Below are 57,671 nucleotides of genomic sequence, written 5' to 3' on the forward strand. Positions count from 1 at the left end.
CAACAAATATTTTGATTTTTTGTTGGCCAATGACATCAATGACAATTCAGAATTGACCCATTTGGTGCGGTACAATTATCAACTGGGATTGGATACGGGATTTTTATGTCAGGATATCACCGAACCTGATTTTTTGGATAACCTATTGGGCAAATTGGATGGTCAAAGCGTAGATGTTGTCTGTGGGGGACCACCTTGCCAAAGTTTTAGTTTGGCAGGTAAGCGAAAGAAGTTCGATAAAAAGGATAATCTCTTTGCTCACTATTTGGAGGTTATCAAAGTATTGCAGCCCAAGTACTTTGTCATGGAAAACGTCAAGGGTATCCTGACCAAGGAACGTGGCAAGATCAAGGAACTGGTCTTGACCGAGATCAACTCTATCGTGGACATCAATGAGATCCCAAAGCTTTCAAATTTTGTCGGCTCCTTGAAGAAGGACAGTCTTGAAGATGCCTTTATCTTGGATTGTCTGGTCAAGCGTATTGAAATGGAACAGTTTACGGAAGCGAAAGCGGAAATTGAGAAGGAGGATTATATCAGGGCCATAGATGCAAGGTTTAAAAAACTGATTCCCAATGTTGTTGATTATAAAACCAGTAAGACAGATGTCAGGGTCGGTACGATCAGACATGGGTTCAACTTGCTCATACGAAACAAGGAATGGGAGAAACTCAAAAGGGATATCATACGGGAAAAGGATTACTGCAATATCGACAATGATGACTTTGTGGACACCTTTACCGAATTTTTGGTGCATCTTGATGCTCAGGAAATCATCGATAAAATTGAAAAGGCCTTTCAGGACCTTAAGGTTGATAAAAAGTTCAAAAAGCAATGCGGGGATATCATCCATGCCTTGAAGATCTATGTGCTCAATATTGATGATTGCCTGACCACAATAAAAAAGTTTTGTAATAAAAAACAAGAGCAGGAACTGCAAAAGATCATTGATGATATAAGGCTATATAAAATTGAAGCACCCTTTGTGGCCAATTCCTCGAATTATGGGGTGCCCCAGAATAGGGAACGGGTACTGTTCATTGGGTGTAGAAAGGATCAGCAGTTTATCTCGGAGATTCCCGCTACAGTAAAGGAAGAGGAAAAGGTTTCTGTTTTTGAAGCGCTATATGATCTGGATTTCATAGGGAACAATGAGGAGGTCCATGACTATCAGCCCGTTGATATCACCAAACAATACAATGGTGTTGCCAAAAAAATGAAAGGATTGTTGAGGCCTAGATCAATAGCGGGAAAACCTTTGACCAAAAGAAATGGAAAAACTTTTGCGGAATGGAGCAAAACGGGTCGTCTTAACGGTCGGTTTGTGAATGCCGCGAAACCTTTTTATGTAAAAAATACGGAGGCCTTGGACAACAATCAAAGGGACCATGCTTTACTTCACAATCATAAGAGCAGTAATCAGAATGATAATGTAATCAAGCGGCTTGATATCATCTTGAAGGAAGGGGATTATAAGAAAGCGCAGGAAAAGTTGAACCAGTGTGGGCTGGCTTCCAATAAACGCAATTATAATGTGTTGAAGCCCGAAAGTCAAAGTCCGACCGTAATGACCATCCCCGATGATTACATCCACTACAATTCCCCACGGGCTCTGACCGTCCGTGAAATGGCCCGATTACAATCCTTTGACGATTCCTTTGTGTTTCAGGGCAAGCGTTCCACGGGGGGCAATAATAGAAAATCAGAACTACCACAATACACCTTGGTTGGTAATGCAGTTCCTCCATTAATGGCCAGAGCAGTGGCCATGGAAATCTTAAAAAACATAAAGTGAGGAAACTTACCGAGGCCGAACAAGACAAGATCAAGGTCCTGACCAAACATCAAGTGCCATTTACTTTGATCGAGCCTACGGGGACGGGTTTAAGGAAAGCGATTATGGATGCTACCGGACCTGTGCGCAGCTTTTTGGAAAGTAAGAATATCCATGAGTATGGATTACAGGAACAAGGACCAAAGAATAAAGTGTTGTTTCCTGCGGTGATACATGAGGGATCTAGAGTGGTAAGGTCAAAGGCTTCTTTATACCGTCCGGTCACAAAGAATGGCGATCCCAGAATTTGGTTCTACGGACTGTCCAATTTTGCAGCACCCAATGATATTGTTGCAATCACCTATTTTGATGATAGTTTCCAGATTTTTAACCTGACACAATTGGATATTGAAGGGCTTGTGGGTTCTGCCATACGGAACCCCCTTCAAGAATTGATCTTGGAAATCAACACTGTTGAAAATGAAGTGGCCTTTGAGTTATTGGCCATGCTTCGTAGAGTGGCAAGCTCCGGACCCATACCCTCAGTAGTGGATGCGGATACCTCCGTGGGACGGACCCTTGAAACGGCACTTGGCATAGATATCAATTCATCCAAAAAACCGGATTATAAGGGAATTGAGCTCAAGTCCTTCCGAAATAACAGAACGAACAGGAAAAACCTGTTTGCCCAAGTGCCCGATTGGACATTGAGCAAGTTTAAAAGTTCCGAGGAGATCTTGGATACTTTTGGATATGAACGTGGAGACGATTTTAAACTGTATTGTACGGTTTCTGCAATAAATAGAAATTCTCAAGGCTTAAGTCTAAGATTGGATAATGACATAAGTCAATTGATTGAAAACTCCCATGATCCCGCAATCGGGGATTTTGTCATATGGACCTTGGACAAACTTCATGATCGACTCATGGAAAAGCATAAAGAGACATTTTGGATAGAAGCTGAGAGCAGTACAATTGGTGGTACGGAGCATTTCCTGTACAAATTGGTGGAGCATACCAAAAAACCGATAACCTCCCAATTTGACCTGCTCGTTGATCAGGGAATCATTACACTTGACCATCTGATCAAACGGAATTCCAAGGGAAAAGTTGTTGAAAAAGGGCCATTGTTCAAGATCAAACCGAAAGGAATTGGACTTCTATTTCCACCTAGTGAGACCTATGCCTTAATTTAATAAAAGGATGTTTGTGTAACTCCTTCTTTAGGATATTTGACGGGCTACACCGGAACTAATTCGAAGCGACGGATACCTATAACCAGGGCATGTTTTGAATCAGCTTGTTGCTTTTCAATTGTTTATTGGTGTTTTTGGGAGCTCAATTATCCCCATCGATAACGGTATACTATGACCTGCGTTTCCAGTATATTATGGGCATGATAAAAAAGATATCGGAAAGCTGTAAATTGATAAAGAAAAAACGAGGCCCAAAAGAAGGAAAAACCATCAAATTCAAAAGTTGAAACTATGACACGGCTTTGAACTAGGCCAGTTCAAAGCCGTTTGAAGATGTACTGATCAAAATAGTCATGTTTATATGGATCAAGTGCTTTGGAGGGGATAAGTGAATTAGACTATAGTATGCAAAACATCCTGTTTTTAGACATTGAGGTTAATCCTAAAACCAATACAATAGATTATGGAGCTACTTTTAAGGGACAGGAATTGCATGAAAGAAACACCAATAGACTGGAGCTATGGATAAAGGAGGCCAAATTCATTTGTGGTCATAACATTATCAAACATGATGTTCCAAAGCTGAAAAGTAAGTTAGGGGAAGAAGTTTTCATAGGGAAGAAATTTATCGATACATTATTATGGTCACCCATCTTATTTGTAAAGAGGCCAAACCATAAGCTTACCAAAGGCTATCGCATTGTAAATGCATCAGAAGTCAACAACCCACTTTCTGACTGTAAATTAACGGAAGACTACTTGATCAAAGAGCTAAATAGGTTCAATGAATTAAGTATATCGGAGCGAAGTGTATATTATGACTTGCTCAAGAACAAGCCCAGCTTTAATGCTTTTTTCGCCATGGCTGGTTTTGATGAATCCAAATTAGTTGAAAGACATATTGGGGAGTTGATAGGAGAGTTCATTTGTTCAACAGTTGATTTGGATCATTATGCAGATCAATACCCAGTAGGACTCGCATACGTTTTTACTTTATTAAAATTAGGCGATGCGGATGCGGTATTACCACCTTGGGTTAGGCATGAATATCCAGAAGCTGAAAAAATACTAAATGACATCCGATTTAAATCTTGCGATGATCCAGGGTGCCCGTATTGTTTGAATAAGTTGAATCCCAAAAAAGCGCTCTTTGAATTCTTTAATTATAGCGGTTTCAGAAAGTTTGAAGAACACAGAATAACCAGTTTACAAGAAGAAGCTGTAAAGGCAGGTTTGCAAAGAAAATCTTTTGTGGCCGTGTTTCCCACAGGTGGAGGGAAGTCACTGACCTTCCAATTGCCCGCATTAATGCGAGGCGTTTCCACAAGGCATTTGACCATTGTTATTTCTCCTTTGATATCCCTTATGAAAGATCAGGTCGATAATCTGAGAGACCGTTTCGGGATAACCAAGGCGGTTGCGATCAATGGTTTACTGTCGCCTCTTGAACGTCAGGAGGCCTTTGAAATGGTTTCGGATGGAAGGGCAGATTTACTTTATCTGTCCCCAGAATCGTTAAGATCTCCATCAATTTTCAGATTGATATTAACGCGTTCTGTGGGTCGTATTGTAATTGATGAAGCACACTGCTTTTCAAGTTGGGGACAGGACTTTAGGGTGGATTATCTGTTCATAGCTGATTTTATTAAAAAAATTGAAAATGAAAAGAACATCTCGCAGATTCCCGTGTCATGTTTTACGGCAACGGCAAAGCTTCAGGTAATCAAGGACATAAAATTTTATTTCCAAGATCGCTTGGGGTTGGAATTGGACGAGTTTATTACGAATAAAGGAAGATCCAATCTATCCTATGAAGTGGTTAATGTTGAAGAGCCTGAGCGCAAAATGGGTTATTTGTTGCGTGTGCTTGAGGATTGCGAAAAACCGGCAATAATTTATGCATCAAGGACCAAGCAAGTGGAAATTGTTTGCGCATTGGTAAATGAGGCCGGTTTTAATGCCACTTTTTTCCATGGGAAATTGGACAAGGATACGAAAAAGGCAAACATGGATGCCTTTATGAAGGAGGACAATGAAATCATTGTGGCCACTTCAGCTTTTGGGATGGGAGTGGACAAGGACAATGTAAAGACTGTTGTTCATTATAATATTTCAGATTCACTGGAAAATTATGTTCAAGAAGCGGGCAGGGCCGGAAGGGATGAAAAAATCAATGCCAAATGCTACATATTGTACAGTGAGGAGGACTTGAACAAACATTTCAGTTTGTTACAGCGGACTAAACTGAATCACAAGGAGATCAAGGATATATGGAGAGCGATTAAAGGTCAAGCGAAGTTTAGGGATAAAATCAGTCAATCGGCTTTGGAGATTGCTAAGAAATCCGGTTGGGACGCGGAAATGCTGGACTTGGAAACGAAAGTAAAAACAGCTATCTCAGCTTTAGAGGATCAAGGGTTTTTAGTAAGGTCTTTAAACTCACCCAGAGTATTTGCCGATAGTTTATTGGTTAAAAGTTTTGGTAGTGGGCAAGAGATTCTTAGAAACAGTAAAAAAATAACAGATCAAGATAAGAAAGACTGTGGCATTGTTTTAAAACGGATAATCACCGATGGCGAAACAAGGATAGATTACCTTGCAGATACTACTCAGTTGAGCTCAAAAAGAATACAGCATGCTGTTCGAATGCTCAGAGACCATGCAATATTGGGTGATGCTAAAGATTTAACCGCTTTTTTGAGTTTGGTTCAATCCAAAAATGGTTCAAAAAGGATATTGGAGGATTATTTAAAGGTAGAAAAGGGCATACTTGACATTATTAACGCAAATAAATTACAAATTCCATTACGGGAATTAAATCAAAGGTTGTTGGATAGTGGGGTTGTTGAATCCAATGTTGCGTATATAAGAGCCTTGCTGACGTATTGGGATAAAAGGCGATTTGTTAAGAAGAGCAGAAAGGACAAAGAAAAGGATATTTATGAAATAGAATTTATTAAACGGGAAGATCTTATTGAAGATATAAAATGGCGTCACGATTTATCGTTATCAACATTCAGGTTTCTTGAAAATCTTGCCATAAATAACAAGGAACATATAGGAGGAAAGGAAGAAGTGCCTGTTTCTTTCTCCTTACTTGAGTTGAAAGAATCCAACCAGTTTATGGGGAGTCTGGTAGAGGAGAATACCAAAAAATACGAAATCTGTTTATTGTTCTTAAATGATATTAAAGCCATATCCTTGGAGGGAGGATTTATGGTTTCTTACAACAAACTAAATATATCGGAGGTGGATACGGGCAAAAGAGTGTTTACTACTGATAACTACAGCAAGATCAAAGAGTTTTATCTACATAGAACAGAGCAAATCCATATTGTTGGGGAATATGCCAAAAAATGTGTTCAAAATTATGAATCGGCCTTAGCCTATGTCAATGACTATTTTACATTGGATTACGAGGAGTTTTTGGCCCGATATTTCCCTAGAAAGAAAAAGGAAATACAAAGGTCAATAACCCCCAAACGCTTTATGGAGATCATTGAAGATCTGGATACCGATCAAACCAAGGTCATTGAGGATAATAAATCGGACAATATATTGGTCTATGCTGGTCCGGGCAGTGGTAAGACCAAGGTTTTGGTTCATAAAATAGCCAGTTTATTGCTGATTGAAGACATAAAGCCGGAACAATTTATGATGCTTACCTTTTCAAAGGCGGCTTCACTGGAATTTAAACAGCGTGTTAGAAATCTCGTGCCCGAATATGCTGGGCTTATCAAGATTACCACTTTCCATGGTTTTTGTTTTCAATTGCTAGGTCAATTGGGAGACCTTGACAAGTCTCAAAATGTAATACGGGATTGTATTAATGCCATAAGGGCGGGCGAAATTGATATTTCGTCCCTTGAAAACAAGAGTATCTTGATGTTCGATGAGTTTCAAGATATAAATAAAGAAGAGTGGGAATTAATAGAATTGATAATTGAAAAGGCAGATAAACCACGCGTGATTGCCGTTGGGGACGACGACCAGAATATTTATGGTTTCAGGGGGTCTTTAAATGCATTTATGGGTAATTTTAGAAGTAAGTACGGGGCAACTTTATATACCCTTCCTAAAAATTATCGTAGTTATTCGGAGATAGTGGAGTTTAATAATCACGTACTGGCCTATCTTAGAAATAGATTAAAAAACCAACGGCTAATTGCCAGTCGGAATAGAGGAGAAGGACATGTCAATATCATTACATATAATGGTAAATATATAGAGAAACCTTTGGTTGAATATATAGCTGGAACGCAGTTGCCCGGAAGTAAAGCCGTTTTGACCAGAACAAATATTGAAGCATTGCAGGTTAGCTCCATGCTAAAGATGCATGGGTACAAGGTGAAGTTAATGGCAGGTTTTGACGGGTTTCGGGTTTCCGATTTGTTTGAAATTAGATGCTTTGATCGCAAATTAAGTAGTGAGGTTGGAGAATCAGGGATAATATTTGAGGCATCATGGGATCTGGCATTGGATTGGTTTAGAAAAACTTTCAAACAAAGTTTGCACTTTGAAACTTGTGTAGCCTTGATCAAGAAATTTGACCATTCAAATCCCGACAAAAAGCTTTTAGTGGAATGGAGGGAATTCTGTAGGGAAATAAATATGGAAGATGCCATAAACCCTGATTCCGAAAGTATTGTAGTATCAACTATGCACAAGGCCAAGGGGAAGGAATACGACCATGTAATGATGTTGGTGGTAGATTATGATTGTACCACTGATGAATCTAGAAGACTGTTATATGTGGCCAGTACAAGAGCCAAGAAAACCCTGCATATCCATACCAATATTGACTTTTATGATAAGATTGAATCAAAGAACATTACCAGAAGTGGGTTCATAGGGGAGTTGGGTGAACCATTGGGGTATGAGATGATTTTAGGTCATAAAGATGTAAGTTTAAGCTCTTTTAATTATCCTATTCCGTTATCAATTTTAAAGACAATTAAAACAGGCGATAAACTTGAAAAGGACATTAAGATTTTCGGTGATAGTGAAACTCCGGGATTGGCTAAGAAATCGCATGGCAATTTATTGTTGTTCTCAAAGAAGTTTGTTGCGGAACAATATAGTCCAATGATAAAAAAGGGCTATGCTATAACAAGTGGCACAGCAGAGTATGTTGTTTATTGGTACAACAAGAATGATGAAAAGGAGTATAAGATAGTTTTACCAAGGTTGAAATTTGAGAAAAGGAATTTTTGAAGGAACCTGCGGATATCACCAATAGAATTGAATTTTGAAATCCCGTTTTTGTCCAGGATTGTCCTGATTCTTTTTAGGGATTCTATTTGGCCGTGGATGCGTGTCATTGTTTGGCATTGATTCGAAAGGTTTTGCATTACAGTTTGTTGTGAGCCTGATATATTGATTCTCTGTTTTTTCACAATCATATAATTCCAACTGGGGTGCATTCGAATTCATGGTGATTTTTCATTAGATATGTTTATTTTTCCCGCAATCCCATTAAATCTAAGGGTTTATAATGTTCACAATAAACATCTAAGCCAAAGCGCATTACCAAAGCTATAACATAAGCTATAATCATTTTCATTCCAATTCCTATGTTGACAAGAGATGTAGCTATTGTAGTTCTAATATATCCTTTGCTCAAAACCATTGAAGGAAGTCCGTTTGTAAACCATGCTTGATAAATTTCACTTTTTGGATCGCAAAGCGAATTGTAAATCACTCTTTTTACGGATTGAAAAACTGTTTTACCTACTTCTTTATCTTTAATTTTTTGTTCTGCGCTTGGTAATGCGAGTCGTTCAGCACTTGGTAATTGTTTAATCGAGAATTGATGAACTTGAAATAATAAATGCTTAGTGTGTTGGGGAACTGCTCGTCCAATCGATAAATACAGTTCATTTTCTGATTTATTGGTGGTCAAAAGTAAAGCGATTTCTCTTTCCAATTCATCTTCCGTAAATTGCTCAACATCTTTATTTTTTAAGGAATATAGTGCGGTTTCTTCATTAAACCTCTCAACTATTTCAATTCGGAAGATTTTTCGCGTTCTTTCTGTTTTAATTACATCGTCGTTGATTAAGACTTCACTAATAAGAGGTTTGGCTTTTTCGATTTCCTCTTTTCTCAAATAGCAAATTGCAAGAAGAGCAGTTGCTTCCAAATATAATCGGGTTCTATCTGAAACTAATTGTCTATTTCCCTCAAACCCTTTAATTGCGAAGTCTAGCTCATTAATTTCTAAAGCAAGTTCGTAGAGACGATTTTTTGACTGAATAAGCCTTGTCAGATGTCCTGTCGGTCGCAATATGCTTTGTAAATCCACAACTAAACTTTTGGCAACACTAAAATTTCCGTCAACAATTGCTTCCTTTAGTTTAGGTTCTAAAATATATAACCTTTCTTTTTGCTTATCTGTTAGTTTGGGTGGTCTCAATTTCGTCTTTTAAATCTGTTGTAACAATCTCCTATAATATGTATTCTACTTGTTAACTTTTTAGGTTGTGTTAACCTTTGTTTTATGTTTTCTCTTTCTTTTTATCACTCAAACCGATATTAATTAGCACATGATTATTCGCTGGCATTTTCTTCTTCTGATTTAGTACTCAGTTCTACAGTGTATTTATCTATCGCAGTTTTATACATTGCATTGACACTATCCTGAAACCTTGTTTTATTACTCAAAAACTCATTGAATTTTCCGTAGATATTTCTATAGATAATGTTGTGCGCTGGATTTTGTAGAAGTTCATCTTTGTACTCCTGCATTTGAAATTCTTCCGTTGTTGCCTTGCCAATTAATTTTAGAAGATCATCTTTACTTATTTGGTCTAATTCAGTCCATTCCTCACTACTCCCATCAGTTCTATAATAGCCTTTGTTATTATCAATTTTTAAGTATGTCATAAGCTTTTTCTTTTCTTTCGTTATATGCTTCCAATCCAGCTTCTAAACAACTGAGCAGTGTTTCGTAATTCTCTAATTTCTTTCCATCTGCACTTGTCAATTCTTTATCGGATGGATAGCCAGTAAAAATGCGATAAACAAATTCTTTGTCTTCAATACTTTTTTGCGTAATTGCTAGAAAATTAGGCTTGATTGAAGCTCCCACAGTGCTGTTGTGTGTTACCACAACTACCGGCATTAGTGTAGAAATATGTTTAATAATTGCATTAATCTCCTTGTTAAGGAAGTCATTGTCAAAGGATGATTCTGGTTCATCAATTAGTAAAAGGTCATATTTCGTAGCATCTTGTATTTCGTGAATTAAATTAAACTCGGAACGTTCTCCACCCGATACAATAAATCCATCTTCATTAAATGTGATTGATTCTATTCTAATGAAGAATTTGTAAAGATTAGCATCCTCTACACCAAGTTGTTTTAATCCTAATAAATATTGGTAGGCTGATGTATTATAACTCCTAAAAGCTGTGCTGTACATTTTCTTGTCACGTCCAACCTTTTGAAGGTCAGAAGCTCCTTCCATTTCTTTTGTAGAAGTAACAATTGAAAATTTACCCAGTTCTTCTTTGTGAATTTCTCTACTTTTTTTCAGTATACTAACAACTTTTTCAAACTTTTCGACCTTAACTTCATCTAAACCAATTCTATAAAAATCCAAATCTTCTATAACAGCCCCGGTAGTCTTAATTCTTAATTCTCTTGTTATATCACTTGTTAAGGAATTAATCCAACTTTTTTTATTGTTTTCAATATTGGAATCGATTGCTTTTTGATTAAGTTCAATAGCTAATCTCTTTAAATCAGAAATATCTAAGTGTTTCTGAATAATGTCTTGATATTCGTTGTTCTTTATAAGTGTTTCTACAGACTTTATTACTTTATCTAAGTTTGTTAGGTCGTTAATGGTGTAAGCATTCTCACTAAAAATCACACATTTTGAATACAAATCTTTTTTCTCATTTTCCGATGCGAATTTCTTTAATGAATCGAGGTAATTATTGATGTCAATATGATTCTGCTCAACGTCTACTTGAACTATTTTTTCAACAACTTTTCTAAACTCGCCTAAAAAATTGTGGTGAATCAAGCTCAACCGAGCTTTATTAGTTTCATTGAATCTTTCTTCATCATTATGCAACAATGAAAATTGTTTAATATACTTTGCATTCCCTGATGAAGCAGATATCTTGTCAAGTGTTACCGACTTTCCAGTAGACCTGCCTCCCAAAATTATGTTTAAACCAGTTGACAGTAAGAGGCCATTATCTGTAGCTTGAAAGAAGTCATTTCCACTATCCTTGGTTAATGCTATTTTACTTCTATCAAAAAGGCAGGATTTAATTCCTGCAAGAGATATTTCATTCAAGTCAACGAATGTTTGTCGTGTTGGAAAGTTAGTCAGCTGAGCTTTGAATATTAGATCGCTAAATAACACAGGAACTAACTCATCATCGTCTTTATACGCTCTTTTAAATTTAGATATACTCGCCACTTCCCCGGATGTGATGTGAGGATTTAGTACATCAATGATTTCTTGCTTGATGTTGGGTTTTTTGTCCCTATGTGGAATTAGTATGTATTTTGATAAATCTGGAAATATATCATTGAATTGCTCTATTGTCAATTCCTCATCATTTGTTCTAATCAAACTAGAAACTCTATTACACCTTTGTTCAAAATCAGATATTTCAAACTCGTTTGTGTCAGAAACAACCAAAATGTGTCCACCTTCTAAATCAATCTCTATTCCAGGAAAAACTATAACAGACACACTATTTCTAATTTCAAAGTATTGTCTTGAATCAAACGTGTTGTGATTCGTTATCGCAATAGCATCCAGTTCTAATTTCTCAACATATTCTTGAACCTTTGATAAATCAAATTCAAAGTCACTGTCGCTGACAGTTGAAATTGTGTGTGTATGTAGATCTATTTTTTTCACTCAGTCGATTTTGCTTACAGCTAATTTGTTTATATACTGGTTTTTAAGTGTAATATACCATCAAGTTGGCAGGCTATACTCAAGTTTTGGCATCAACCATTCAGGGTAACATTATTTCACTCAACAAAACCTTGGGGGGAATCAGTACTAAATGTAAGAATTTTCAGGAAAATACGGTAAGGATAACAGAATCCTTTATTGATTCAAATCAAAATCAAGATCAAGTAATTCTTTAGGGTGAACTTCAAGTGCTTTGGCTAATGCCAGTAACGTTGTAAAAGAAAAATTTCTGCCTCCATTTTCTATTACGCTAATGCTCCCTTTTGTTACGCGACACCTTGCTGCAACTTCATCCTGAGATAGGCCTTTTTCATTCCTTATGCGCAGCAAATTTTTGCCGAATAGAATTTGTCTTTTAGCATCTAATTTCTTCAACTACAATAGGCATTTATACAAAATCAATCATATTTTTTTGATTTTATGTTACAAGAACTTGTAACAAACTCATGATTTTGTTATTTTCGCTATGAACTATTCTAATGTCATACCATGCAGGTTTGATAATAGGTTGTTTTATTTTTGCGATTCTTCGTTTAGAACATATTTGAAGCTATCGCTTAGAATCTCGACTAGAAAACTGGTAATTTTTACGTGTACGAGAGTATAAGCAGAATGGCTCACGACCCGGGCGTGGGCTCTCTTATTCGTACACAGGTATACCAGTACCTCTAGTCGGTAAGTTGAGTTCCATGCCCAACTTTTTCTTAGCGTTTGGTTTTCTTTTGGTCATTTTCGGGGTATCGCCCAACCAATAGGGTTATGGGAAACTTTGGGTTTTATTTTCTAATAAGGGTATCACGGGTCTGTTCCATCTTTGGAGCATCGCTAACGGTGTTCGATATCCTTTTTAAGAAAAAACCCAAGAACCCCATTTGATTGACCCTTGGCTATAGTTATGGGATATACGCTACACTTTTTCCGGTATTCGATATCCTTTTGTCCCATAACTGACGAAACACATCTTTGGGTATCCGGCCCTAGCACAAAATCATAGCATAAACTTTTAAGGAATCCCATTTCCAAGGTGTGCAACTCCTTGGACAGGATGGCCTTTGTCCAAACCTTAATGCCTTAGATAAGTTACAATATAGTAAAGACTTCCGAGGTAGTGAAAACAAAAAACCTCCAGACAGGGTAGTTGGTGTCTAGAGGGGTAATTCAATTAAAACTAACTGTTCAATCAAACTTTTTAAAATTATGAAAAAATTACTGAATTGTACGGGCAAGATACCCTTGTTTGTTGCCATTTATTTTATGGTATCACCAATGCATATGGATAAACTCGTGGCATGGGATACATTGCGGCCTCCACAAACCATGGTCTCAGGTATTGTTACCGATGTTGAAGGGAATCCTTTGAGTGGAGTACATATAAAATTGGAATCCACAGGCAGCGGTACCATTTCCAAGCTGGACGGTTCTTTTCGAATCCAAGCTGGGACCAATGATATGCTGGTCTTTTCCATATTGGGGTTTAGAACCCTCAGAGTTCCTATTGCAGGTAGGGTAGTGGTGAATGTGCAACTGGAAGAGGACGTAACCCAATTGGGGGAGGTGGTGCTCAATGCGGGTTACTATTCTGTAAGGGAAAAGGAGCGCACCGGAAATATCGCCACTATCAAGGCCAAGACCATGGAAAAACAGCCTGTTGGCAATCCACTTGCAGCCATGCAGGGGTATTTGTCAGGTGTAAACATTGTCCAGTCCACGGGTGTTCCTGGGGGTGGATATGATATTGAGGTCCGTGGCCAAAATTTTATCAATGGGGTCTCTGACCCCATGTTTATTGTGGATGGGGTTCCTTTTGGTTCACAATCTTTGGGATCTTTTAATGTGTCTGGTCAGATCCTTGGAGGAAACATCAGTCCCCTGAATGCTATTGATCCGAACGATATTGAAAGCATCGAAGTGTTGAAGGATGCCGACGCCACCGCCATCTATGGATCAAGGGCGGCCAATGGTGTTGTGCTCATAACTACCAAAAAGGGCCTAGCAGGTAAAACCCAGTTCAGGGCAAATGTGAGTAGTACACTGGGTCGTGTCTCCAATTTTTTGGATCTGATGAACACTGAACAGTATCTCGAGGTTCGAAGGGAAGGAGTCGTGAACGATGGATTCGGTGCGTTTCTGGACGATCCTGCATTTGACTTTGTTTGGCCGGACATCAAATCTTGGAACAATAGCCGTTATACCAATTGGCAAAAGGTACTTCTCGGCAACACCGCATATCGGAACAAGGCACAATTTTCGATCTCAGGAGGTAGTGAACAGACCCAGTTTTTGATCAGTGTTTCACATCAAAAAGAAACCACGGTGTTTCCTGGGGATGCCAACTACAAAAAAACATCTGTACACAGTAACCTGAACCACCACTCCAACGGTGGTCGGTTCAAGATCAACCTGTCCACGATCTACACCCATGAAAACAACCGATTGCCCAGAACGGATTTTACCAACAAGGCTTATTCATTGGAACCCAATGCCCCTACTTTATATGACGAGGAGGGCAATCTAAATTGGGAAGGCAATACCTGGGACAACCCTTTGGCGTCTTTGGAAGAAGAATATCAGGTGGCCACAAATACCCTTATTGCCAATGCAATGGTCTCCTATGCGGTAATGCCCAATCTGGAATTGAAGTCCAGCCTGGGTTTCAATAAGTACCGATTGGATTCATATAGAACCTTACCCAGTTCGGCAAGGAACCCGGCATTGGGATTGACACCTCAAAATTATTCTTCGTTGTCCACCAATGGTTCAGAGCGACAGTCGTGGATTGTGGAACCACAGGTACATTGGACGAAAAGATGGGGTAGAACCAAGTTTGACATACTTGTGGGAACAACCTTTCAGCAAGAGACTACCGAGCAATTGATACAGAGGGGTACAGGTTTTCCGAGCAACAGCTTATTGGAAAACCTAGCCGTGGCAGAAACCTTGGAGGTGCTCCAGGATTCGGACAGTGAGTATAGCTACAATGCAGTCTTTGGAAGATTGAACCTTAATCTGGTTGGCAGGTATATCCTAAATCTGACGGGGCGCAGGGATGGCTCCTCAAGATTTGGCCCGGGAAGGCAGTTCGGTAATTTTGGGGCCGTTGGGATTGCCTGGCTCTTTACGGAAGAGACTTTGTTCAGGAATAGTTCCCTATTGAGCTTCGGGAAAATCCGTGCCAGTTATGGTACCACGGGGAGTGATAATATAGGGGATTATCGGTTTTTGGATACCTATAACGTAACTGGACTTGATTATGATGGGAGCGCCATTTTAGAGCCTTCCGGTATTTTCAATCCTTCGTTTGGCTGGGAGGAGAACAAAAAACTGGAGGTGGCTTTGGAGTTGGGTCTTTTCAACGACCGCTTCTTGGTCAATTCTTCCTGGTACCGGAACCGTTCATCCAATCAACTCATTGGTATTCCCTTGGCCGCAACGACCGGATTTTCAGAATTGACCGGAAACTTTGATGCCACAGTGGAGAATTCGGGATTTGAGGTGGATGTTCGAACCACCAATCTCCAGAAAAAGAATTTTAAATGGTCCACGAACTTCAATATTACTGTACCAAAAAATAAATTGATGAAGTTCGATGGATTGGAATCTTCCACCTTTGCCAATCGGTATATCATTGGAAAGCCCTTGTCCATTGTCAAGCTCTACAATGCCTTGGGCGTGGATCCGGAAATTGGAATCTATCAGTTCGAGGATTATAATGAGGATGGTGAGATCAATAGTTCTGGTGACAGGCAATGGGTCGAGGACTTTGCTCCCAAATATTATGGGGGATTGGGCAATACCATCAGCTATGGGAAGGTCTCCTTGGATTTCTTCTGGCAATTCAAAAAGCAAAGGGCATATAATGAACTAAGGTTTATTTCGGTGCCCGGGGCTAGGGGCAATGTCCCGGTCCGATTGTTGGATCGGTGGCAACAGCCCGGAGATGTAAAACCGGTCCAAATGGCCACAGCTGGGCTGTCTCTTGGAGAGGACACCGGTGGGCTACAGCGACGAAGTAATGCCGCCGTTTCAGATGCCTCCTTTATTCGGTTGCGGAATATTTCCTTGAACTACAAGGTTCCTACTTTGGCAAATGGATTGGATATCAATGTCTATTTACAGGGACAAAACCTTTTAACGTTCACTAATTATAGCGGTCCCGACCCGGAGCAACCCTCCAATACCCGATTGCCACAATTGAGACAGATAACCCTAGGCCTACAAGTGGGTTTTTAATTAAAAAAATAGCATTATGAAATATCTAAAGAATAACCTGATTGAAAGGAAAGTGGAAAAAGTGCTTTCTTGGGTGATAACCCATATTTTAAAACCAATGACAGTTCTGCCAATGACAATGGTGTTCCTTGGCTGTTCGGACTTTGTGGAGGTAGACCCTCCCAAAAATACCCTGATATCCGAAACGGTCTTTAAGGATCCGGTCACGGTGGAGTCCGCCTTTGCGCATATCTATCATTCCATGCGGGAAAAGGGACTGGTATCGGGTAATGCTGGATTGACGACCTTGATGGGAATATATAGTGATGAATTGGATTATTATGGTTTTGATGCCGATTTTTTGCAATTCTACCATCACAATATTGTAGCGGATAATACATCGATTACAGGATGGTGGAGCCATGCCTATAATCTCATATATAGTGCCAATAATATAATTGAAGGAGTAGCGGGATCCGATGTCCTTAGATTGGAGGATAGAAACAAGTTCCACGGGCAGGCCCTATTTGTCAGGGCCTATGTCCATAGTCTTTTGGTGTCCCTTTATGGCGATATTCCATATGTGACCACCACTGATTATTTGGTTAACAATTCAGTTTCAAGGGTGCCAGAGGCCAAGGTATATGAAAATATCATAGCAGATCTTGAGGAATCAGTGGATTTGTTGGAAGGAATTGAGGATATTTCCGATGAAAGGGTACTCCCCGATCAATGGACTGTCAAAGCCTTACTGGCGCGAATGTACCTTTATACGGAACAATGGGAGGCGGCCGAAGTGATATCCACCCAACTGCTTGGTGCATTTGCTTTGGAACCAGATCTGAACGAGGTATTCCTAAAAGGATCTTCTGAAACCATTTGGCAGCTAAAACCTGGCGAAAATCTTAGGAACACCCAAGAAGCCAATCAATTGATCATCCAGTTCATTCCTGGGCAGACCTATGCGTTGACCGATTCTTTAATGGAATCTTTTGAGATTGGTGATCAACGATCAGTACATTGGACAGCCAGCATATCGGATACGGATAACACGGTTACTTTGCAGTTTGCCCATAAATACAAGGCGCTGTTCAATGAAACAGAGTCCTTGGAGTATTCCATCCTATTTCGGTTGGGGGAACAACATTTGATTCGTGCGGAAGCGAGGGTATATTTGGGCAACCTTGCAGAGGCACAGCAAGATCTCAATGTCATAAGGAACCGAGCGGGATTGGCGAACACCACAGCCAATACGGTAAATGATCTGCTGGAATCCATTCTTCACGAACGGCGTGTGGAATTGTTTGCCGAGCAGGGCCATCGGTGGTTTGATCTTAAAAGGACAGGGTCGGCCACAGCGGTGTTGGGACCCGTGAAATCCAATTGGAAGGCTACCGATATTCTATTTCCCATTCCAGAAATCGAGTTGGAATCCAATCCCAATCTATTGCCACAAAACCAGGGATATTAATAGGGTGTATCCCGTGTATATCTTGGTTACATCATTGGGCTTGGGCAACACGGGATGCTTTTCCCATGACACAAAAACAATGAAACATTTCATACTGATATATTTATGGGTCCTGCCCATCTTGGGGTCGGCATTGGATTCGAAGATTGGGGAGATGGGCGGTGTAAATTTCTATGAACCCCACGAACAGGATTCTTTTTTAACATCGACCCTTATAAGGGGGCGCCTATACTTGGATATTCCCGAAGAGGTTTTGGGCAAACCCATACTATGGACCAGAATAGGTTCCTCCAACCAATATGAATCCAAGCAAGTGGTATTCACCAGGTTCAGGGATGACATCCTCATGGAAGAGCATAGGATATGGTCTGAATCGGGGATATGGATTCCCTTGAAGGAAGACAAATCCCTTGAAAAGAATATTATGGGAATTTTCCCAATGCTCAAGGGGCATGGGGAAAGTCGGGGATGCCGCATTGACATTACAGATATCTTGTTGGGCTCAACAATAGCATGGAAAAGAGCCCGTGGAGGACCGTTGGTGTCCAACATGTCACAGATATTGGACCATAAAAACTCTGGGCACAAGGTCATTGTCAAAACCCGCCGATGTGTACTTAAAAATGAAGTTAGATTGTCCAATACAGTGTATTTCAGTTTTTATGCCCTGCCAAAACCAATGGATATACGTCGCTTTGATTATCGAATGGGTTTTCGCTATGAGGATGTTGGAAGTATGGGCAATGCCACCAAAAACTACATTGCCAGCATTGCCAGATGGCGATTGGAAAAGTTGCATCAAGGAAAAGAAACAAGTGTCCCGGTAAAACCTATCACCTTTGTGATGTCCCCGAATATCCCGATAAAATGGAGGCCCTATGTAAAGGCAGGTATTGAGGAATGGCTGCCATCCTTTGAGTCGGCAGGCTTTAAGGATGCAATTGTCGTCAGGGAAGTGGACACCTTGGATAATTGGGACAGATATGGTCTGGACCATTCAATAATCAGGTGGAACAGGAGCCAAAATGTGAGAACATATAGGGATGGTAGTGGAGGTTCAACGGTGGCAATGGTCATAGATCTACGATCAGGCGAAATCATAAAATCGGACATTCTTTTGGGTTCTTCCCTTGAGCATTTGACGGATCAATACTTTATCAGATGCGCCGCATTGGACAAAAGGGCCCTAAGTTTTCCTTTTCCAGATGAGCTGATGGGGGAATTGATCCAATCATTGGTGGCTCACGAGGCGGGCCATACCTTTGGAATCAAGGACAATCATTATGGAGAGTATAGTTATCCTGTTAATAAAATGGGTGATGCTTCCTGGTTGGAAACAATGGGACATACCACAAGTATAATGACCTATGCCAGGCATAACAACATTGCCCAGCCTAAGGACAGTGTACCTCCTTCCTTGCTTATTCAAAAAGTTGGCCCAACGGATAACTACTATATCCAATGGGCTTATACAGCGTTTTCCAAAGAGATGTCCCCCGAAGAAGAGACCAGTGTATTGGAACGAATCATACGATGGCAGGATTCGATTCCATGGTTTCGTTACAACACTAGCCAGTATGAGATTATCGGACCTGCAGCGACCAATGAGGTTGTTGAGACCAATGACCCGGTGATAGGTACCTCATTGGCCTTAAAGAATTTGAAGAGAGCCCTGGAATTGCTTCCAGAGGCATGCCAAGACCTGAAGGACAATACTACAATGGAGCGTATTTATACCAAAGCCTTGGAATTATGGTACTATAATATGAAATCTGTGATATCCTTACTAGGGGGATATGAAATATTCTATAAATCCATGGATCAACCAGGAAACATGTATACGCCAATCCCTTTAGAATCCCAAAAAGAAGCGCTTGATTTTTTGATTGCAAATGCATTTGACCCTCCAAATTGGTTGGTCCGCCCAGATTTTATGGTCAAAATTAGATACTCGACTTACCCGGACAAAGTCACGGCTGATCAACAGCGATTACTTTTGGAATTGTTGCGCCCGCAACGAATGAAACGTTTCGAACAGATGGAGACCATTAATGGATATGAGAGAACCTTGCAATGGTATTTGGAAAATCTTCAAAAAGGCTTGTTCAAAGAGTTAATTGAGAATTCGGATTATGTGAAACCGAGGAGGCAGGAAATCCAAATGACCTATATCGAAAGGTTGATTTGGGCCATTGGGCAGGAAAGAAAGCATTTTGACCCAACTAAAAAAGCTCTTGATCATACTGATTATACCCGTGGCCTAATGATGGGACAACTCAAGGTTTTGCGGAAAGAAATTAAAAAAAGTATAAAAAGAAATAGAGGAACCCAATCATTAGGACATTGGAAACGATGTCTGTCCAAGTTGGACAAGTTGTTGGAACCATAATAGGGTGGTGATGGTCGCTTTCCCATTAGTTACATAAAGCTACGAGAGTTGGGAAATTCTTAAGGTCTACCACGATAGCATGCTTTCGTTGGTATTTTTTGAGTTGTTATAAAGGTGTCCAATTTGGACACTTTTATAACAACTCAGGGCCACGGTTTATTCTCGTGGCTCATACAAGGGAATTGTCAAATTTTGGTCCTTAAAAACCTGGTATGGCCCCTCCATACACTGAACTGTTCCGAAATCTGGACAATCAGTGGAAATTGACTGCACCCCTAAAATTGGGTGATTGTAATACCCTGTTTGGGTAGCGTTGCTTTCATCCGTGGCAAATGCAAGGCCAACGGCCATAATAATGGCAAATGCCGGTAAGATGAATTTCAGAATTTTTGTTTTCATGATATTATATTTAAAAATAAATGCCTACTCTTTTTCACAGGTTTTCGGCTTCTCCTGTCACTACGTAGTATGTTGTTTTGAAAGTTGGGCTTTGTGTTTTTTTATTTGAAAGATTGCTAGGAGTGCCAAGAGTATAAAGAAAGCATTGAAGAGGATATGGACTTTCCATCCCATTGCAGAAATTACGCCTCCGCAGGAGCAGGGAATGGATTCACTGAAATTAAGTACGATAGCACTATAGGCTGTAAAAAGGGTCATTAATCCCAGGCAGGCATGGAATGCTATTAGACGATATTTAGGTATAAGTAACAGGCCTGTAATTACCAATTCAACGAAAGGAACTCCAAATGCGACCCATGGAGCTATTGATTCCATATAGGGCATTCGTTCCAATCGTAATTGAAATTGGCTCAGATGCATCAATTTACTTACAGCGGTATAAACGAACAGAATGATATATGCTATGCTGATCAGGGTAATAATTACATTGGAAGGTCTTGTAGTTCCCATATCTTTTGGATTGATATGGTAAAGTTCGTAGGTCCAAATTATTTGTTAGGGATAAAAGGTTGCCTTACAGGGATTTATAGGTTTGGTGGTAGGTTTATTTCCGCAGGGAACTGGGAGTGTTACCATATTTTTCCTTGAAGGCCCTTGAAAAATGTGGAATGCTCTTGAAACCAACCATGTGTGCGATGGTTTTTAGGGATAGACTACTGAACTGTATGAGGGTTTTTGCTTTTCGTAACCGCTCTTGGATCAAAAATTTAAATACGGTAGTGCCATAAAGTTGCTTGAAACCATACTTTAATTTAAACTCATTGGTCCCCATTTGATGGGCAAGATCTTTTAAATGGGGAAGTTGATGGTCCAAATTGGTAATGATCAAATCATGGACCTCCCTTATTTTTCGAATGTCCTCATGGCTCAATTTTACCCTTGGCACCTTTGACTCCTTCCCGGGCCTTAGGGCATTTCCCCAAATGCCTTTGGCGAAAGATTCCCCTTTGGTGAAAAGTATGGTACTCAAAAGGATTTTGTTGGGACTTTCGGTTTTGCCCCCAAATGTGGAAATATTGCAATTTTTGGATATCAATAGTCCCTCGGAGGTCTTGAATACCAAATCCATTGTGGAGTCCGAACATTCCCTATTGGTAATGGACTTTTGTTTTTTGAGCCATTTCCTTTGCGATTCTTCCGTAAGTGTGTTGACAAAAGGACTGCCGACCAATTCAGTATGAAATGCGGACAAGGTGGAACAGGTATTCTGGTTGACCATTTCAATCATTCCCATTGTATCAATGATAAAGGCCATTTGGACCAAATGTTGTGGGGTGTGTTTGGAGCCCACAAAACCTTGATGTATAAAGGACGCCCTGATTTCTTCATTGACCATATTTAGCATTACTATCAATGTGGCCACATTATCGTTTTTGTCAGAGGGATCTAAGCTATGGTAAAAGTTTCCTTGGGCCATTTCCAATAGCATTTGTTTAATGCGTTTGACCCTGAAATCATCACTATTTGGCATTGGGCTAATATTTAGTTTATAGAATTATTATATGTTCCATGGTAACATGCAGATAACCGCTGCAAGCATAGTAGCTTTTTGGAGAAAGTCCATAGCCTCGGATTTTTTGGAAAAGGATGCTGTCGGCATTGGTGTTCTATGAGTGCTCAGATAAAATTCGCTCATGGCATCGGTCACGGGAGGGTCGATAAGGAAAGCAAGCGCTTTGATAAAAAGGGAACCCTCAATGGCAAAAAAATCCCGTGCTGGTTTATTGACGATTCGTAGCTCTCTAATATCACAAAGTACAAGCAGGGACACCCCCTCCTGAATCACCATTCTGTCCCTGACGATAATCTGAGCCGCTTCAAGATCGATGCTTTTTCCTTTTTTATAAATAATATGTAGTAGGTCATCGGTCAACAAATAGATGGCATATTTGTTTTCATGTTGTTTTTTCATTCTTCGAAAACTGGTAAGGATTTTGAAATTACAAAATTAATAGTGTTGATTATTACAGATATGGGCAAATGTCCCATGAATAAAGGCATTATTTTACCTACTAAGGATTATAAATTATCTGAAAAGGATAAATTTTCTGAAATCTAAAAGAGAATCCTACAAATGCCATTACATTTTTGCTCACTTTAAAATTCGGCATGATGGCAAAGATCAAACAACATAATTTTTTGAACACGGTCCACGAGGTTTTTACGGACGCTACACAAGAAGGGGTATTGCACCTACATGCAGGGGGTAATACCTTCTCAGGGCGTAAAATTAATGTAAATGACAAGGACTTGTTTCATTTTGGCACCACGGGTTATTTGGGATTGGAGCAAGATCCAAGGTTAAAAGAGGCTGCCATAGGGGCTATTGAGCGATATGGCACCCAATTCCCACTGTCCAAATCTTATATCTCCCATCCTTTGTACCAAGAATTGGAAGAATTGGTCACAGAGATGTACCAAACCCCTATCATAATAACCAAGAATAGTACCCTGGGGCATCTTGGAGCCATTCCCAGTGCAGTTGATGATAGTGATGTCATTATTTTGGATCATCAGGTCCATTGGAGTGTCCAGAATGCTGCAAAATTGTTGAAAACAAGAAGCGTACCGATTGAAATGATTCGTCATAACAATTTGGAGATGTTGGAGGACAAATTGAGAAAGTATATACATTCCAAAAAATACATTTGGTATATGGCCGATGGTATTTACTCCATGTATGGCGATTATGCCCCGATAGATGAGCTGATGGCCCTTGGAATGAAATATCCGCAACTTAGATTTTATATTGATGATGTCCATGGGATGAGCTGGGTCGGAAAACATGGAACTGGATATGTGCTCAGCAAATTGGGAGAATTGCCGGACAACGTTCTGCTTTTTGGTACGCTTAGCAAGACATTTGGAGCAAGTGGAGCTGTATTGGCGTGTTCTGACATCGAACTTCATAGGCGGATCAAAACCTTTGGAGGACCTTTGACATTCTCAGCCCAGTTGGAACCGGCATCTGTTGCCGCTGCCATAGCATCAGCTAAAATCCATCTTTCCCCTGAGATATATGGACTTCAAAATGAACTAAGACAACGAATCGATTACTTCAAAACAATATTGAAGCAGACAAAATTGCCATTAATTGATCACAATGAATCCCCTGTGTTCTATTTGGGTACCGGAATGCCCAAAACGGGATACAATTTTGTCAACCGCCTGATGCAGGAAGGGTTCTATGTAAATCTGGGCATATTTCCTGCCGTACCGGTCAAAAATACCGGGGTGAGGATTACGATATCACGTCATAATCAAAAAGAAGAAATCAAAGGGTTGGTGGAAGCCATGGAATATCATTTTCCCAAGGCACTGGAGGATACCCAGACCACCAGGCAAAGGGTATTCCATGCCTTCAAACTAAAACATAAAGAAAATCATAGGGAACTATCTTCATCGGGATTACAATTGGAACTGGGAAACACAATCAAAAAGGTAGAAAAGGCCTTATGGAACTCGTTGATGGGCGATCATGGTGTATACGACTGGGATGGTCTGAAGTTCATGGAAGATTCCTTTATGGGAAACAGCGCTAAAGAACACAACTGGAATTTTCGCTATGTCCTTATAAAGGATAATAAAGATATTCCTGTTTTGGCCACTTTTTTGACCTGTGGCTTATGGAAGGATGATATGCTGGCCAAAGTGGAGGTATCAAAACGAATTGAGCAAGAACGAAAAACCGATCCCTATCACATGACTTCCAAGGTACTGTCCATGGGCTCTTTGTTCACCCAAGGGAACCATCTGTATTGGAATGGAAACCATAAAAGCTCTCAAGAGGCCTTGAGATTATTTTTCCGAATTGTTGAGCATTTGGAAATTGAGTTGAACGCAAAGATGGTCGTGTTGCGGGATTTTCGGCGGGATACTCCCTGGCACCAGGAATTACAGGGTCATGGTTTCATAAGGGCACAAATGCCCAACTCCTGCACCATACGCTTAAATACCATAAAAAATATAGAAAATTATGTCGCAGGTTTATCATCTAGAAACCGTAGACATAATAGAAAGGATATCCAACCTTATTTGGATAAAGTACAAGTTAAAATTAGTGCAAACTGCAATGAGGCCGAATTATTCCAGATTGAGCAGTTGTATTGCCAGGTTCATCAGCAGAATTTGGGATTAAATACGTTCACATTTCCCAAGAAGTTGTTTGAGGAAATGAATCAACATCCTTTCTGGGAGTTCATTCTTATAGCTTCGATTGGAGAACCTGACTTGGCCATTGGGGTCATGTTGTGCTATAGAAACCCCAATTCTATATATGTATCCGCCTTCGTTGGGATGGATTATGCCTTACTCGAGGAATATGCGATATATCGACAATTGTTATACTTGACCATTAAAAGGGCCATTGAACTAGGGATGGAGAAAATTGATTTGGGAATGACCGCCTCTTTTGAGAAAAAGAAATTGGGAGCCTTGGTAGAAGAGAAATTTGCGTACCTACAGACCAACGACAATTATATATTGGAACTTTTGGAAACAATGGAAGGTTAAGATTTAGAGGATTCGAAATGAAATATCAGAAATTGCTTTCGGGTTTTGAGACGCAATTGGATGCACTGGAAAGTGGAAGCGAGGATATTTTGTTCAAGGCAGAATCGGGGATTGTTTTGGTTGAAAGGGCCATAAGGAAATTACAGACTGAGATTGTCAACAAAACATTTGGATCTCAAGAAGATGAGATTTATTTCTTCAAACATATCAAACCTCAGATTTTTAGTAAACTGATCTATTACGTGAAGCTTTTTAACATTGAAAGCAAAAGGCCTAGGGGCAACGAATCCGCACAGGTAAAATATTTGCAACACCAAATAGGCAAACTCCAGATTTTTTTCAATGATAACCTGGAGTTTTATAATTACTACAGACGCGGTGCAATGTCTCTGGACAAACAGTATTTTATCCGCGGTAAGCGTGATTTAAGACTTCCCTTGGAATCCTTCCATTTTTTGATTGATGAACAATTTTCAACCTGCCATGATGGAACGGTGGCGACCATCATGGCCTATGACATGTTGATAGTGTACCTCCGACGAGAGGTGGACAATCTAAACAATACTGCTATAGAAAGCCCCAAAAGCACACCTATGGAAAAACCTTCTAAACTCTTTTGGACTGGGAGCAAGACCGATTTGATAGAATTGCTCTATGCGCTCCAATCCAGTGGTTCGATTAATAGTGGAACCACAGATATCAAGGAACTGGCTTCCCATTTTGAGCACTTTTATAATATTGACCTAGGCAACTACTACCATACCTTTATCGAGATTAGATCTCGGAAGAACAGCAGGACAAAGTTTTTGGATAGGCTTATAAAGATGCTCAACCAACGCATGGAATCTTTGGATGAGTAGGGTGTATAATTCCCACCTAGGACCCATCTTGGTGTTTTTAGGAAATATGTGATTTCTATGAGAAAATGTTCGACTTTGCTTCCCATCACTTTTGCAATTTGAAACAATAGAAGGCAATAAAAATGATTAATAAACCTTTCCCATCTCTGCCATATCTATTGAGTTAGCTTTGGAAATACCATGCAGTTTTGTACAACGAAAGTCAAATCACGGCAAAGTCGCCTTCAAAAGAACAATCCATGGCGGCTTTGCTTTTTTAAAAAGGTTTTACAATGAGCGCAACAATTATTACCACCGAAGATTTAAGGGAGTTCAAAATGGAACTGCTGGATGGCATCAAACAACTGCTAAAGGACCAAGATGGAAAAGCCAACAAAAAATGGCTCAAATCCAATGAGGTCAGGGAACTCTTGGGTATCTCCCCAGGAACACTCCAGAATCTACGCATTAATGGGACATTACGATATACAAAAATGGGCGGGATATTGTACTATGAGTACAATGAAATTATGGAGGTATTGGAAAAGAACAAAATCTATAACAGGCTTTAGACAATAGCATTGGAGCATATCAACTATATCAAACATCTTAACGGGGTGTTTGAACAATTCTCAAAAGATAGCCGTTTGAACCCAACCCATATCAGTCTGTATGTGGCCTTGTTCCAATTGTGGAACAACAATTTCTTTAAGGAAGAATTCTATATCAATCGGGAAGAGGTTATGGCGTATTCCAAGATAGGCTCCAAATCCACCTACCACCGCTGTATCAAAGATCTTAGCCATTGGAAATATATAATGTATACCCCTTCCCATAATCCATTCAAGGGAAGCCGTATCAAGATGTTCGATTTTGGGACAAGTTCTGGACAAGCGCTGTACCCAAACCGTACCAATATCGGGACAAGCAATGGACAAGCAGTGGTACCTATAATAAAACATATACAAACTATAGAAAACAATAAAAACTATGACAAACTGATAAATTTTGAAAATTCAAGTTTTCAGGATTTTGAAAACGAAGGAAAACATGGCTTACCTGTCCCATATCGGGACAACCTCAAGACCACCAAGGAGAAGGATTACAGTGAGCCCCTATGAATTACCATGCACCACATATCATTGTTGAGGGAGCTGTCCAGTACCAATTGGGCAAACTACAAGGTAAACAGATCCTGTACGATTTTGAGAAGATGGTGGTCTATCTGGATGCCAAGGGAAAACTCATGTTTGGCAAAAAATTCAAGATTTACCGAGAGGACAAAGAAATCATCTATAAACTTTGCCTGTACTTTATTGGCGATAGGACAAGATGTGCCCAATATGGTATTGATATAGATAAGGGGCTATTACTTTCCGGACCCATAGGCTGTGGCAAGACCAGCTTGATGAAATTGATGAAACACCTGGTTCCCCATCAACGACCCTATGAAGTGATTCCCTGTAGAAACATTGTGTTTTCCTTTAACCATATCGGATACAAAACCATCGAAGAATATGGCAATTCTCAATTTTTCTGTTTTGATGATTTGGGCGTGGAACCCATAGGAAGACATTTTGGAAAAGATTGCAATGTTCTGGGAGAGGTCTTACTTTCCAGATATGATTTATTCTTAAGCCACAAGCTAAAAACCCATACCACCACAAACCTGAATGCCCAAGAATTGGAAGATCGTTATGGCAACAGGGTACGTTCCCGGATGCGGCAGTTATTTAATTTACTAGCCTTTGATAAAGGGAGTAGAGATAAAAGAAGTTGAAATTTATTTTTGATCGATTTTCAATTTATGGTGTGGTGAATAGCACTTTGGAAACCTTTCATAAAAGAGTTATGCTCCGAAAACAAACTCTTTACACAAAGCGGATTTTGTAAAGAGTTGTGAGGTCTTGAAAAGGTATTGAGACTATTTAACCGTAATATTCTAGACATTTTTATAAAGACGAAATGTAAAGAGTTTTCAAAAGAGAGATCGTATTTATTAGAGAGGATTAGGGAAACATCCTTATAGGGTAGTATGACAAAACCCTAAATGTCAATTTCAGGTTAAGCGGACTCTAGAACAGATTGACCTGAATGAAATCTAGCCCATCTTGTATATTTTTAACAACCACCTTTTGTTCAAGGCCCATTTTGCCAATATCCAAATCTGGAAAGTTCATTGGATCACTGGCACAGGAGGAAAACATCAATAGTATAATGAGTGCTTTTTTCATAGGGGTACTACTTATTTATCACTTGGCTGACTGTTTTAAATCAGAAAAAAAAGGGATTGGAAAAATCTCCGCCCCCTTTTCAAACTAACTCTAACTAACTAAAAACCAACTAAGTATAAACAACTTACGCATATGAATCAATCAATATCCAGGATTCTGATTTAATCCGGCCAAATCGACTTCCCTTTCTGTTATGGGAAGCAACAATTGATGTTGCTGCGTAATATTTTCAAGCGATTGCAACGTAAATTACTTTTGTTCCACAATCGAAATCAGGGCGTTCCAATGGCCAATCCCCTTTTGGGTAAGAAGGGTACGGTTACAACTACTATCGGCCCTTAGGCTTTCTTTATTCAATCTCTGGTTTTCTTAAAAGGGTTAATCCTGTAGGCAGGCAACCCTGTCTTTACTAGTAAACATAGGGCCTTAGGTTGTTTAAAAAAAATATTTGTAATAAATGTGTTGTATTATGGGTTTTTTATCGCATTTATTTCATTCAACGTTACTTAGAGCTTTTTTTGGTCCAAATGTTTTATGTATTGGTCTTTTTGAGGCATCCATGATGTTGGTTTTGCTTTTAAATTTGATGTTGACTCATTCGGAATTAACATTAATAAGATGATTGGAGCTTTTTTAATGGGGCCTGTTGTGAGGTTGTTCAGCGCCTTTTTCCTTATGGGGGTCCTATGGACCATGTTTGTTTTTTGTGTTTCTGGTCCCGGGGGATGTGTTTCGGCAAACGTAAGTGTTACCGGATATTCTCCCTCGGGGGCTGGGGACATGAAGGAGGGGGTGCCAAAGCTTTTTATAGATTAGTTTTCTAAGATTTCTTTCCTAACATCTACTTTTTTTATCTTCATCCGTTAAATCATGGCAATCATTAGAAAAGGGTAATTCCGAAAGTACAGCGTGTGGTAAATCCCATATCTTTTTGAATGAAAGGTTTGATTTTTGCGACTTTTGATGCAGATTTATCTGCATCAATAAACTGCCCATCAGGAATCTGTCCCATTGAGATCAATGGAATTAATAATAAAACCACGAGAAACTTTGTTCTATTTCTTATCATATCGTTTAATTGAACTTCCTACTAAAACCATGTTTCATTGTCTTTTTAAAAATCATGCAACACTAGGTGTCATGATTCCATCTTGAGACCTTCCCAATTTTATATTGACAAGTATTTCGTGCAATGTCTCAGTCGCAAGTCCATGAAGAACAAGTCTATATGCTGCAGTGTAAGTGGACGTTGGCACCATGGGATGCTTGTTGTTCACAAGTCCTAAATGCCCAGGTGTACCAAGGATTTGAGTTGTATAAATAGCAACCGTTTCATCTAACTGAAGTGAATTTGAAGCCCTGACAAAATCGTTTGCCGTAAGAAAAAGTTGGTAGAAGGGTGTGAACAACTCAATAGCGGACCTTAAATCGAGTACATTGGTCCAACGACGTGGAAATTCGATATGACCGAACTGATCTTCCGAAATCATCTCAAGATTGAGGGAATCCTGTTTTTGTATGTTCAACCCATTACTTTTCAGTTGGCTATTCAGGTTTATCACAAAATTGTAGAGATTAAGGTCATGTTTGAGGAATAAATCTTCCTTCACATCATTGAAATCATAGGGCTTAAGAGGACTTGTTTTTACCTCTATCCCCGACACATTCTTTGCAATGAACTCCAAAATTTCGCTACCTGCATGGAAATGCCTAAAAATGAGCAAATTGGCATCTTGGCTAACAAAGTTCTTCAATCCCCAAGCTAGAATTTTATGTAATGCGTTGGAGGAGTTGAAAAGCTTGGGAAAGAAAAATTTGAAGACATGAATAAAGAACATGCTGATTTTTGACCAAAGTTGAACAAACGGCAGAAGATATCGGGCAGACCTACTATTGTTATCCCTCATTAATGCTTGTTTTGTACTATTGTTGATTGGGATACTACTATCTAGGTACATGGCAAGCCAAGGATTTGGATCTCTTTGGTCGTGCTTTTTAATATCAAAATCATTCCTCATATGCTCAATTTAGTAATTTCCCAATTCTTTTAGTTGTAAATGGTAAAGAAGAGCGGTTGTTTTGGCAGTCTTGGCTATTTTCATGGCTAAGTCCATATTCATTAGGGGATGGTTCAAAGCCTCCTCGAGTCTATGAAAATGATTCTCATCGGCAACACCATGATAGGTAAAAAATGACACTTGATTATCACCCAAGTTAAGCTGATCTTGGATGAGTTCGCCCCAGTAACCGGCCAACCTCTTTCCTATTCCCTCAATAATGAACATTGCACCCAAGAGGTCAATTGGATTGGGTTTGCTGGCCTGTTGAAACATGAATGATGATAGGGCCACACTCCCAATATTCTTTTCGCTGGTTTTGATTTTTTCTATAGGTTCGCCTAAGGCAACATAGTTCTTTTCCAGTAGTTGATAGTCTTTGTGCTCTGTTGCCGTATGCCGGATGAAAGCGGAACGCAGCTCAAACAGGTCAATATCGATATTTGAAGCGGCCCTGGAAATCCATTGAGACCCATCAATCACTTGTTGTCTTAAGTCAAGTAATAACAGCTTGTAATGGTCAAGGCTCAACGTCCCATGATGAATTTTTGTGACTATCGGTACTTGGAGAAGTTGGGTTTCAAAATCAATCCATATTTGGCTTAACCGTCTTACCAACCACTCTGAAGTTGAGTTCTGAACGATTTCAAGTTCTGGTGCTTTAACCTCTCTGATTGGATATTTGATCGAACCTCTATTTTCTTTGCCAACCACAGTCAATTTCATGAAGGATGTTATGAACCTTCCACTTTCAGGAACCATACAAAGAATGGTTTGGCCAACTTTCAATTTTCCAGAATACATAAGTTCTTCCAACATTATGTAGATTGAAGCTGCACCTGTGTTGCCTTTGTCGGTCAGATTGCTAAACCATTTCTCCATCGGTATATGTGCGCCTCCCTTTTTTAGAAGTTCCTTGATTGGTTTTTTGAAAAACTCTGAAGAATAATGACAGCAAAGCCAATCTATTTCTTCTGTAACAATCTTCATTTGATCTATTAATTCGAAGTAATGCGCTACACCGACCTCAATAACTCTTTGGAGCAAACGCACGTTTTGTTTTAAGTTGATGGCGCCTGCTTTTGATGCCGATTCATAATCGGGATAGTCCAGCCAACCGGTTATATCATCCTCAGATTTGCCATTTGCACCAACATACATACACAGAGGATTGTCATTGGCATGTGATTTGATATCAATCCATTCGATTTTGAGGGACAATCCATCACTGTTTGGTCTGTTTTCCAGGACCATAGCGCCCGCACCGTCTGACAGCATCCACCTTAGAAACTCGGTATCAAAAGGAAGGCTTTTTTGCCCTTGGGCTTCAAATCTTGAAGCTTTGAAAAGTCTACTGGCAAATTCACTTCCTATACAAAGAGCATTTTGTTTTTCATTGGATTTGATTTGACAATAACTGTTTTTCAAGGCCATCATTCCACTCCCACAAACACTTTGAAAGTTGGCGAGCTCACATTTTGGTATTCCAAGTTCAGCATGCACCATGCTTGCAAATCCGGGCACTGGAAGGTCTCCCTGTGTTGTGCCTGTAGATATTATCTCGATATCATCGTCTAAAATGGAACTTCGTTGAAGGGCTATTCTAGCGGCTTTTGCGGCCATCTCCGCATTTGTATGTGTGCTTTGCTGTTCCTTGTCCAAAGCGTAGTGTCTGCTCTTAATCCCGTTTTGCTCCAATATTTTAGCTTTTACCCTACTGGATGACCCATTTATTTTTCCAAGAAAAGCTTCCATTTCATGGTTAGAGACAACTTTGTTGGGAAGAAAAGTTCCTAAGGTATTTATATATACTTCATTCATATTAAGAATGCCCTTCTAAGTTTTTAAAATTTGGGCAAGCCTAAATTACAATATATATTATCCTATCTTGGATTTTAAGATCTAATCGTTTTATTTAACTTTACTTTAGGTGTTTAGAAAAATCCATCCTACCTCCTAAAACCCTAACAATGAAGATCCCATCTTGATTGATATAGTAGAATAGTACATGTGATTTGTACCTAAACCGCAAAAGCATTTTATTCTTAACCACCACATATCTCCTGCCCAGATCGAGGTTCTTAGCCAACTCTCCTAAAATCTCCTTTAAGCCATGTGCGTACTTTAAGGATTGGTTTTCTCCAAATTTTTCCAAGTTTGAAGTATCACAAGGACTTTTTTGAGTGGCATGGGTTTCTGCCATCGGAAAGACTTGAAAAGAGTATCGGGCAGGAGATAATCAAAAATCGAAAAAGCACAGATGCGGTCAGTGCCATTATCAGTGCCATTGAAAGGAACCAGACACTTCCCACCACAGGTATTATGCAGGCCCTGTTCAACCAAGAATCGGACAATGATGTAGATAAGGATGATTTTCTTAAGGGTATAATCGAAGAGAATCTGCCAAAACCAGACCCGGTTTTTGAGGGTGAGGTAATGATTCCCAGAATCAAGAATGTAAGCAAAAACATATCTTGAATGCAATAATATCCGTAAAGAGCAGTTTTTCTTAATATTATTAAACAGGTCAAATAATAGCTGCTATCTATGTATTTGTTCAGGAAAATTGGAATAAAACTTTTAATTTTTATATGTCGGTTTTCATCTTTTATCTACCCCAGTGCAATATTGAATTCAAAGGAAAATGACTTATGACATTTAGTGTTTTTTAATAACAATAAAGATTGTCCCGATGCAAGTTTTGGAACCCATCTTTCTTTTTTTTGATCAAAAGAAATAGTTCATTTCAATTTTTTGAACTAAAACCCCAAAATCATTTTTTAATATAAACCCTACTTATTATGACAACAAAAAGATGTTATTTTTTCTTTATTGTTCAATTATTTTTATTGACGAACTGTTCAGATGACTTTGAAAAATTTCCCTTAGAACAAGAGATGCAAACCCTTCCGGTAGAAGATTTCAATTATTCCTCTTCTTGTGATCCTGCAGAAGGCTCAAGAAAATATGAGGTCGGTCCGGACAAAGAATACCAAAACCTTGTAGATGTTCCATTTGAAAATTTACAACCTGGAGATGTAGTTTCCATTCATGCTAGGGAAGAACCTTATTATGAAAAAATCCTTTTGACTCAAAGCGGTACAGAAGAATTGCCCATAATTATTTGCGGTGTTCCTGATGCCGAGGGTAATTTACCAACGATAAGTGGAAAAAATGCTCGGTCCAGAAATACAGATATGAAGAATATTGTGGCTTCGTTGGGAGTTATTGCCATAACCAAAAGCAATAGCCAGCCCTATGGTACGTGGCCAAAGAATATTGAAATTAAAAATTTGCGAGTTATTGGCGCCAATCAATATTTGAGTGATGACAGCCAGCAGTTTTATGATATGGTCTCGGGTGAACTGGTTCCTTATAGTGCAGGTGCGGCAGGAATAAGAATTCAAATGGGAGAGAACATTAAAATCCAAAACAACATAATTGAATATAACGGAAATGGCATATTCGCTGTGACCAACGGTGAAATGGAAATGACCAGAAATATTCATTTATATGGCAATATCATTAGAAATAATGGAACCAAGGATATTGATAGGCATCATAATATTTATATCGAGGTGGATGGATTAACATCCATAGGAAATCAATTTGGCCCTATAAGGGAAGGAGCGAAAGGAGGTAATTACAAAAGCCGTTCTGCAGGAGATAGGATTATGTACAATCGTTTTGTAGGACCGGCCGCAAGGCAACTGGATTTGGTAGAGTCCCAAAACGGTTATGGGTTTATACATACCCTTCCATCATTTAGGGTATCCTATTTTATAGGTAATGTGATTGAAGGAAGTGAAGATGGGGCAGCCAGTATTTTACATTATGGGGGCGATGGCGATAATGGCACACCAAGTGATGACTTAAGACAAGGTACCATATACTGCTATAATAACACATTTGTGCTCAAGGGAAATAAGGAAAAATCATGGCGCAAAATGTTTTGTGACTTAAATACTTGTAATGAAAAATTATACGCTTTTAACAATATCTTTTTCTACGAAAACCCTGGTGGAGCGGAAGATTCAGAAGTAAGCATGTTTAGATACAACGGATCCGTATCCCATTTTTCCAACAACTTAATATCTGAATCGGTAGCAGCATGGTATAAAACGGATGACGATCAGAATCCATGTGGTGAAATGGATTTTGGAATTATAGAAAACATGAAGATTTCGAACACTGACTTTGACATGAATACTGCAGAAACAGGTAAGTCCTACCACCCTATGAGCGAATCTAGAGTTGTGGATAATGGGATGGAAATACCAGAAGCCCTACCACTTGTTGATAAACAATTTAAATACCCAAACGGCATTGAGGATAGAACCATTAATGGGGAAAGTATTGACATTGGAGCGTTTGAATTCCAATAGTGACCAACTCTAAACCGTCTGCCGTTATAGGGTTGGTCACCTACAAAATCTATACTCCAACATTCATTCAAACTAGAGGCATTACCTTCTGTAGGTTGCCTATGAGCAGCGGAACGGTTCGGTTTAGGGCGTTTTGACCTAAAGTTGAGTCCTTCCTCGCAATAGACCCTGTACATGAGTTTATGGTTATCCATAAAGCTTTCCCTTCTCAAAAGGATATGGATACGCCAAAAACCGTAACGTACCCGAACTGCGGCAATCTCCTTCATGCGCATCCGTAGCAGTACATCGCTGCGCCCCTTGGCCTTGTAATAAAAACGTTTTATGCAACAATATAAGCTTGTAGCAACGCTGGATGGAGATGTTGTACTCCATCCTGATGTTATCTACCATCCCACGTTTTCGGGACGGTCTCAGAGCTTTTTTTCAGTACGTCCAGCAAGTCTGTTTGTCCAAACTAAGGTCGGTCACAAGTTTCTTCAACTGCGAGTTCTCCTGCTCGAGGTTCTTCAGCCTGCGAAGTTCCGATACGCCCAGTCCACCGTATTTCTTCTTCCAGTTATAGGAAGTGGCCTCCGATATGCCCGTCTTTCGGCACACCTCTTGGAGACGAGTACCCGTCTCTACCTGTTTAATCGCAAATACAATCTTAGATTCTGAATACTTTGATCGTTTCATATGCAAATACTTGTTTAAAGTTAAATACTTTTTCGCCCGGAACCCTCTACTTCTAAACTGTCCGGTCTAATGGGAGGAAGTCATGACAGATGAAAAAAAGCAAGTTTACCGAGAGCCAGATTATCAAGGTACTCAATGGGAATATTCACGTCGATTTCCCTAAACAAATGGAACTCTAGAGTTTATTTCGACTCCTATTGGATGCTATTGGTGATTCAGCCTCAAACAATATTTAAAGTAATGATACTGTTGAAGTCCCAGAGAAGGTAATTTGGGCTTTGTTAAAAATATGAAGTGCCTGCCAAGACTGAAGATTTCATATCAGCAAAATGTTGATTTAATAATCCTTAGAACTGACCTATTCGAAATTCAGGAAAAATTCAGCATGTTTTTGGCTTATGGTAGTATATAGGGCATCTATCCACCTTTGATACTCGGTACCAACTTAAGGTTATTGAACTTGTTCATTACGGTTCAAGGATAGAGACAAAAAAACTGCAGCACTGGTCGTGATCCTGAAAACTATTGATAGCTATGGGATTTTCCAATAATATTCAAAACATTTAATAGGAATCTTTTATTGTGAAGGGCTTCTGAATTTGGATTAGCCAACATAGTTGTGCCATCCCAACCTGTTTCCAATTGCACTTATGGGACTTTTCTGCTGTAATTCGGAATTATCGTTGCGTTTGATTTTCACATTGTCCGATATTTCTTATAGATGAGTATTATATGGCATTAATTGATACGAATGAGGTGTTTCTATGTTTAAGTTCAAGGCTAAATTCCTTTTGTCTAATGCTACAAAGGAAATAAAGCTTCGAGCGGACACTGTAAAAAACTGTATAAGGCAGATAGATTCCTAGGGAGCGTCACCACAATAGCTTGGGAGCCAAGTTTTTACTCCATTTGGAGTTTGGGTCTCCGGTAACTGGGTGGATTTACATTGTCGATACTGGGAATAATACAATCAGAAGTATAACCCTTGTTCAATAGAGGCTTTGGCCTGTATATGTTGGCATTCAATGAGACAGCTATAAATGAAGCAGTGAAAACAATGAAGATAGCGAAAGTACTTAACCTCTGTCTGTTGCTGATTTTTTTGTCATTGTCCGCGTCCTATGGATCGGACCTCGCTTGCCCCAATTTTACCTACGGGCCGTCCGGATATGTGGAGACCTATGCGGGTTCACAGGAGGAAAGAGGGGGCGCTGATGGCGATTTTGGAATGGCACAATTTTATTGGCCAAATGGCATTGCCGTGGACGACAGCGGAAATCTATGGTTGAAGGAGCATGGTAGCCATAAGATAATAAGGGTGGATATGGGGACTGGGTTGGTCTCGACCTTCACCGGAAGTGTGCAGGGTTACAATGATGGTGATCTAGCCCCAGCGGTATTTTATAAATCTTATGGTATATCCGTCCGTCCGGACAGAAGTGTATTTATTGGTGATCGCGGTAATACATGTATAAGATGGATTGACCCCGAGGGGGAGGTTTCCGTTACCCTTGCTTCATTTTGGAAACCTAAAGGAGGTGCAATCGGTCAAAAACTGGCTTTCCTCTTTATAGTGCTCTTGCCCTACAGTGCCTTTTTGAACTATCTGGGCTGGAAACAGTCCAAAGAAACATTTCATTCTTTTATAATAGGCTTTGCCCAGATTGTTCCTTTGATTCTTTTCGCTTTGGGTTTTTTCTCACCAAGGTGGCCTTTATCCATCTTAAATCGTAGGCACTTAAAGGGATTTCTTAGGTTGGAGAAAAACCACAAGTATGAAAAAACAGGACTTTCCAAAGCCTTTTCCCAAGAACTTAAGACCAAACTGGAAAATTTAATGTTGACCCAAAAACCCTATTTAAACCAAGATTTGAGGCTGGATGATATCGCCAGAATGTTGGATATTTCCCGACATCATGCCTCCCAGGTCATCAATGAAAACTTTGGCTTAAATTTCTACGAATATGTCAACAAATACCGCATTGAAGAAGCCAAAGATCGCCTGAATTCCCACAGCGAAACCACAGTCCCCTCCATTTCGGAAATAGCCTACCAATGTGGTTTTAACAACAGGGTTTCTTTTTATAAAGCCTTTCGGAAAATGACCCATACCACCCCCTCAGAGTTTATGGGAAAGGGGGCTTAATCCATAGGCCCAACCCGTATCTGCCATGATCCAACCGAGCCATGTATTCCCAACCGACAACCTTTATTGAGCGGATTTGATATCTAAATCGTTGATCCCGTACCTTTTATAATCAAAGTGCAAAGCTCGATTTTTTTCCCGCTTACCCCCTTTGCTTTTCCTTATGAACCAGCAAAAACTAAAAGCTTTGCGGAGAGCTGTTAATCTTGTTCGGCAAATGTGTTAAGGTTTATAAGGATTAACAATCTCCGTGTTTTCTTTCATTTTTTTTGCTCAGCAATCTTCAAAACAGGAGCCAACTATTTCTTCCCCAATTCTTGCATTTCTCGCATTTCTCGGGTGGATTATTTGAATTAGCTGACAAATAAAAAGTTGAGCTCCTGTTTAACAGATTGCATTCAACTAACACTTAAAATTGTTATTTATGAAATCTAAAACTCTATGGATGTTGCTGGTGTTACTGGTCAGTACTGCTACGACCGCACTAGCACAGGAAAAAACCGTAACAGGTACTGTTACGGACCAACTTGGATTACCTCTTCCGGGTGTCAACATTGTTGTTTCCGGAACAAACACAGGTACCCAATCCGATTTTGACGGCAAGTATACTATTGCGGCCAGTCAGGGTCAAACCTTATTGTTCTCTTATTTGGGTCAGCGGGACATTCGTATAACTGTTGGCGCTTCCAACACTATTAACGTACAAATGGAAGAGGATGCCCAAGCGCTGGAAGAGGTTGTTGTTATTGGATATGGCAACCAAGAGGAGCGTAAAATTATCCAAAACGTTGGTATTGTCAAGCAAGAGGCTATTGAGAATTTACAGGTAGTTTCGGCAGACCAATTGCTACAAGGGCAATCTGCGGGAACACAAATTGTAAATGCTTCTGGAGTGTTGGGTTCAGCTGCCGTCATTAGGGTAAGGGGAGTGAACTCCATTAATTCCGGAAGTCAACCATTAATTGTTATTGATGGTGTCCCAATCACCGACACCGCCGGAAATACCCTTACCCGAGGTGGTAACACGGGGATCAATCCGCTTTCTTATGTAAATCCTAATGACATTGAATCCTTAACCGTACTTAAAGATGCAGGAGCTACATCCATATATGGCTCGAGGGGTGCAAATGGAGTAATTTTGATTACAACCAAGAAAGGTCGCAAAAACCAAAAAACTACCCTGACACTGGATGTCAACACGCAATTCTCCCAATCCACTGATGTTCCTGATATCTTAACCGCCGACGAATTCCGTTTGTTCAAAGCTGAGGTAACATCCATCCAAAACGACGCTACCGTGACCCCAGAGGACCTCGGTCTTGGTGCGGTTGGTTCAGGGGGAACAGATTGGCTTGGAGGTGTTCAGCACACCGGGATTTCCCAGAATTATAATTTGGGAATCAGAGGTGGAGGAGAAAAAACCTCTTTCTTTTTTGGATTGGACTACCAAGACACAGAAGGTTTTATTATTGGCAACACCCAGCAAAGGCAAGGAGCTAGAATCAATATCGATACGGAAGTCACGGAATGGTTAAAAGCCGGTATGAATCTGGGCATCACCAATAACCGACTTAACAGAGTTGGAATTGAAAACAACACCTTCGCACCATTTACTACAGCCTTTCTACAAAGTCCAGTTATTGAAGCCTTTGACGAAGAAGGCAACTACGCCCAATCCGGTTCTTTTATTCCAAACATTTTTGCGATTGTGGATTTGGACACCGATGAATTAAAGACATTTAGAGTCATTGGCAATGCTTTTACCGAACTAAGTCCATTACCTGGATTGACCTGGCGTTCAGAATTTGGTTTAGATAAGTTACATCTTGAAGAATTTATTCGTAGCGTTGAGTTCAATACTCCAGGAGGTTCGGCACAGCAAATATTCGTAAATGAAGATCGCTGGCTAACCAATCAAACCTTGAATTACACAAATACTTTTGGAGAGAACCATACCTTAAGCGCCCTTGTTGGTCTTAACTATGAGGAAACCTTGCGTACTAGATCTAATGTATCCTCTACGGGATTCTTGACTGACGATTTAAGAAATTTAGGTTCTGGGTCGACACCAACGGTGCTTAACGGAGATCGTTTCCCAACACGACTTTTTGGTTTGTTCTCCAGAGTTTCTTACGACTTCAAGAGTAAGTACTTGGTAGAAGGTTCATTTAGACGAGATGGGTCTTCCCGTTTTGGCGCCAACAACCGTTTTGGCTATTTCTGGTCAGCTGCCGCCGGATGGGTTTTGTCCGAGGAATCCTTTATCCAAGATTTAAATTTCTTCGATTACCTTTCCATTCGGGCAAGTTTGGGTACCGTTGGAAATGATAGGTTGGGGACTTTCCCTTCATTAGGTCTATTTGATGCTGGTGCCGTTGCAGATTACAATGGCCAGTCTGGTGTTATCCCTAGTCAACCAGCCAACCCTGATCTCAAATGGGAAGAAAGTGAAACTCTGGATGTTGGAATTAAATCCTCTTTTTTAGACGGAAGAATCAACCTTAACGCGACCTACTTTAAAAAGACAACAAGCGATCTCTTGTTGAATCAGACCCTTCCTCCACAAACAGGTTTTGTTTCCATTAGCAGGAACGTTGGAGAAATGGAAAACTCAGGTCTCGAATTTGAACTAGGAACGGTAAACGTCCGCTCGCAAAATTTTGAATGGCGCACCAATTTCAATCTTGCCAAGATTGAAAACAAAGTCCTTAAACTAAATGAAGATGCGACCACCGATGATGATGGAAGAAAAATTATAGATGGCCCCGTCCAAAGAGCAATTGAAGGTGAGTCCCTGAACAATTTTTTCCTAATTCGCTACATTGGTGTAAACCCACAAACCGGTGATGCAGAATGGTTGGATATTGATGGCAACGTTACTACTGAACCGGGATCCGGTGATAGGGTCGTTACAGGAAGTCCATTACCAGATTTTTCTGGAGGTATGACCAATACTTTTAAGGTTTTCGACTTTGACCTTTCCGTTTTGATGAACTACTCTTACGGCAATGATGTAGTCATAGATGGCTTGCGTTTTGCAGATGGTAATGATGCCATCGGAGGAATTGTGAACGTCAGAAGGCAGAATCTGAATTTTTGGAGACAACCCGGTGATAACGCATTTCTACCACACCCTACTAGTCCAACATTTAACTTGTTCAACCAAAGATCATCCCTACAACAATTAGATGCATCCTATCTAAGGATCAAGAATATTACTTTGGGATACAGTGTTCCAAAAGAGACCTTAGAGCGAATTGGGGGAATTTTCAATGGAATGCGTTTCTACGCAACGGCCACCAACCTTTTAACCCTAAAGAAAAGTGAAATGGAAGGGATTGACCCAGAAGTGACCGATGACATTGACCCCCTATTCCAAGGTGAGTCCTTTTTCACAGCACCTCAGTCCCAGTCCTTTACCATGGGCGTAAGACTAATATTTTAAAAAAGAAAGCATGAAAACATTGAGAATATTTACAATACTTATGAGCTTCTTCATCATGGTGTCATGTGAAGATCAACTAGAGGTAATTCCTGAGGACAAGGTTGCCTCAAATACCGTTTTTGGAAGTTTGGCTACAATTAATGGAGCCATGGTAGGTGTTTATAGTCTAAACCAAAGTGGTGATTTAAACGGAAATCCACAATTGATGGGAGATTTTATGGCAGATGATGTGAAATTCGTAGGCAGCTTCCCTTCATTGCAGCAGATTGATCAATTTGGAACACTCGCTACAAATGCTTCCATCGATAATATATGGTTTGATGCTTATCAATTGATTGGAGCAGCAAACAACATCATTGTCAACTTACCCGAGGTGAACATTGAAGATGTTATTGGACTCACGGAAGAGACCAAATCCCAACTGGTAGCTGAGGCCAAATTCTTAAGAAGTCTAACCTATTTTACCTTGGTCAATCTTTTTGCCCAACCGTATCAAGTATCAAATGGAACCAATTTGGGTGTACCCTTGGTAAGCGAACCTTTTGAAGGCGGTGATATTTCCGACTTCCAAAATGAGAGATCTACGGTAAATGAAGTCCATAGTTTTATTGAACAGGATTTAATGGATGCTATCGCAGTTCTACCCGAAACCAACGGGGTTCGAGCAACATCTGGGGCAGCCAAAGCACTGTTGGCCAGATTGTACTTATATCGTGAACAATGGGATGAAGCCGCTGATATGGCAAATCAGGTCATCTCTTCAGGAACCTATGGGCTGGCAGATGATTATGATTTTTACGATGACAATCCTGAGTCTATGGAAAATATCTTTGTGGCAGTAAACACCCCCACTGATGGACCACAGGAACCTACAGGTTCCGATGAAGTATACGTGAATTTTTACAATCCTGCCCCAGGTGGAAGGGGAGATGCCCCATTTAGCCAGGATTTAATTGATGCCTTTGCCACAGAACCGGGCGATAGACGGTTTGAAGAATTATCCCAAGCTGCTGCCGATGCGGGAGGCAACGATACTTTTTTCACCACCAAATATCCAGATGTGGTCAACAATGCTTCAGATGGGATGATTTTGCGGATTACAGAAATGTACTTAACACGGGCAGAAGCCAATTTTAGGAACAATACCAACGTTGGGGATAGCCCGCAAAATGACATTAATCTTCTCAGGGCCAGAGCTGGGCTTGATGAACTTATCACTTTAGTATTGGATGATATTTTAAACGAAAGACGCAAGGAACTTTGTTTTGAAGGTCATCGTAGAATGGACCTTTTGCGCAACAACAAAAATTTAAGGCCTGGAGGTGGGGCTGAATCTGCGCCTGGAGCCAACAAAGTCATATTTCCAATTGTAGATGATGAGATTAACAATAATCCCAACATAACGCAGAATCCTGGTAATTTCTAAAAAATAGCTTTGTTAGGTTTTTCGAATGGAAGCCGTCAGAACCAAATGGTTTTGGCGGTTTTTTTTTACAACTTGGTTAGCTACCATGTTTCTGCTCCATTGTTCAAGTATGCATATAAGCTTCCTTATTGGGCACTTGGATTAAAAGAGGAAGCACCATCCCCAAAGTAAAGACCCATATAACTCCCTAAATTCTCCCAATTCCTGTTAAGGTTAGTAACTTAATTCTAAGCTTATCTTGCTTAAAGTAAGTTGTAGAGCTTCAGCATAATGTTTACCGGTTAAGGATAAAGTTAATTGATGGTTATCTATCTATCTTGAAAGCATGCTTTCAAGGAATCATTTTAAACCTTAAAAAATAAACTAATGGCACGACCAAAAAAGAGGACAGCTCAGGCAGTTGTCAAAAACATTAAAAGACAGACCCGCAGGAGATTCAACTCGGAAGAGAAGATTCGCATTGTACTGGAAGGGCTCAAGGGAGAGGAATCCATTGCGGCCATATGCAGAAGGGAAAGCATATCCCCTATTGATATATATAGAATCGGATTCAACCAAATTTTAAATTTTCAAGTATCTTTTGAAACTGGTGAAAAGGCTGAATTTCATTTTGAATAATTCTTTAGGGCCTAAGATAATTTTGGTAAAACAAATAGGTTAGGATGATATTCTAAAAGTACATTTCTACTCCATAAAATCACATTCAAACTGAGCAACTTTTTACATTTTGACCTTTTGCTCCAATATCCACCGCTAAGAATGACCTGTAAAGATATGTGTCAACAAATCCAAACTCTTTACAGAACGCACCTTTTGTGGAGAGTCTAAAACCGATTGTATCATAAGTTTTCTAATAAATAGTGAAGAATTACCGTCCGAAGTAAACTGTTATTGAGGACTAAGACTGTTTACTATTATTGCATATTCCATTTCTGAGGTTCTCCTTAATCAAATATCACAGTATACTGTGATATTTATAGGAATTACTCTTCTAAACCATATATTTCATGTAAAAATATCAGTAAAATGATATTTTATTTGTATTTTTACATATAAATAACAGTATGCTGTTAAAAATGATAGGAAAAAGTATAAAAGAACGGAGAAAAGCACTAAAGGTCACCCAACCACAATTGGCAGCACTGGCCGGGGTGAGTGTAACCACGCTCTATCAAATTGAACGGGGACAGGGCAACCCCACTTTGGATACCTTGGATAAAATTGCTGACGTCCTTGGAATGGAGGTATGCCTGCGGATACAAAAACTTCCAGTAACTAATTCATGAGACAGGCCAAGGTATACTTTAAAAAAGAGGAAGCAGGTCTGCTTACCCAGCTCGATGACGGCAGTTTTATATTCTGGTACAATGACCAATGGATAATGGATAATAGTAAGCCCTCTATAAGTCTGACCTTACCAAAGGAGAGACAAGAGTATAACTCTGACCATCTTTTCCCTTTTTTTTATAATATGCTCCCGGAAGGGACCAATAAGAAAATAGTATGTACACATATGCGTATTGACGAAAACGATTACTTTGGTTTATTACTTACCACGGCCCAATATGATACCATAGGTGCAGTTACGGTAAAGAAAATGTAAGAGCCCATATGAATATGTCAATCATAAAATACTGCCCTGGCACCTTGAAATATGGACATGATACCTATAGTAGAACGTGTTTAAGGCGAATGTTTGATGGAAAGAAGGTGGACCATATACTACCATATGATTCCCCGACAAGCAATGAGGCCACCGATGAACTGTTCCTTGAGAACCGAAAACGCATTTCCATTTCAGGGGTACAAGAAAAATTCTCTGTGTTATTGGAGAAGAACAAGCTTCGCCTCATTGTTGAAGGGGAGCAAGGTACCTACATCTTAAAGCCAATACCCGGTGCCGGTAAAAACCCGGACCAGATGCCGGCCAATGAGCATCTAACCATGCAAATCGCTAGACAGGTTTTTGATATAGAGACCGCAGAAAATGCAATCATTTTCTTTAAGGATGGAACACCCGCCTATATTACCAAAAGATTTGATGTAATTGAGAAAGGCGAAAAACTTGCCAAAGAAGATTTTGCCTCGTTGGGGGGAAGGACTCCCCAGACACATGGGGAACACTATAAATATTTGGGAAATTATTTGGAGCTGTTCGAACTCATGAAAAAAAATCTACCTGCATATCGCGTAGAGGCACCGAAACTTTTTAAATTACTCATTTTCAACTATTTGTTTTCAAACGGTGATGCGCATTTCAAAAATTTCTCGTTGCTGGAAACACCTCTTGGTGATTTTCGACTAAGCCCAGCTTATGATTTGCTCAATACCAGGATACACATTGAAGACTCGGTCTTTGCCCTGGACGATGGGTTGTTACCTAGAAATTTGGCCAATGGAAAAATCATAGAGCAATTTCTCATTCTTGCAGAACATGTAGGGCTTAGTAAGAACCAATGCGAAGGAATTCTTAATAATCTATTGTCAAATTCTGAAAAGGTCATAGAATTTATCGACTCATCCTATTTAAGCGAAAGGGGCAAACGCAATTATTTACAGTCTTATCAAACACGGTTAAAAAAATTTGAGAAAAAAGGATGAAGGGAATTTTTGTAAAATATTCGATATACCTTCCCTCTGCAGAACTTTATCAAGAATTTATGCTATTTGCCATTCGGTGCAATACCCAATTGCCAACCACCATAAATTTGGATTGATAGCTTGAAAAAGCTTGTTGTAAATGGGCTTGGATATTATTTGAGTTGATTGTTAATGACATCCATTGAGATTCCGCTAGAAATAGCTGGCAATAAACCAAAACTCTTTCTAGACCGCCACTTTTGCAAAGAGCCCAAAAACCGATTGTGCCATATTTTTTTATTTCTTTAATACACCTTATGCCAAAGCCGTGATATTTTTTTGTTTAAATCACTTTCATACCCACCATTTGGAGTTTTTTCCTAACGAATCGGGTTGATGGTAATTACATTTATTTGACCAAAATCAAGACAAAATTTCGAGGCAAAATCATAAAAACTTGAACCGGGTACACTTGAAGTTTGACGTTTTTGGGCGTGATCCAGTCCAAAACTTTTGGGTTATTAACACGACAACTTCAATTTTACATCAATTATGATGTTAACCCACATCAATGGGAAGCATTCAGAATCAAATTATATTTTATTAACAAAGTACTGATATACAGGGTTTTAATTTAAATATGATATATATTTCGACTATCAAAAACTGTCTAATCTTAAGCTGTTTACGATATGAGAAATTCAATGTATGCAATATTGTTATTGTTCTTTATTCCCAACCCCATTTTAGCCCAGATCGGGGGAATAGAAGATTCAGTCAATGATGTTTCCGATACCATCAGGGCCATTTTCCCTATAATTCTAGGAGTCATTTTTCTGATAGGCTTCCTGTTCAATGCAGGACACTTTTTTGGGGAGAATGCAGATCTTAAAAAAGGGATTACCCGGGTGTTGGTCTTCGTGCTTATTGCAGGAGCGGTGGTTGGCATCTTTACGTACCTCATAGGAATCGTAGTGTAAAATGAAACACTATGAAATATATCGGGATATCCGAAAACGTGCCATGGTCATGGGGCTCCCCATATCCCTGTTCGCTTTGATGATGACATCCGTGATACTATCATTATTGGTAATCATCTTTTCGTTCAGCCTGTTGGTGATCGTCTCAGTTCTGGTGTTTAATATAATCCTATATGTGACACTGACACACATCACCCAAAAACCTGTCCTGTTCTATTTTCAAAGAGTGTTCCCCAAGACCATCAGTAACAAAAGAATAAGTCATTTGACCTATGAAGATTGATTTGGCGACATACCATCCCATAATGGACATCCAAAGTCATATTGTATATTCAAGGAGTGGCAACGTGGTACTCTGTTACAAAGTGGATCTTCCAGAAATCTATTCCCAGTCGGAAGTGGATTTTGAAGAATTGCATAGCCACTGGTTCCAGGCGTTTAAATCCCTTCCCACGGGGACGATTATCCATAAACAAGATGTTTATCAAAAGAAAACCTATACAGCTAGTGAACTACCCAACACCAGTTTTTTAGAAAGAGCCACTTATGACCATTTTAAGGGGAGGCAGTTCCTGGGCCACGAAAGCTACCTGTTCTTTATTCTTCCCATGGACAGAGCGCTGAATACTGCCAAATATGTAAACCCGTTCAGAAAGTTGGAAAAGGGTATCCATAGGAAAATTGATCACAAGGTCAACCAGTTCATAACTTCCATAAGCGATGCTGTTTCCTTTATCAATAATGGTCGAAAGGTGTCATTGTTGCCAATGGCACCCTATGATATCCTCACTCTTACCAAAAGCTATTTTAATGGGTTCAATGAGGGATGTGATACTGATATCCAAATGGACAAGCAGAAAATTGGTATTGGTGACCATCATTTTGACGTGCTTGCCATCAATAGTGAGCTTTGTTTCGGAAAAACCGTGCAGAGTAGCAGAACCAACGAAAAATACGGTTCTGATGATTTTATCTTCCATCAAGGCTATGTCGATGGATTGGGATTGGACTTGGAAGAGAACCATATCACCAACCATATCCTCTATTTGGATGACAAGCACAAATGGCGCAAGCTATTGGAGAAGAAAGTAGAGGAACTTGGCAAGAGTTCCAACTTCGGTACCCAGAACAAGGTTGTCCTTAAGAAGATCCAACACATCCTTGACCAGATAAACGAAGATGATACCTCCCGTATCATACGTGGGCATCTGAACATTATTTTCTGGCATTCCGAACCCAAACAATTGAAAAGGATAGCTAGCAATATAAAGGCAATATTCAAAGAACTTGATATGACTCCCTATTATCCAAAGAGTGAGGAACGGAAGCATTATTTTTTGAATTCCCATCCCTGTCATGTATCCAATTTTTCCAATGGAGACCTGTATGTCACCGATTTAAAGCATGCATTGTGCCTGTACATCAACAACACCAATTACAAATCTGACAAAACTGGAATCATCTTTAATGACAGACAACACAACATCCCAGTACTGAAAGATGTCTGGGACAAGCAAAAGAAACGCATCAAGGCTCGAAACTTTGCCATTTTTGCACCTACGGGAGAAGGGAAATCTTTTTTGGCTAACAACATCCTTCGTCAGTATTTCGAGGCCAATGTCCGACTGGTCATCATCGATCTGGGCGGTTCCTATGCCAAGTTTGCCAAGCTCTACCCCGATCAATATGCCATACTGCGTTATGAACAAGGAAAGAATCTGGGCATCAATCCATTTTATATCTCCAATGAGGCCGACCTAAGCCCGGAGCGACTGGAAGATCTGGCAGTGTTTCTCTTGGAGCTCTTGGCAGAACCCAAAACAACAAAAGTGAGGGAGGTGGCCATGAAAAAGGTGTTGCTATACTATTATAAACATGTCAGGAAACTACATTCACTGAACTCACTGTACCGATTCGTGGATGAAAGAAAAGATTCCCTTGTTAGGGAACTGAACATCCAAGAGGAACATTTCAGTGTCTTTGATTTTCTGCATATTCTATCCGAATATGTGGACGGTGGGCCGTACAGCTTTCTCTTTAGTACCCAAGAGGACCAGACCTACAAGATCGAGGACAAACGGATGATCGTCTTTGAACTGGACGAAGTGCAGGACAACAAGGAAATATTGTCCGTGATGCTCAAGCTCATCAAATCGGCTATCCAACGTACCATATGGCGGAATCGTACCGAAAGGGGAATCATCCTCTTTGATGAGTTTGCCAAACAACTGAAGTTTGCCAATGTATTGGAGAGCGTAGAATACTATTATCAGGCCATCCGGAAACAGAACGGGGCCATTGGAATCATTCTGCAATCCATCAACCAATTACCGAACAACTCGACATCGGCCAGTATTTTGGAAAACACCCAAATCATCTATAGCCTACGGAACGAGAAGGGCTATAGTGAATTGAAGAACAGGCTCAACCTATCGAGCCATGACCTGAACCAACTGAAGTCCATTCGGAACAATCTGACCGGAGATAAAAAGTACACCGAGATATTTATCAAGATAGGGAAGGAGAGCAACATTTTCCGATTAGAAGTACCCCCGGAGGCGTATGCCGCCTACTTGACAGATGGCACTAAAAATGAGGCCATTATGGCCATTTACGATAGGACCAACAATATGGAAGAAGCTATCAAGGAATTTCTAAACACCTAGAACAAAACACCTAGAACAAAACATCATGAAAAAAACAATGCGAATCTTAGGAATAATACTAATTATTAACCTCTTAATACCTTTCCGTGTTACCGCCCAAGGGATGCCGGTATATGACAACACCAACTTTGTCAGCATGACCAAATCGCTTTTTGAATCTGCCAAACAGACCTCCGAACTGTTGAAAACGGTCAAGTTCTTAAAGGAACAAAAGGACAATATCGTTATGGTGAACAATGCCATCAAACAGCTGAAGGCCATTAGGGAGATGGCACGAAACCACCAGATCCTTTTCCGCATGGTGCGTAGCGATGTGCGGGAGATACTGGATTCCCCCTATATCAAAGCAGGGGAAGTCGAACAGGTATCCCAATCCTTTGAGCAGATCATGGCCACGGCCATTGATGACCTGGACTTTATCAACCATATCCTGTCCAACAATCTGTTGAAGATGACCGATGCCGAGCGCACAGAACTATTGACTGAAAAAGAACGGCAGTCCAAGGAAATGGTCTCGGAGATTACAAACAAGACCCGTCGCTATCGGGAGATCATTTCCTTTCGAAAGATGCAGGACAGAATCAATAACCGGGAGGCTAAATATTAGGTAGATGGGTTTAGAATATGTGGACACGATTTTCCAGACTATTAAGAACAGCGACTTTTCCCAATATACCATTACGGGAATGAAGGCCTTGGCCATATTGTTCTTCTTGGTGAACATCCTCAAAAAGTACAATGAGGGCATCGCCAGCACCGATGGCCATACTTGGGGACTGACACCTACTGAACTGGCCAAGAATTTTGCCATTCTCATTTTGGTCATCTTTTCCACCCAGGTACTGGAGGTGTTCGATGGTATCTTAGTCGCCATCGAATCCCAGTTTAGGGGCACAGCTCCTGCACTTCTCCCTTTGCAACTACAGGATGTGGACCTGGAACGGGATGTGGGTGCTTTGGAAGCCGCCAAAAAAGCCATGGCCATGCTTTATGAGGCTTTGGTCACTCCATTGTATGGATTGAAACTGCTGGCCTTTATCATAGGGGTATTCCTATGGTTGTTGGATTTGTTCATCTATCCACTGTTTTTGGCCGAACGTTATTTTCTATTGGGCATCATGCAGGCATTTTTCCCCTTGGTCATCAGTCTGGCCGTTTTTGAGAAGTTCCGAACGCTTGCCTATTCCTATTTCAAACTGTATACCGGGATCTATATGTTGGTGCCCGCCTTTTTTCTGGTAAACGTTTTTGTGAACAATCTCTATACGGAGATCAACACCAATTTTTGGGACAACCTGTTCGGCACGGATTGGGGCAGCGAGTTCTTTGCCCCGATTATCCAGTTCGGTTCCATAGGGTTCATTGTGTTGTTGAAGTTCAAGCTCTACCGAAAAGCCACCACGTTCATCTTAAAACTCTTTAGCTCCTAAACCTAAACAGATATGAATAAGATACCTTATAAGAATATTTATGACACCCTGAAGTTGAATCGTTTCATCGTTCTTTCATTGGTCGTGGCCACAGCCTTGACCTGTACGGTTTCGGTACTAATGGTCATCAAATTGCACAAAGAGACCTTGGACAAGGTATTTGTAGTAAAAAATAATGGTGATATCATCCCTTTGCAACTGGTAGAACAACGGGAGAACTTGGGGGTTGAGGCCCTGGCCCATTTGGAACGTTTCCATGGTTGGTTCTATGGTATCGATGCCAACAGTTATAAAAGAAATATAGAAAAGGCACTTTGGTTGGGGAATACGTCTGTGGATGGCCTCTACCGACAGAAGAAGGCAGATGGGTTTTACAATAGACTGTTGCAATATTCCCTGATTCAAAAAGTGCTGAAAATTGAGTCCAAGCTTGGGTTGGACAAAGAGCCCTATGGGTTTGAAACTACCACGATTTTTGAGATCAACCGTGGAACCGTAACGGACACATACGAACTGGTGACCACTGGCAAGCTCATCCATGTGGACCGGAATTTCCCCAACAACCCACATGGGTTGTTGATCACCGATTATTTTGAAAACTCACTTAGAAAACTGGTAACCTATGAAGAAGAATAAGATTGTATTTGTGTTGGTATTGGTCTGTGTGGTTCTGTTCATCACCGCCTATTCCATATTGACCTTTGGCAAAAAGGAAACAGAAGAAGTCATGACAGACCAGATTCCTTTGCCTGATCTGGAAGAAGACCAAAAAGAATACGGTTCCAAGCTGGAAGCGCTGGAGGCATTGAAGGAAGAGCGGGGGGTGAGCGCTCCATCGATCTATCCAGATCATATGATGGATGACAAGGGGTATTTCAATCCAGATTATATGGAATATGAAAAGCAGCGCATCATTGACAGTATCTATAATGAAGGGAACATCGACTATGCATCGGCCAGATATCGAAGCCCTATTGGGGATATGGAACAACCCGAACCCCAAAACATGGAAGAACCCAAGACCATTCCTGAAATAGGGGCAGAACATACAACCAATATTACGGAACTGGGATTGGCACATCAACTCTTCTTCGCTTCAAAGCCGAAGCAAAATACGTTTGCAAGTATGCATCTCGAAGATGCGATTCCTGTTCGGGTGGATGGAAACCAGATTGTCAGGGACGGACATCGTTTGGAAATGCGCTTACAAACAGACACCAGTATTGGCGGGGTCGTGATGAAAAGGAACACTCCTATCTATGGGTTTGTCAAGATCAGGCCAAACCGGGTTCTGATACAGATAGACCATATCAACAATAGAAAAGTGACACTAAAGGCGCATGACCTTCAGGACGGAAACAAGGGTATCTATGTTGAAAACAGTCTCAAGGGCAACATACGAGACCAAGTGGTCAATGATGCCGTGGGGGGTGTCAATATTCCTGGACTGCCCCAAGTGAGCGGCATCAAACGTCTGTTCCAAAGGGACAACCGACGAATCAAGGTAGAAATCAAGGACAACTACCAACTTATCTTAAAAACATCCAAAAAGTAACCGTTAAAAACGATTCCCATGAAAGTAATTTTGATAATCACAACATTTCTAATTTCAAATCTGATTTGGGCACAACCAGACTTGGACACCATTTATGCCAATGAGCATAAGAACGTGGCCCTATTCTTTCCGAATCCTATCCGACAGGGTATTGTGGGAAATGATGATTTTGTGTTCACCTATGACCGTGAAGAGCAACAGTACTTTGGGCTGTTACAGGCAAGGCCGGGAAAGGAAGGCAATTTTTTGGCCATTACCAATGATGGACAAGTATATGCCTATATCCTGAAATATTCCGGGCAGTTACCCAAGTTTAACTACTTCATTCAAGAAAGTGAAAGTATAGGTAATGAAAGACCTATGCCCGTACGGATTGAACAAAACACTAGGGTAAAATTTAGTGATACCATCAAGCATAATTTTCACTTTTATCAGAAATTTTGCGAACGCTTGTTGGCTTCCTATCGAGGTGATATCGTCACCAAACGAAAGAAAGGCATCAAACTTCAGTTACAAAAAATGGTCTACCACGGTTGTGACACATATTTGGTTCTGGAAATCCTGAACAGATCGGGCATTGATTTGGAAATCGATTATCTCAAGGTGTATACGGTTAACGGCAATAAAAAACGAAAAGCTTCCTATCAGCGGTTGGAACAAGAGATCATTTATAAATATCATTTACCACTATTAGTGACCCGCGGCCATACCCAACGTTTTGTGTATGTGCTCCCCAAGTTTGTGCTTGGAGATAATGAGCGGTTGGAAATTGAGTTAAAGGAGTTGAACGGTCATCGAAAAATAGCATTGGTACGGTGATATGAAAGAGTGTTTTTTATCCCACGGCATAAACAAAGACATTTTTTAGCAAAACCCTTTTTGAAACTTAAGATGGAATCAATATTGGATATGCAACTACCTTTACTGCATTACCAATTAATTTGATTTTAACCCTTACTTTGGTACAAAAAAACAAAAAAATTACCCTTACTTTGTTACATGAAAAGAGTAGGGTATGAATTTCAATAGGCACGCGATTGCCAAGCTTAAGAGCTGGAAAGGCAATAAAGAAAGAAAACCATTGATACTTCGTGGTGCAAGACAGGTAGGCAAGACCACTCTGGTAATGGAATTTGCCAAGAGTTATGATTATTTTATTTCACTGAACCTTGAAAAAAGTACCGACAAGGCATTTTTTGATGCTTATGAAGATGTCAGCACCATTGTGGATGCTTTGTTCCTATCGAACAATATTACTCCAGATCAACAACAAAATACTTTGTTGTTCATTGATGAGATTCAGGAACTCCCCAAGGCCATACAATTATTGCGGTACTTCTATGAGGACATACCTAAACTACATGTGATTGCTGCCGGTTCTTTGCTTGAATTTGCCATGCGAAGGGTGGAAAGTTTTCCCGTGGGCAGGGTAGAGTTTCTTTATCTATATCCACTTAATTTTAAGGAATATCTTCAGGCAATAGGGCATACCATGGCATCCGAGCAATTGGCAAACGTGCCCATAAGACCTATTGCGCATAGAATACTATTGAAGCTTTTCCATAGGTATGCCATTATAGGCGGCATGCCCGAAGTCGTCAAAAGGGATATCGGGGACGGGAACTTGGCCAACCTTCCCACGGTATATGAAAGTATTTGGGGGACGTACAAGGAGGATGTTGAAAAATATACTTCCAATGCAACGGAAAGAACGGTTGTCAAACATATTATGGACACAGCACATCTTTATATCGACAGGCGAATCAAATTCCAGAGCTTCGGAAATTCAAACTACCGATCTAGAGAGGTTGGGAAAGCCATACGCAATCTGGATGCCGCTAAAATCATACAGTTGATCTACCCTACCACGGATTTGGAGCCTCCTATCAAACCGGATATTAAGAAATCACCAAGATTACAGTTTTTGGATACAGGTATGGTGAACTATAGCTTGGAAATACAGGCGCAACTGTTGGCAATGGATGATTTAAGCAATGCCTTTAAAGGTACTATGATACCACATCTTATAACCCAAGAACTAATATCACTAAATACCATAACGAATACTAAACCTCATTTTTGGGTACGGGAGAAAAGGCAATCATCATCGGAAGTGGATCTGGTGTATTCGTATGGGGACAAAATCATACCCATAGAAATTAAATCAGGGGCCACGGGGGCGCTTAAATCCCTCCACCAGTTTATGGATAGAGTTGGGCACCCATATGCCATTAGGATGTATGCGGGCGAATACAAGGTTGAGGAATTGACAACAATAGAAGGCAAACCTTATTTATTGATGAACCTGCCCTATTATTTGGGTACACAACTCCCCGAGTACATCGATTACTTCGTGAACAATTATGCATGACGTGATGTAGGATAAATTGCCTGATCGGATAAGTGCCCCAAGCAGGGTACCGATTAAAAAAAAGAATGTTAATTGGAATATAAATATGTAAACCCTTACTGCCTTCATTTTTAATGTAGAATTATAACAAAAGACATCCATGAGCAATATTGTCCTAAAATTCAAAATATTTTTTTATTAATAACGATAGGCAGAATGACCATTGGTTCATTCTTGGTCAAAATCATATACTTAGCTTAGGGAATTCAATGGTCGTCTTGGTAGAACTCTACCAATAAGTGGTATACTGCTCATATTTTCTTTTTTTTAATGAGTTTTTCCCTTAGTTGGTCCATGTCATCACCGATTTTTTTGTCCAATACCCTTGCATATATCTGTGTGGTGGCCAATCTGGTATGGCCCAATATCTTTGATACCGTTTCAATGGGGACACCATTGGACAAGGTGACCGTTGTGGCGAAGGTGTGACGGGCCATATGGAAGGTCAGGTTTTTGGAAACCTCACAGAGATCTGCAATTTCTTTGAGATAACTGTTGAGCTTTTGGTTGGATATCCTTGGCAATAAAGTCCCTGATAATTTGGTTCGTGGATGACCAAGGTATTTATTGATGAGTTGCAGGGAAGGCTCAAGCAAGGGTACTTTGAAAGGGGTTCCATTTTTTTGACGCTTGGCAGAGATCCATTTTTTGCCATCCGGTCCCAAGATAAGATTGTCAATGGTCAGTGAAACAATGTCCGAATAAGAAATACCGGTATAGCAACTGAAAACGAACAGGTCCTTGACTATGGACAACCTTTCAATGGGTGTTTTTAGATTGTGAATTCTTAAAAGTTCTTGATCGGTAAGGAATTCACGCTCCCTTTTTTCCATTTGGGGTTTAAATTTTTTGAAAGGATCTTTTTCCAGCCACTCCAGGTCCACTGCCAACCGTACCTGTTTTCGGAAACGTTGTATGTGCTTCATTACGGCATTGTTGGCAATTCTCTTTCTATAGTGGTCTGGTCTATAGGAGCGCAAGAAGCTTTCAAAGTCCAAAACAAAGGAATAATCCAGTTCATTGAGGTATAGATCTTTCTTGCTAAAGCGTTTGTCCACATAGGCCAGTACGTATTTTTGGTTGGTCCTGTAATGGCACAGTGTCTTTGGTGCCAATTTATTGGCGAGGGTTTCGTTGTGGAACTTGAAAAGGTCCAATAGGGTATATTGGTCCTTGTTTTCCCCAAGGAAATGGGCCTTGATAAGTTGGGCGGTCACAATTTTTCCGCCTCGTTGCAGTTCACGATAGATTTGGAACAGTTCGGCCCTTATTTCGTCCAAAAGATTGTTGGTTCGTTTGGAGTAAGCATTCGTTCCTTGAATGCGTTGCCTTTCTGAATCCCATTGATCGACCTTGATTTTTTGCTTCAGACTGATGTTGAGCTTTTTACCATTTAGGGATACCCTGGCATAGATGCTGGCCTGTCCATTGGCATCGATTCGCTTTGTATAAAGCCAGAATAGAATGGAAAATGTGGTTTTTGTGCGCATAGTTGATGTTTTTTGAATTAACAATTGTTTGTTGAAAGTCAAATCAACTCTGCAGGATGTGTGTCAATTTTTAAAATCATCAAATATGTTGACGATTAAAAAATGGATGTTGACGATTTGTGAACCAATGTTGACGATTTAGGTCAAATCAAATATAATTCCTAAAAATGTAAAATCCTGTAAATCATAGGATTTACAGGATTTTGATATCAATTGGTTTCTTAAAAAGTGACCTGACTGGGGCTCGAACCCAGGACCCTCTCCTTAAAAGGGAGATGCTCTACCAACTGAGCTATCAGGTCTTGCTTAAAATTGCGACAAAAGAGTTGCGCTAAGCGGGTGCAAATATAATATCAATAATCTATTTTACAAGTTGAATTAATGATAAATTTTCGTTTTTTTGAATTCGCAATTATTTCTGAAGTATGAAAGTAGTTTTGGTGGGTTATATGGCAAGTGGAAAGTCATCTGTAGGTAAGGCACTTGCAGAAGAAATGGGTCTGGAATTTATCGACCTGGATCACTATATTGAGGAACAACAGCAAATGACCATCTCAGATATTTTTAGGGAAAAGGGAGAGATTTTCTTTAGAAAGCTGGAACACGAAATGCTACACAGAGTGTTATCGGAAAATGAGGACATTGTGTTATCCACCGGAGGTGGCACTCCTTGTTATGGCACCAACATGGGTACCATTTTAAATCAAGCTGACCATTCCATTTATCTCCAATTACCGGTTTCTTCTTTGGTTGAGAGGATTGCCAAGGAAAAGGAAGAAAGACCTTTGGTTAGGGAACTCACTGATGACGAATTAGCTGAATTTGTGGGAAAACATCTATTTGAACGCAGACAGTTCTACACCCGGTCAACATATGTTTTGGATTGCCATGAAAAATCCATTGAAAGATTGGTGGAGGAAATAAAACAGGAGTTACTCTAGATACACTGTATCGTTTTTGCCTTGAAACTCTACCTTGATATGTTCATTCAAGGAGGTGGAAAGCGAAATGCCCTTATAGTCTGCTTTTACAGGATATTTTTTATGGTTTCTATTGACCAAGACCGCAGTTTTAAGCTGTTTAATTGGCGTTTTTAGAAAATGATGCACTCCGTAAATCAAGGTGGTACCTGAGTTCAATACATCATCAACTACTACAATGGATTTATTTTGGTAGGCTTCTTCTGGAATGGAAGTGGTTACCCCACTTTTTAGTGGGTTCATTTTGTCCATTTCAAGTTGACACAACACAATCTCCGCATCCGTGATTTTTTTAAGGACATTGGCAATTTTCTTAGCCAAATTAAGACCACCACCAACAATGCCAGCTACAATGATTTCCTTTTCGTTTACATTGGCCTCGTAAATTTGGTAGGCTATTCGCTTAATCTTGTGCTGTATTTGGTCGTGGGAAAGAATACGGTTCACCATGGAGTGGATTTTGTAGATTCAAAGATAAAAAACAGATCATTCAGAATCGTCCAAATATCCATCAATGTCCCTGCGATCTTTTTTGGTAGGCCTGCCTGTTCCCTTTTTTCTATAGTGGTCCTTGGCAAATTTCAGTAGATCATCGTTGGCAAAGACCTCTTTTGGGGTGGTGTCTTTTCTATAGATATCCACCAATTTGGCACCTACACGACTTTCCGGGATGTCCAATACTGTAAATTGATAATCTATCTGGTTCTTACGCACCCGAATTTCATCCATGGGGTAGACTTCCCTTGATGCCTTTACTACGTCACCGTTGATTTTGACGTGCCCTTTTTTAACAGCATTTGCAGCAACGTTTCGGGTTTTATAGTATCTAGTACACCAGAGATATTTATCAATGCGCATAAACTCTGCAAATCTTTGTTAATCCAAGTAACAAAAATAGTGGAAAATTGTATCTTGCGCAGCTAAATAATGTACTTGATGAAGCACGGATTTTTAGTTTTTTTGTTTGCCCTTGTTTTGTTTTCTTCCTGCAGCAATGATGATGGGGGGCCAGATGTTGAGATTGTCCCGCCCCGTTCATTGGCAGAAGTATCAACAGAGAATGATGCGGAAATCCGGGAGTTTTTGCAGACTCATTATTATAATTATGAGGAATTTGCTTCCCCCTCGGCCAATTTTAACTTTAGGATAAAAATTGATACCATCGCGGGTGCCAATGCCGATAAAACCCCAATGATTGATTTTGTTCGGGAAACTACCGTAAATGTTTCCGATTTCGAATTTTTATTGGATCAGGGTGAGGATGACATTCCGCATAAATTGTACTATCTATCTGCACGGCATTCTTTTGAGGAACTTGACCAAGAACGTGTGGACTGCCCAGAGTGCTTCCCATCTGTAGCCGACTCGGTTTTTGTGAGATATGAAGGCAAACTGTTGGATGGTACTTCGTTT

47 protein-coding genes, 1 tRNA gene and 2 pseudogenes (2 of these 50 cut by a window edge) are annotated in these 57,671 nt (G+C 40.1%); 31 read left to right on the forward strand and 19 right to left on the reverse strand.

What is annotated here, in order from left to right:
* From FGG15_RS18255 to FGG15_RS18265, 3 genes are all read left to right on the forward strand, one after another.
* Positions 1-1,795, forward strand: the 3' portion of a protein-coding gene (locus tag FGG15_RS18255) for a DNA cytosine methyltransferase (protein WP_138839041.1). The gene continues 422 nt to the left of window position 1, outside the view; the window shows 1,795 of its 2,217 coding nt (coding positions 423-2,217); its start codon lies beyond the left edge, outside the window; its stop codon occupies positions 1,793-1,795.
* Positions 1,792-2,970, forward strand: coding sequence for an MvaI/BcnI restriction endonuclease family protein (locus FGG15_RS18260; protein ID WP_138839043.1), 1,179 nt, complete (start codon positions 1,792-1,794; stop codon positions 2,968-2,970). Before FGG15_RS18255 ends, FGG15_RS18260 begins: the two co-directional genes overlap by 4 nt.
* 405 nt (positions 2,971-3,375) lie before the next feature.
* Positions 3,376-8,184, forward strand: a complete 4,809-nt coding sequence (locus tag FGG15_RS18265; RefSeq protein WP_138839045.1) for a RecQ family ATP-dependent DNA helicase — start codon at positions 3,376-3,378, stop codon at positions 8,182-8,184.
* Between the two features lie 241 nt (positions 8,185-8,425).
* On the opposite strand, the gene FGG15_RS18270 is transcribed toward FGG15_RS18265, so the two are convergent.
* From FGG15_RS18270 to FGG15_RS18285, 4 genes are all read right to left on the reverse strand, one after another.
* Complete coding sequence (locus tag FGG15_RS18270) at positions 8,426-9,385, reverse strand: PH domain-containing protein (RefSeq protein WP_138839047.1); 960 nt, start codon at positions 9,383-9,385, stop codon at positions 8,426-8,428.
* A gap of 134 nt (positions 9,386-9,519) precedes the next feature.
* Positions 9,520-9,855: a hypothetical protein gene (locus FGG15_RS18275; RefSeq protein WP_138839049.1), complete on the reverse strand. Its 336-nt coding sequence runs from the start codon at positions 9,853-9,855 to the stop codon at positions 9,520-9,522.
* Positions 9,836-11,857 carry a PHP domain-containing protein gene (locus FGG15_RS18280; RefSeq protein WP_138839051.1) on the reverse strand — a complete coding sequence of 674 codons (2,022 nt, stop codon included), beginning with the start codon at positions 11,855-11,857 and terminating at the stop codon, positions 9,836-9,838. The genes FGG15_RS18275 and FGG15_RS18280 overlap by 20 nt, the downstream gene beginning before the upstream one ends.
* A gap of 195 nt (positions 11,858-12,052) precedes the next feature.
* The gene (locus FGG15_RS18285) at positions 12,053-12,292 is read right to left on the reverse strand and encodes a helix-turn-helix domain-containing protein (protein ID WP_138839053.1); all 240 of its coding nucleotides are present in this window, start codon (positions 12,290-12,292) and stop codon (positions 12,053-12,055) included.
* A gap of 822 nt (positions 12,293-13,114) precedes the next feature.
* Here FGG15_RS18285 and FGG15_RS18290 point away from each other — a divergent pair.
* The 3 genes from FGG15_RS18290 to FGG15_RS18300 all read left to right on the forward strand — a co-directional run bounded on the left by FGG15_RS18290 (position 13,115) and on the right by FGG15_RS18300 (position 19,986).
* The gene (locus FGG15_RS18290) at positions 13,115-16,147 is read left to right on the forward strand and encodes a SusC/RagA family TonB-linked outer membrane protein (protein ID WP_237561874.1); all 3,033 of its coding nucleotides are present in this window, start codon (positions 13,115-13,117) and stop codon (positions 16,145-16,147) included.
* Positions 16,148-16,163: 16 nt separating this feature from the next.
* The gene (locus tag FGG15_RS18295; protein WP_237561875.1) at positions 16,164-17,597 is read left to right on the forward strand and encodes a RagB/SusD family nutrient uptake outer membrane protein; all 1,434 of its coding nucleotides are present in this window, start codon (positions 16,164-16,166) and stop codon (positions 17,595-17,597) included.
* A gap of 79 nt (positions 17,598-17,676) precedes the next feature.
* A complete protein-coding gene (locus FGG15_RS18300; RefSeq protein ID WP_138839055.1) occupies positions 17,677-19,986 on the forward strand; it encodes a zinc-dependent metalloprotease in 2,310 nt (769 codons plus the stop codon).
* A 156-nt stretch (positions 19,987-20,142) separates the two neighbouring features.
* Here FGG15_RS18300 and FGG15_RS18305 read toward each other — a convergent pair whose 3' ends face one another.
* From FGG15_RS18305 to FGG15_RS18320, 4 genes are all read right to left on the reverse strand, one after another.
* The gene (locus FGG15_RS18305) at positions 20,143-20,385 is read right to left on the reverse strand and encodes a DUF6520 family protein (protein ID WP_138839057.1); all 243 of its coding nucleotides are present in this window, start codon (positions 20,383-20,385) and stop codon (positions 20,143-20,145) included.
* Positions 20,386-20,445: 60 nt separating this feature from the next.
* Positions 20,446-20,895 (reverse strand): MauE/DoxX family redox-associated membrane protein, encoded by a 450-nt coding sequence (locus FGG15_RS18310; protein ID WP_138839059.1) that lies wholly within the window; start codon positions 20,893-20,895, stop codon positions 20,446-20,448.
* A gap of 94 nt (positions 20,896-20,989) precedes the next feature.
* Positions 20,990-21,916 carry a helix-turn-helix domain-containing protein gene (locus tag FGG15_RS18315; RefSeq protein WP_138839061.1) on the reverse strand — a complete coding sequence of 309 codons (927 nt, stop codon included), beginning with the start codon at positions 21,914-21,916 and terminating at the stop codon, positions 20,990-20,992.
* Positions 21,917-21,943: 27 nt separating this feature from the next.
* On the reverse strand, positions 21,944-22,357 hold the full coding sequence (locus FGG15_RS18320) for a DUF7793 family protein (protein WP_138839063.1): 414 nt from the start codon (positions 22,355-22,357) through the stop codon (positions 21,944-21,946).
* Positions 22,358-22,557: 200 nt separating this feature from the next.
* On the opposite strand from FGG15_RS18320, the gene FGG15_RS18325 reads away from it, so the two are divergent.
* From FGG15_RS18325 to FGG15_RS18345, 5 genes are all read left to right on the forward strand, one after another.
* Positions 22,558-24,957, forward strand: a complete 2,400-nt coding sequence (locus FGG15_RS18325) for an aminotransferase class I/II-fold pyridoxal phosphate-dependent enzyme (protein ID WP_138839167.1) — start codon at positions 22,558-22,560, stop codon at positions 24,955-24,957.
* 17 nt (positions 24,958-24,974) lie between these two features.
* A complete protein-coding gene (locus FGG15_RS18330; protein ID WP_138839065.1) occupies positions 24,975-25,817 on the forward strand; it encodes an RteC domain-containing protein in 843 nt (280 codons plus the stop codon).
* Between the two features lie 272 nt (positions 25,818-26,089).
* The gene (locus tag FGG15_RS18335) at positions 26,090-26,368 is read left to right on the forward strand and encodes a helix-turn-helix domain-containing protein (RefSeq protein ID WP_138839067.1); all 279 of its coding nucleotides are present in this window, start codon (positions 26,090-26,092) and stop codon (positions 26,366-26,368) included.
* A 9-nt stretch (positions 26,369-26,377) separates the two neighbouring features.
* A complete protein-coding gene (locus FGG15_RS18340; protein ID WP_138839069.1) occupies positions 26,378-26,917 on the forward strand; it encodes a hypothetical protein in 540 nt (179 codons plus the stop codon).
* Positions 26,914-27,576 carry an ATPase gene (locus FGG15_RS18345; RefSeq protein ID WP_138839071.1) on the forward strand — a complete coding sequence of 221 codons (663 nt, stop codon included), beginning with the start codon at positions 26,914-26,916 and terminating at the stop codon, positions 27,574-27,576. Before FGG15_RS18340 ends, FGG15_RS18345 begins: the two co-directional genes overlap by 4 nt.
* A gap of 295 nt (positions 27,577-27,871) precedes the next feature.
* Here FGG15_RS18345 and FGG15_RS20140 read toward each other — a convergent pair whose 3' ends face one another.
* The 5 genes from FGG15_RS20140 to FGG15_RS20495 form a co-directional block, all read right to left on the reverse strand.
* Positions 27,872-28,030: a hypothetical protein gene (locus FGG15_RS20140; protein WP_161992007.1), complete on the reverse strand. Its 159-nt coding sequence runs from the start codon at positions 28,028-28,030 to the stop codon at positions 27,872-27,874.
* A gap of 880 nt (positions 28,031-28,910) precedes the next feature.
* Positions 28,911-29,099, reverse strand: coding sequence for a hypothetical protein (locus tag FGG15_RS18350; RefSeq protein WP_138839073.1), 189 nt, complete (start codon positions 29,097-29,099; stop codon positions 28,911-28,913).
* 52 nt (positions 29,100-29,151) lie between these two features.
* A complete protein-coding gene (locus FGG15_RS18355; RefSeq protein WP_138839075.1) occupies positions 29,152-30,048 on the reverse strand; it encodes a DUF6999 family protein in 897 nt (298 codons plus the stop codon).
* 9 nt (positions 30,049-30,057) lie between these two features.
* Positions 30,058-31,842 (reverse strand): beta-ketoacyl-ACP synthase III, encoded by a 1,785-nt coding sequence (locus FGG15_RS18360; RefSeq protein ID WP_202619593.1) that lies wholly within the window; start codon positions 31,840-31,842, stop codon positions 30,058-30,060.
* Positions 31,843-32,008: 166 nt separating this feature from the next.
* On the reverse strand, positions 32,009-32,290 hold the full coding sequence (locus tag FGG15_RS20495) for a type II toxin-antitoxin system RelE/ParE family toxin (protein WP_138839079.1): 282 nt from the start codon (positions 32,288-32,290) through the stop codon (positions 32,009-32,011).
* On the opposite strand from FGG15_RS20495, the gene FGG15_RS18370 reads away from it, so the two are divergent.
* Both FGG15_RS18370 and FGG15_RS18375 read left to right on the forward strand, forming a co-directional pair.
* On the forward strand, positions 32,245-32,565 hold the full coding sequence (locus tag FGG15_RS18370) for a BfmA/BtgA family mobilization protein (RefSeq protein ID WP_138839081.1): 321 nt from the start codon (positions 32,245-32,247) through the stop codon (positions 32,563-32,565). The genes FGG15_RS20495 and FGG15_RS18370 overlap by 46 nt on opposite strands.
* A 323-nt stretch (positions 32,566-32,888) precedes the next feature.
* Complete coding sequence (locus tag FGG15_RS18375; protein ID WP_138839083.1) at positions 32,889-34,472, forward strand: right-handed parallel beta-helix repeat-containing protein; 1,584 nt, start codon at positions 32,889-32,891, stop codon at positions 34,470-34,472.
* Between the two features lie 186 nt (positions 34,473-34,658).
* Here the strand turns inward: FGG15_RS18375 and FGG15_RS18380 are convergent, their stop codons facing one another.
* Both FGG15_RS18380 and FGG15_RS18385 read right to left on the reverse strand, forming a co-directional pair.
* Positions 34,659-34,865 carry a hypothetical protein gene (locus tag FGG15_RS18380; protein WP_138839085.1) on the reverse strand — a complete coding sequence of 69 codons (207 nt, stop codon included), beginning with the start codon at positions 34,863-34,865 and terminating at the stop codon, positions 34,659-34,661.
* Positions 34,865-35,150: pseudogene (locus FGG15_RS18385) on the reverse strand (transposase); the annotation flags it as partial. The pseudogene FGG15_RS18385 and the gene FGG15_RS18380, both read right to left, overlap by 1 nt.
* Before the next feature lie 1,057 nt (positions 35,151-36,207).
* On the opposite strand from FGG15_RS18385, the gene FGG15_RS18390 reads away from it, so the two are divergent.
* The 16 genes and pseudogenes from FGG15_RS18390 (at position 36,208) to FGG15_RS18465 (ending at position 53,749) form a co-directional block, all read left to right on the forward strand.
* On the forward strand, positions 36,208-37,296 hold the full coding sequence (locus tag FGG15_RS18390) for a helix-turn-helix domain-containing protein (RefSeq protein WP_161992009.1): 1,089 nt from the start codon (positions 36,208-36,210) through the stop codon (positions 37,294-37,296).
* A gap of 424 nt (positions 37,297-37,720) precedes the next feature.
* Complete coding sequence (locus FGG15_RS18395; protein ID WP_138839091.1) at positions 37,721-40,741, forward strand: SusC/RagA family TonB-linked outer membrane protein; 3,021 nt, start codon at positions 37,721-37,723, stop codon at positions 40,739-40,741.
* Positions 40,742-40,751: 10 nt separating this feature from the next.
* On the forward strand, positions 40,752-42,167 hold the full coding sequence (locus FGG15_RS18400) for a RagB/SusD family nutrient uptake outer membrane protein (protein WP_138839093.1): 1,416 nt from the start codon (positions 40,752-40,754) through the stop codon (positions 42,165-42,167).
* A 366-nt stretch (positions 42,168-42,533) separates the two neighbouring features.
* Positions 42,534-42,692, forward strand: a pseudogene (locus FGG15_RS20500) (transposase); the annotation flags it as partial.
* A gap of 551 nt (positions 42,693-43,243) precedes the next feature.
* Positions 43,244-43,453: a helix-turn-helix domain-containing protein gene (locus FGG15_RS18410; protein ID WP_138839097.1), complete on the forward strand. Its 210-nt coding sequence runs from the start codon at positions 43,244-43,246 to the stop codon at positions 43,451-43,453.
* Entirely contained in the window at positions 43,450-43,770 is a 321-nt protein-coding gene (locus FGG15_RS18415) for a HipA N-terminal domain-containing protein (RefSeq protein WP_138839099.1), read from the forward strand. The genes FGG15_RS18410 and FGG15_RS18415 overlap by 4 nt, the downstream gene beginning before the upstream one ends.
* 14 nt (positions 43,771-43,784) lie before the next feature.
* Positions 43,785-44,768: a type II toxin-antitoxin system HipA family toxin gene (locus FGG15_RS18420; RefSeq protein WP_313791002.1), complete on the forward strand. Its 984-nt coding sequence runs from the start codon at positions 43,785-43,787 to the stop codon at positions 44,766-44,768.
* Between the two features lie 671 nt (positions 44,769-45,439).
* Complete coding sequence (locus tag FGG15_RS18425; RefSeq protein WP_138839102.1) at positions 45,440-45,727, forward strand: hypothetical protein; 288 nt, start codon at positions 45,440-45,442, stop codon at positions 45,725-45,727.
* Between the two features lies 1 nt (position 45,728).
* Positions 45,729-46,010, forward strand: coding sequence for a hypothetical protein (locus FGG15_RS18430; protein ID WP_138839104.1), 282 nt, complete (start codon positions 45,729-45,731; stop codon positions 46,008-46,010).
* On the forward strand, positions 46,000-48,393 hold the full coding sequence (locus FGG15_RS18435) for a TraG family conjugative transposon ATPase (RefSeq protein ID WP_138839106.1): 2,394 nt from the start codon (positions 46,000-46,002) through the stop codon (positions 48,391-48,393). The genes FGG15_RS18430 and FGG15_RS18435 overlap by 11 nt, the downstream gene beginning before the upstream one ends.
* A gap of 25 nt (positions 48,394-48,418) precedes the next feature.
* Complete coding sequence (locus FGG15_RS18440; protein ID WP_138839108.1) at positions 48,419-49,000, forward strand: conjugal transfer protein; 582 nt, start codon at positions 48,419-48,421, stop codon at positions 48,998-49,000.
* A gap of 4 nt (positions 49,001-49,004) precedes the next feature.
* On the forward strand, positions 49,005-49,823 hold the full coding sequence (locus FGG15_RS18445) for a hypothetical protein (protein WP_138839110.1): 819 nt from the start codon (positions 49,005-49,007) through the stop codon (positions 49,821-49,823).
* 12 nt (positions 49,824-49,835) lie between these two features.
* Positions 49,836-50,459 carry a conjugal transfer protein TraK gene (locus FGG15_RS18450; protein WP_138839112.1) on the forward strand — a complete coding sequence of 208 codons (624 nt, stop codon included), beginning with the start codon at positions 49,836-49,838 and terminating at the stop codon, positions 50,457-50,459.
* A complete protein-coding gene (gene traM, locus FGG15_RS18455) occupies positions 50,446-51,378 on the forward strand; it encodes a conjugative transposon protein TraM (RefSeq protein ID WP_138839114.1) in 933 nt (310 codons plus the stop codon). The genes FGG15_RS18450 and traM overlap by 14 nt, the downstream gene beginning before the upstream one ends.
* A gap of 18 nt (positions 51,379-51,396) precedes the next feature.
* A complete protein-coding gene (locus FGG15_RS18460) occupies positions 51,397-52,197 on the forward strand; it encodes a DUF4138 domain-containing protein (RefSeq protein ID WP_138839116.1) in 801 nt (266 codons plus the stop codon).
* A gap of 196 nt (positions 52,198-52,393) precedes the next feature.
* The gene (locus FGG15_RS18465) at positions 52,394-53,749 is read left to right on the forward strand and encodes an ATP-binding protein (RefSeq protein WP_138839118.1); all 1,356 of its coding nucleotides are present in this window, start codon (positions 52,394-52,396) and stop codon (positions 53,747-53,749) included.
* A gap of 290 nt (positions 53,750-54,039) precedes the next feature.
* Here FGG15_RS18465 and FGG15_RS18470 read toward each other — a convergent pair whose 3' ends face one another.
* Both FGG15_RS18470 and FGG15_RS18475 read right to left on the reverse strand, forming a co-directional pair.
* Positions 54,040-55,278, reverse strand: coding sequence for a site-specific integrase (locus tag FGG15_RS18470; protein WP_138839120.1), 1,239 nt, complete (start codon positions 55,276-55,278; stop codon positions 54,040-54,042).
* A gap of 229 nt (positions 55,279-55,507) precedes the next feature.
* Positions 55,508-55,580 (reverse strand) — tRNA-Lys (locus tag FGG15_RS18475).
* A 123-nt stretch (positions 55,581-55,703) separates the two neighbouring features.
* Here FGG15_RS18475 and FGG15_RS18480 point away from each other — a divergent pair.
* Positions 55,704-56,219, forward strand: a complete 516-nt coding sequence (locus FGG15_RS18480; RefSeq protein WP_138839122.1) for a shikimate kinase — start codon at positions 55,704-55,706, stop codon at positions 56,217-56,219.
* Here FGG15_RS18480 and FGG15_RS18485 read toward each other — a convergent pair.
* Both FGG15_RS18485 and FGG15_RS18490 read right to left on the reverse strand, forming a co-directional pair.
* Entirely contained in the window at positions 56,211-56,708 is a 498-nt protein-coding gene (locus FGG15_RS18485) for a phosphoribosyltransferase family protein (RefSeq protein WP_138839124.1), read from the reverse strand. The two genes, FGG15_RS18480 and FGG15_RS18485, sit on opposite strands and share 9 nt — an antisense overlap.
* 36 nt (positions 56,709-56,744) lie before the next feature.
* A complete protein-coding gene (locus FGG15_RS18490) occupies positions 56,745-57,116 on the reverse strand; it encodes an RNA-binding S4 domain-containing protein (protein ID WP_138839126.1) in 372 nt (123 codons plus the stop codon).
* Positions 57,117-57,194: 78 nt separating this feature from the next.
* On the opposite strand from FGG15_RS18490, the gene FGG15_RS18495 reads away from it, so the two are divergent.
* A protein-coding gene (locus tag FGG15_RS18495; protein WP_138839128.1) for an FKBP-type peptidyl-prolyl cis-trans isomerase crosses the window boundary here: on the forward strand, positions 57,195-57,671 show its 5' portion. Its footprint extends 522 nt past the window's final position; the window shows 477 of its 999 coding nt (coding positions 1-477); it begins with the start codon at positions 57,195-57,197; its stop codon lies beyond the right edge, outside the window.

Source organism: Flagellimonas algicola, from assembly GCF_005937185.1.
Classification (GTDB): Bacteria; Bacteroidota; Bacteroidia; order Flavobacteriales; family Flavobacteriaceae; genus Flagellimonas; species Flagellimonas algicola.

Coding starts and splice junctions, on each gene's coding strand:
- FGG15_RS18355 (WP_138839075.1), bottom strand. CDS start 30,048: ATGAGGAATGATTTTGATATTAAAAAGCACGACCAAAGAGATCCAAAT.
- FGG15_RS18360 (WP_202619593.1), bottom strand. CDS start 31,842: ATGGAAGCTTTTCTTGGAAAAATAAATGGGTCATCCAGTAGGGTAAAA.
- FGG15_RS18450 (WP_138839112.1), top strand. CDS start 49,836: ATGAATAAGATACCTTATAAGAATATTTATGACACCCTGAAGTTGAAT.
- FGG15_RS18310 (WP_138839059.1), bottom strand. CDS start 20,895: ATGGGAACTACAAGACCTTCCAATGTAATTATTACCCTGATCAGCATA.
- FGG15_RS18465 (WP_138839118.1), top strand. CDS start 52,394: ATGAATTTCAATAGGCACGCGATTGCCAAGCTTAAGAGCTGGAAAGGC.
- FGG15_RS18300 (WP_138839055.1), top strand. CDS start 17,677: ATGAAACATTTCATACTGATATATTTATGGGTCCTGCCCATCTTGGGG.
- FGG15_RS18345 (WP_138839071.1), top strand. CDS start 26,914: ATGAATTACCATGCACCACATATCATTGTTGAGGGAGCTGTCCAGTAC.
- FGG15_RS18320 (WP_138839063.1), bottom strand. CDS start 22,357: ATGAAAAAACAACATGAAAACAAATATGCCATCTATTTGTTGACCGAT.
- FGG15_RS20140 (WP_161992007.1), bottom strand. CDS start 28,030: ATGAAAAAAGCACTCATTATACTATTGATGTTTTCCTCCTGTGCCAGT.
- FGG15_RS18265 (WP_138839045.1), top strand. CDS start 3,376: ATGCAAAACATCCTGTTTTTAGACATTGAGGTTAATCCTAAAACCAAT.
- FGG15_RS18445 (WP_138839110.1), top strand. CDS start 49,005: ATGGGTTTAGAATATGTGGACACGATTTTCCAGACTATTAAGAACAGC.
- FGG15_RS18315 (WP_138839061.1), bottom strand. CDS start 21,916: ATGCCAAATAGTGATGATTTCAGGGTCAAACGCATTAAACAAATGCTA.
- FGG15_RS18420 (WP_313791002.1), top strand. CDS start 43,785: ATGTCAATCATAAAATACTGCCCTGGCACCTTGAAATATGGACATGAT.
- FGG15_RS18325 (WP_138839167.1), top strand. CDS start 22,558: ATGGCAAAGATCAAACAACATAATTTTTTGAACACGGTCCACGAGGTT.
- FGG15_RS18330 (WP_138839065.1), top strand. CDS start 24,975: ATGAAATATCAGAAATTGCTTTCGGGTTTTGAGACGCAATTGGATGCA.
- FGG15_RS18470 (WP_138839120.1), bottom strand. CDS start 55,278: ATGCGCACAAAAACCACATTTTCCATTCTATTCTGGCTTTATACAAAG.
- FGG15_RS18390 (WP_161992009.1), top strand. CDS start 36,208: ATGAAGATAGCGAAAGTACTTAACCTCTGTCTGTTGCTGATTTTTTTG.
- FGG15_RS18460 (WP_138839116.1), top strand. CDS start 51,397: ATGAAAGTAATTTTGATAATCACAACATTTCTAATTTCAAATCTGATT.
- FGG15_RS18350 (WP_138839073.1), bottom strand. CDS start 29,099: ATGATAAGAAATAGAACAAAGTTTCTCGTGGTTTTATTATTAATTCCA.
- FGG15_RS18305 (WP_138839057.1), bottom strand. CDS start 20,385: ATGAAAACAAAAATTCTGAAATTCATCTTACCGGCATTTGCCATTATT.
- FGG15_RS18335 (WP_138839067.1), top strand. CDS start 26,090: ATGAGCGCAACAATTATTACCACCGAAGATTTAAGGGAGTTCAAAATG.
- FGG15_RS18415 (WP_138839099.1), top strand. CDS start 43,450: ATGAGACAGGCCAAGGTATACTTTAAAAAAGAGGAAGCAGGTCTGCTT.
- FGG15_RS18430 (WP_138839104.1), top strand. CDS start 45,729: ATGAAACACTATGAAATATATCGGGATATCCGAAAACGTGCCATGGTC.
- FGG15_RS18425 (WP_138839102.1), top strand. CDS start 45,440: ATGAGAAATTCAATGTATGCAATATTGTTATTGTTCTTTATTCCCAAC.
- FGG15_RS20495 (WP_138839079.1), bottom strand. CDS start 32,290: ATGGCAGAAACCCATGCCACTCAAAAAAGTCCTTGTGATACTTCAAAC.
- FGG15_RS18400 (WP_138839093.1), top strand. CDS start 40,752: ATGAAAACATTGAGAATATTTACAATACTTATGAGCTTCTTCATCATG.
- FGG15_RS18290 (WP_237561874.1), top strand. CDS start 13,115: ATGAAAAAATTACTGAATTGTACGGGCAAGATACCCTTGTTTGTTGCC.
- FGG15_RS18435 (WP_138839106.1), top strand. CDS start 46,000: ATGAAGATTGATTTGGCGACATACCATCCCATAATGGACATCCAAAGT.
- FGG15_RS18490 (WP_138839126.1), bottom strand. CDS start 57,116: ATGCGCATTGATAAATATCTCTGGTGTACTAGATACTATAAAACCCGA.
- FGG15_RS18410 (WP_138839097.1), top strand. CDS start 43,244: ATGATAGGAAAAAGTATAAAAGAACGGAGAAAAGCACTAAAGGTCACC.
- FGG15_RS18485 (WP_138839124.1), bottom strand. CDS start 56,708: ATGGTGAACCGTATTCTTTCCCACGACCAAATACAGCACAAGATTAAG.
- FGG15_RS18480 (WP_138839122.1), top strand. CDS start 55,704: ATGAAAGTAGTTTTGGTGGGTTATATGGCAAGTGGAAAGTCATCTGTA.
- FGG15_RS18440 (WP_138839108.1), top strand. CDS start 48,419: ATGAAAAAAACAATGCGAATCTTAGGAATAATACTAATTATTAACCTC.
- FGG15_RS18275 (WP_138839049.1), bottom strand. CDS start 9,855: ATGACATACTTAAAAATTGATAATAACAAAGGCTATTATAGAACTGAT.
- traM (WP_138839114.1), top strand. CDS start 50,446: ATGAAGAAGAATAAGATTGTATTTGTGTTGGTATTGGTCTGTGTGGTT.
- FGG15_RS18380 (WP_138839085.1), bottom strand. CDS start 34,865: ATGGTAGATAACATCAGGATGGAGTACAACATCTCCATCCAGCGTTGC.
- FGG15_RS18395 (WP_138839091.1), top strand. CDS start 37,721: ATGAAATCTAAAACTCTATGGATGTTGCTGGTGTTACTGGTCAGTACT.
- FGG15_RS18295 (WP_237561875.1), top strand. CDS start 16,164: ATGAAATATCTAAAGAATAACCTGATTGAAAGGAAAGTGGAAAAAGTG.
- FGG15_RS18375 (WP_138839083.1), top strand. CDS start 32,889: ATGACAACAAAAAGATGTTATTTTTTCTTTATTGTTCAATTATTTTTA.